Source organism: Ruminococcus sp. YE71, from assembly GCF_900119155.1.
In the GTDB taxonomy this organism is placed as follows: domain Bacteria; phylum Bacillota; class Clostridia; order Oscillospirales; family Ruminococcaceae; genus YE71.
In genome coordinates this window covers 57,672-110,897 of the sequence record NZ_FPIR01000011.1, presented here as the reverse complement: position 1 = coordinate 110,897, position 53,226 = coordinate 57,672, and the positions used below count along the sequence as shown (strand labels likewise).

Genomic DNA, 53,226 nt, shown 5'->3' with positions numbered 1-53,226 from the left:
GTGCCGCCGCCTGCTCCTCAGCCCGTGCCTGTGCCGCCGCCTGCTCCGCAGCCTGTGCCCGTGCCGCCGCCTGCTTCCGAACAGCCCGATTCGCTGTCTTCGCAGCTCGACAGGGTCAGCTTTACAGGCAACATGGAGGACGCACGCGGACGCTCGAAAGCGGCTGCGCCTGCCGATGACGGCGTGACGAGAGTCATCTTCGACGAGCTTGACGATGATTTCGTACTGGCGTGGCTGGTCGTGACCAACACTTCCAGCAAGGGCAAGGTGTTCACACTGACCGACGTGAAGATGACCGTCGGCAGATCGGACCACGAACGCCCCGTAGACATCGACCTCAGGAACGACAGGAGCGTTTCGAGAGGTGCGCAGGCAGTCGTCATCTACGACCCCCTGAACAAGAAATTCCTGCTGCAAAGCCTCGGCGGAAAGACCTTCGTCTATCTGAACCGTGAGCTTGTGCTTACATACTCGGAACTCAGACCCTACGACACCCTCAGACTCGGCGAGACCGAGATGGTGTTCGTTCCGTTCTGCACCGAAAAATTCTCGTGGTAACAACGTTGCCGCTCTATAGGAGACTGCTATGAATTATTGTCCGTACTGCATGAATGAGCTGAAAGGGAACGAGAGCGTCTGCGGCCGCTGCGGAAAAGAGCCTGCGTCCTACACCGCTCCCCCTCATATGCTCCCTCACGAAGCGCTTCTCAACAACAGATACCTCGTCGGAAGTGTCATCGGCGAGGGCGGCTTCGGCATCACTTATATCGGACTGGATTCGCTGCTCGACTACCGCGTTGCCATTAAGGAGTTTTACCCGAACGGCATGGTGAACCGAAACAACACCGTCTCCAACGACGTGCGGAGCATCAGCGCCGAGTCGGCGAAAGACCTTATCTCGAAGAGCCGCGAGCATTTTCTCGGCGAGGCGAGGATGCTGGCGAAGTTCAACAACGAAAAGGGCATCGTCGAGGTCAAGGACTTCTTTGAGGAGAACAACACCGTCTACATCGTGATGGAGTACCTCGACGGCATCACGCTGAAAAAGTACCTCGAAAGGGTCGGGACCATTTCGGCGTACAATACCGTATGCCTGCTGATGCCCGTGTTCAATTCGCTGAGGAAGGTACACCGCAAGAACCTCATCCACCGCGACATCAGCCCCGACAACATCATGCTGGTCGATGAGGAAGTGAAGCTGCTCGACTTCGGCGCGGCAAGGCAGTTTGCGGACGAGAAGAGCCTTTCGGTGATGCTCAAGCACGGCTACGCGCCCCTCGAACAGTACCGCAGACACGGTGCGCAGGGTTCGTGGACGGATGTTTACGCCATCTGCGCGACCATGTACAAGTGCATCACGGGGCAGATCCCCCCCGACGCGCCCGACCGCATCTACGAGGACGAGCTGAAAATGCCCTCCGAGCTCGGCATCGAAGTGCCGCCGAAGTTTGAGGAAGTGCTGAGACACGGTCTTGCGATAAAGGCGGACGACCGCATACAGGATATCGACGGACTTCTGGCGGAGCTTTCCGAAGTTCCCGGCTTTGAGATGCTCGGGGACGCGCCTGCTGCACCTTCTGGGACGGTCAGAAAGGTCAGCGCTTCGGCAGTGGCTTCGGACAGTGATTCGGGACGTACCATCGCACAGCCGCAGGATGAGGAGATGCGCTTCTCGCAGTACATCGCCGCTCCCCTGCCCGATGATGAGCCCGAACCCAGACCCGTGCCCGCTCCGCAGCCCTCCCCCGAACCTGCTCCCCTGCCGCAGAACACCGAAGAACCGCCGCAGGTCAGCACCGAACCGAGCGAGCCTGCCGCCGTCAGACGGGGCGGCAAGGGCGGAATGATAACGGCGATAGCTGCCGCAGCCGTGCTGCTGGTGGGTGTCGGTGTATTTCTGTCGGTCAGGGCAGGAAAAGACAGCATCAGGGCGGACAGCACGGCAGACACGGAAAAAGCGTCGTCCTCGCCGCAGATAAAGGTCATGGACTCGGAAGCAGAGAGCAGTGAGAACGAGACCGTAACCACCACGTCGGCTGCCCCGACTGAGTCGGACACCTCCGAGGTCAGTCAGCCCGATGAAAGCTCGGACTCGGGAAATGAGATCGTTTACGACGCGGACAGCTTCTTCTTCGTCACCGACAACTTCTTCACGATTGACTATACCCTGCTGGACAGCAAGCGCGAGGACATCGAGAAAAAGTTCGGCATCGACCCCGAGACCGTCGATTACAACTGCTCCTACTGGATAGAGGGCGAGGCTGTGATGACCCTTTCCATCCCCGTCACGCGGGTCGGAGAGGACGGCAGCGAAACGACCGACTTCGAGCCCGTAAAGCTGTTTTTCAAGAACGGTCTGCTTGCCATCGCCATGTACGAGATAGACGGCGGCTTCAACGATTCGGTGGTCGGCTACGCTACCGCGACCTACGGCGAGGCTACAACCATAAACGGCGCGGAGATGGAATGGCTGCTCAGCGACAAGGAGTGTATGTATCAGGCGTATGTACACAACTTCAACGAAGAGCAGGAAGAGAGATTCGCACAGATGTATATTTCCCATTCTTACCTGAAAGAACAGGACATCCTTGAATGATCGGGTGGTGAACTTTGGCATGAAATTTTGTATGAGATGTATGACCCAGTACGACGACAGCTACACCATCTGTCCCGACTGCGGTTTTGAAGAGGGAACGCTGCCCGACGATTCGCGGTGCATCGAACCGGGGTATATCCTCGGTGACAGATACATCGTGGGAATGCCGCTCTCGGTGGACGGCTGGATGATAAAATACATCGGCTTCGATTTTCTCACCGAGCGGAGGGTCACCATTTACGAGTACTTCCCTACCCGCTACTGCACGCGCCCCATCGGCGACGTTAAGATAAACGTGGTCAAGCAGCGTGCCTACGAAAGATACCTGGGGATACTCAACGAGAGGGCGCGTCTGCTGTCCGAGCTGCATCTGCCCGACAACATCAGCGCGGTCTGTGAGACCTTCGAGCGGAACAACACCGCCTACGTCATCACCGAGTACCACGAGGGCACACCGCTCAGCGAATACATCCGCGACAAGTCGCCGATAAGTCCGCAGACAGCCGAAAGACTGTTCCTGCCGATACTTCGCTCACTGGACGGACTGCACGACAGCGGCTGCGTCATCGGCGGTTTCTCGCCCGAGAATTTCATGGTGGTGCAGAACAAGCTGATACTTACGGGGATACTCGACGGGCTGTTCTTCAACATCACCGACGACGCGAACGACGTGAAGCACAGCGAGTGTGAGAACTGGTATCCCTACGAGCGGCTGAAAGAGTATGACTCCCCCGACATCATCCCCGCGAACGATGTCTACTCGGCGGCGATGGTGATGTACAGCATACTCGGCATCACCCTCCCCGACGCCTCCGAAAGGGCGGCGTTCTATCGGAAAAAGCACAAGGATCTGCTGAAAAAGCCTTCGGCTTACGGCATCAAGATAGACAAGAACAAGGAAAACGCACTGCAAAACGCGGCATTCATCGACCTTGAGGACAGAACGCCCGACATCGAAACGCTCATCAAGGAGCTGACCTCCGAGAAAGAGGTCACCCTCAGGACAAAGCGGAACAAGGGCTTCCCGCTCTGGGCGAAGATCGCGATACCTGTGGTGTCGGTGGCAGCCTGCGCGGGCATCGTGTTCGGCGTAAAGATGCTGAACAGACCCAAGACCACGGACACGCTGCTGACGGGTCAGACGGTGGTTCCCGAAGTGGTGAACTTCACGCTGACCGATGCCACGGAGACCCTGAAAAACTCGAACCTGCTGATGGAGATAGAAGGCAGGGAGATCGACGACAGCAAGGAAGCCGAGATAATCACGGCGCAGAGCGTCGGGAAAGGCTCGGTGGTGTACGAGAATACCGTCATCGGAGTGACCGTGAACGCTCACAGCAGCATGGTCACGATGCCGAATTTCCTCGGGATAAACATCGACGACTGCACCGACGCGCTGGAGAACATCGGCATGAACTACACCGTTCACGAGGACTACAGCAGCACCGTCGCGGTCAACTGCGTGATGCGGCAGAGCATCTCGCCTTACGAGGAAGTCTCGGCAGGCGAGAGGGTGGAGCTCACCGTTTCGCTGGGGCGCGACCCGAATGCGATCATCGCCGACGAGCAGATGCTCACGGGCGACCATGTGGGTCAGACCTACGAGGAATATCTCGACGAAGCGGACGAGACCGACACACCCGTCGAGGTGGTCGGCAGGGTCTGCGACAGCAGTGTGCCCGAAGGCACCATCGTCGAGCAGTACCCGTCGGGCGACACGGTGCAGGACAGCTCCGAGCCTGTGCAGGTGGTGGTCACCACGGCGGCGACGGACATAATCGTGCCCGATGTCACGTTCCTGACGCAGGAGCGCATCGAGGGTATGCTGGCGCTGTACGGACTTGCCGCAGAGTTCAGTTCCGAACCGAACGATAGGGTCGCCGAAGGGCTTGCGGTCTCGCAGCAGCCTGCCGCAGGCGAGAAAGCCGAAGCAGGTTCAACGGTCAGCGTGAAACTCAGCGAGGGCAAGGGACTTGTCGAGATGCCCGACACGGTCGGGATGACCCGCGACGAAGCCGCCGAAAGACTGCGTTCGCTGGGGCTGTCGGCTAAATACACTCACGAATCCGTCCCCGACAAGCCGAAAGATCAGATTGTCAGACAGAGCATCGCGGCAGGAGACAGGATAAAGGTCGGTTCGACCGTTCTGCTGACCGTCAACACGAAGAAACAGACGGCGGAGATACCCGACATCGTGGGTCTCGACGTCAAGGAAGCAGAGACGAAACTGCGTGAAGCAGGGCTGAAACTGCGCATCTACACCGACACCGACAATCCTCTGACGAGCGGCGCGGTATTCGCACAGTCCCCCGAACCGGGACTTCGTGAAGTCAGCGGCGCGGTGGTGACGGTCATCCTGCGTGACCCATCTGAGGTCGTGCGTGAGGAAGTCACCGAGTTCACCATCTCGCCCGAGAAGAAGATGCTGGTGCCCGGACAGGAGTTCGTGCTGAGCATCGACGCCAGCAACATCACCGATATGTACGCGCTCGAATACGACATCTCGAACGAGGATGTGCTCGAAGTCACCTACATAAACAAGCAGACGCTCGATATGACGTTCCGCGCGAAGAAAAACGGCAGAGCTGTCATAAAGATAAGCTGCGGCGGCTTTGAAAAGACCTGCACCGTCACCGTTTCGGGTGCGATCAAAACGCCGGGCAAAAACTGAAAAAACACCGAACGCACAGTCTGCGGAAGGCTGTGCGTTCTTTTTTTGCGCGTCGGAACAACTGTACAAAAAATATCCCTTGCGAGACATTCTCTCACAAGGGATATGAAGTGATATCAGATCAATTACTGAATGTCGTTCTCATCGAAGGGGTCGCCGCACTGAGGGCAGAACTTCGGAGGATTCTTCGGGTCGTCGGGCTGCCAGCCGCACTTGTCGCACTTGTAGAGAGGTGCGTCCGCAGGCTTCTTAGCGCCACAGTTCATGCAGAACTTGCCCTGGTTTACGGTGCCGCAGGAGCAGGTCCAGCCGTCAGCGGAAGCTGCGGGAGCGGGTGCAGGCTGAGGCTTGCCGCAGTTCATGCAGAACTTGCCTGAGTTGGTGGTTCCGCACTCACAGGTCCAGCCGTCTGCTGCGGGAGCCTGCTGCTGGGGCTGCTGCTGTGCAGGCTGCTGATACTGCTGCTGCATAGCCTGCTGCTGATACTGCTGCTGCATCTGCATATTGTACATGGAAGGATCCATAGCGCCGCCGCCCATCATGCCGCCGCCGACCATACCCATGCCCATGAAGCCTGTCATAGCGCCTGCGGTGTTGCCTGCTGCGGTCTCACGCGCTCTGTTGATGGACATTCTGTCCATAGCATAGAGAGCGCCGGGATCCTGAGCTGCTACCTTTGCAACGTTGATGTCTGCATACTGCTCCTGATACTTAGCGATACGCTCCTTGGACTCATCGTCAACGTTCAGCTCGATAGCAAGGTCGTTGATCTTGATACCCTTTGCAGCCCATCTGTCAGCCAGCAGCTTGTTCATGGTCTCAGCGAGATCCATCGAGTAAGCGATCATCTGATCGTAGGGGATCTTCTTTGCGCTGATCTCGGAGATAGCGATACCGAACTTCGGCTTCATATCAGCCTTGAGCTGATTGATAAGTCTCTGACCGTCGCCCTCGGTAGTGGTGAAGGGCTTGGAGATATCGTTGACATTGGTCTCATAGAAAGCAGCGGGATCGAAGATCTCGATCTCAGCCTTGCCGTGACCCTGAGCGTTGAGGGAGAGGTTCATCTCGCCGTCTCTGAAGGGCACCTTGCCGAAACCTACGGGGATGTCGGTAAGAGGTCTGAGGTTGATGTAGATGATCCTCATGGTATGCTTAGCCATACCGCCTGCGGTAAAGCGAGCGCCTATCTCCTTGATGGAGGGCAGAAGATCCTTGAAACCGCTTCCGAGGATGGAAGGTGCGGTGGAAGAATCATACTTATACTGACCGCAGGTATCGTTATCCTTAGCGATGACCATATCCCATACCTTGCCGTCCTCAACGAGCAGGGCTGCCTGGTTCATCTGAACATCGAATACCGAACCGCTTGCGAAGTAATCCTTAGTACCCTTGTTGGGGTCTACCTTACCTCTTACGACTCTTGTTGCAGGTACGCACATAGTATCTGCGGTCATGCCGTCGCAGCGGAAGTATTCTACGACCTGATCCGAAAATGTAGAGCTTACAGCTCCTGTGAACATCTTAATCAATCCCATAATTGACCGTTCCTTTCTTGTTTGGAATATATACTAACGGCTTTCGAGCCGTTTCTGTATCATCATCTCAGCTTGGCGACCTTATTGACCTTCCAGGCTCTTTCAGCGGCAACGTTTCGTATGCTTATCTCGCCGCCGCAGTATTTGCAGACCTTATGCGAGCCCACAACGTCTATCGGAGCGCCGCAGTACTCACAGACGAGCGTTTCCGCCCCGCCCGCGTTATCCTCCGAGAGGTAATACACGAGCTTTGACTGATACACGTACTGCATGGTACCCTTGCCCCTGCGGTTATAGCCGACCGCGCTCTGGTAGGTAACGACCGCTTCGTCGTTGAGCTTGCGGTAATCGGATATAACAGTCTTATGCAGGGTAACGTTCTCGTATACGATATCCTCGGTCTCGGTAAGAGCCAGCACCTCATTCATGAAGGAAGGAGTGCTGATCTTTTTCAGCTTGTCGATACCCTCGGCACCGTTGGTGTTCAGCACCGAGAAGAAGCTCGTCACGGCGCTGTCTATCATTTCCCTGCACACGTTGAAGTTGAAGTCGGGGAAATCCTTGAGTATCCTGCTTCTCATAAGGTCCTCAACACCCGAGAGTGTCCTCGGTGTGTTGGCAGTCTCATCGGTGACTTTTTTTATCTCACCGACAAATTTTTTTGCGTCGCGGTACACGCCTCTCACCGAAAGATAAATCTTTCTCAGCACGAGAACTGCGATTATCACGATAATGAGGACGATCGCCGCGTAGATTATCTCTTTAGTTCCCATCATTCGGTCATCAGTTCATGAAGGTCGCAATGATAGAGCCGAGTATCGAACCGCCGATACCGCCGATGAGCGAGTAGAGTATCAGCTTCGGCTTGCTTATCGGAAGGTTTCCGATAAACTTGCCCGTCTGACCGTTCATCGCGAAGAAGAACTTCTCGTCATTATAAGTGGTATACAGCAGCCATGTGGGGAACATGGCGTACTCGGTCTTTTCGATGGTAGTCTGTTTCTGATAGTTCTTGACATCGACGGTGTCGTACTTCGCCGAATCCTCAAGTTCCTGTCTGGTGGTATTCTCGATACGCTCCTGCGCACGGGGGAAGCACTTGTCGGCGTCCTCATCGAATCTCTCGGCAAGGAAGCCCGAGAGGTAAGCGGGGGTGAAAGCGACCATATCCTTGAAGTCGAAGGGCTCGATGGAATCCATCGCGGCGTCCTCGGTCTTGGAAGAGCCGTCCACGGGCACTTTCTCGAAGTTAACGGTACCGTCGCGCATGATGTCGTAGTACTTCTTCTCGGTGTATCTGTAGTTGCCCGAAGTCCAGGTCTTTTCGTTGATGCCCTCGCCCTCAATGCGTCCGTCGCACTTGCCCGAGTAGAGCCAGAACGGTATGTAAACGCCCTGCATCTTATCGACTACCTTTTCGCAGTCGAAGTCCTTCGGGGTAAGGGGCTTCTTGCTGAACTCCTTGAAGGAGGACATTACCTTGTTCTTCTGCACCTTGAAGGGGATGACGTAATCGGGAGCGAAGTCCGCGATTATCTGTTCGCTCATGATGACGGCGTTTCCGCAGTAAACGCAGATAGTCGCCGCAGTCGAGCGGTCGGTGATTATCTCTGCGCCGCAGTGGGAGCAGGTATACTTTACGAAGTCGTTGCTGACTGTGCCGTCGGTAGTCTGGGTGTATTCGCCTTCAACTATCTCCTCAGCGTGCTCGACCTTAGTTTCGTCGATAGGCTGATCCACAACAGCGCCTGCCGCCTTCAGATCCTCAAGAGAGAACGTATCGCCGCAGTATATGCAGTCGAAGCATCCCTTTTCGGCAGACCAGAAAAGCTCTGCACCGCAGGTGGGGCATTTATATGAAATATTAGAAACTGCCATAGGTGTAACTCCTGTCAATCCTTGATCTTGGTCTTGCTCGTAGACGTTCTGAGGTAATTATCTCTCGAGTCGTGAAGATCGAGCTTACCTTTTACATAGTGATCTGCCTTGGTAGCCTTATGCTTTGTTCTGCTCATCGACACGAGAACGCTTCCCGTGATGAAGGCACCGAGCGGGAAACCTACGACCGCGCCCACGGTAGAATCGCCGTCAGCCGACGCTATAAGAGGCGTAAAAACGACCGCATTCGAGATAAGCATCAGCCCTGCGGTCCGTAACAAACTGCGAAACATATCGTTCACCTCATCCTTTCATATCTATACAAAAATTGTATATGTTAATAATTCACACAAATCCACATGATTCGCCATAAATTATTATACCATTTTTCCAATCTGATGTCAAGTGAAAATCTGAAGTTATTTTAAATCTTTTATCCAATATATCTAATTTACAGAAAAACCGCGGAATAACATGGTTTTCCATTATTAATAGGTTAAATTAGTTATAAAGTGGAAATTAATTCCGTTGACTTTTTTTGTGCAGTGTGCTATAATTATGAAAATAATCCAATAAATTTTTAGGAGGAATAGATCATGAAAGCTATAAGCAAACGAATCGGAACTTTTGCTTCCGCACTGTCGCTGGCTCTGTCATGGGCAAGCGTACTGCCTGTCTCGGCTGCTGAGATGCCTGCCGACGCAGCTCCGTCCCAAACTTCTCCCATTATTATAAATGAGGTATGCACAGGCAACAACGGCGAAAACGGCAACATCACCACCGCCGTCGATAAGAAGGGCGAGTACTGCGACTGGGTAGAGCTGTACAACAGCACGGGCTCCGCCATCGACCTGAAAGGCTACACCCTCGTCAAGGACGACAGCGATGTCTACACCTTCGACAGCGTGTCTGTACCCGGGTACGGGCATCTGCTGGTCTTCTGCTGCAAGACCTACAAGGGCGATGAAAGCATCCCCCACGCGGCTTTCAACCTCCCGAGCGGCAGCGTGAAGCTCTCGCTCACCAACGGTGATACGGTCATGAACAGCGTCAGCGTTCCCGCCCTCGACAAGGACATCACATGGGGACGCAAGCCCGACGGCACCGACGCGCTGATGCAGCTGGCTCCGACCCCCGGCACAAGCAACAATGAGGCTCAGGCTTACGTGCCCTGCAACGCGCCGATATTCAGCGCGGACAGCGGGATGTATTCCAAGAACTTCGACCTTGCCATCTCCACCGACTCGGGCAACACCGTCTACTACACCACCGACGGCACCGACCCAACCACCAGCTCAACACGCATCAAGGTAACTCAGCCGATAAACATCTACAACAGGAGCGGCGACAAATCCACCGTCGCAAGGGCTGTGCCCGTTTCAAAGCTGACACCCTGGAGCAACGGCGCTTCCCTGCCGAAGGAGAGTGCGGTGGACAAGGGCACCGTCATCCGTGCGGTCACCTACAGCAAGGCGGGCGAGTACAGTGAGGTCGTCACAAAGACCTACTTCGTCGGGGTGAATAATGCGAGCCACAACGGTCTGCCGATACTTTCGGTCACCACCGACCCCGAAAACCTGTTCAACTACGACTACGGCATTTTCGTCAAGGGCAGGGTCTACGACCAGAACGTGAACCCGTTCGACGACAATCCGCCCGCGAACTACAATCAGCGCGGCAAAGAGTGGGAGCGTGCGGCACACATCGACTTCTTCGAGTCGGATGGCAGTCTCGTGCTTTCGCAGGACTGCGGCATCAGGACTCAGGGTGCATATTCCCGCGCCGACTATCAGAAGTCGCTGAGATTCTATGCGCGCGCCGAGTACGGCCCGAAGAACTTCAAGGCGGCGCTCATCCCGAACGCTTACTCCGAGTCTGACGGCACCACACAGATAACGAAGTACAAGAAATTCGTTATGCGCGGCGGCGGAAACGACAACTTCTACACGAAATTCAAGGATCAGTACACTCAGCGCCTTGTGAACGACAGAAGCATCGACACTCAGGAAGGACGTCCCTGCGTTATGTTCATCGACGGCGAGTACTGGGGTCTCTACACCTTGCAGGAGGACTTCGACGACCACTACTACGAGGAGAACTACGGCGTGAACGCCGACGACGTGGTGGTCTACAAGAAGGGCGAGATAGACGAGGGCGTTGAAGAGGATATCGAACTGTTCAACAGCCTGCGCAGATACTGCGAGAAGAACGACCTCTCGAATGCGGATAATTACCGTGCGGTCTGTGATATGCTGGATGTGAAGAGCTTTGCAGACTACATGGCTGCCGAGATATTCATCATCAACGAGGACTGGCCGGGCAACAACTACTCCATGTGGCGCACCCGCGTCGTTGACGAGAGCAATCCCTACGCCGACGGCAGATGGCGCATGAACCTCTACGACACCGAGATGGGCACGAACCACTACGGCAACAACGGCACCTTCTACAACAGCGACAACCTCAAAAAGATACTGTCGAACAAGAACGACGATATGCCCGTCATCTTCAACGCACTGATGAAGAACGACGAGTTCAGGGAACTGTTCGTGACCTGCTTCATGGATCAGGCGAATGTGAACTTCGCTCCCGACAGGTGCGCTTCCCTCGAAAAGTACTACATGGAGACCTACTATCCCGAGCTTGACAGGTTCTTCGCACGTTTCCCCACCTGGGCGAACCGAGGCAGCGCTACAGACCCCTGCCTCAAAAGGATGGAGAACTTCCTCAGAAAGCGTTCGGGCTATGTTCCGGGTATGCTGACAAGCGACCTTGGGCTCAAAAAGGCTGTCCCCGTTTCGGTCAGCACGATAAACCCCGAAGGCGGCAGCGTTTACATCAACACCTCGACCCTCGACATCTCTGAGGGCATGAGCGGATACTACCACCCCGATTACAACATCACCCTGACGGCTCAGCCCGAGGAAGGCTGGGTATTCGCAGGCTGGCAGGGAACGTTCAGCTCCACCGACAGCACCGTCACCCTCTCCCCTGCCGACGCGGCTACGATACAGGCCGTATTCGTGCCCGAGAACGGAACGAGCAACCTTCACACCGTTACTTTCAAGGGAGACGGAGTTGACCTCTCGCTCTATGTGGCGGACGGAAACAGCGTCACCATTCCCGACAGCGCACTGGCTCGCGAGGGCTACACCTACACCCTCGAAGGTCTGCCCGACAAGGTCACGAAGGATGTGACCGTCACCGTCAAGTACACGGGCATCAGCTACACCGTCAAGTTCATGGGCGGCGGCGCTCCGGGAACGAGCTACACGCAGAGCATGACCTACGGCAAGTCCGCCGCACTGCTGGCGAACAAGTACTCGCGCACGGGCTACGTTTTCAAGGGCTGGTCGAGAACGCTCGGTGCAGCTTCACCCGAATTCACCAACAAGCAGACGGTCAGCAATCTGACCACCGTAGCCGACAGCACTGTGAACCTCTACGCAGTATGGGGCAAGAACATCGCGAAATGCACCGTCACTCTTGCAAGCACGAGCTACCCCTTCTCGGGCAAGCAGATAAAACCGGGAATCACCGTCACGGACGGCAGCACCACACTTAAAAAGGATACCGACTACACGCTCTCATTCTCGAACAATGTGAACGTCGGCACGGGATACGTCACCGTAACGGGTATCGGAAAGTACGCGGGCTCTGTGAGAAAGAGCTTCAAGATCACCGAGAGCGACGTGAAGATAGGCATCGCTTCGGCGGAAGTCACCATTCCCACGCAGTACTACACGGGTTCTGCGGTGACCCCCGACCCGAAGGTGGTCGTCAGCGGCGCTGTGCTCAAAAACGGCACCGACTACACCGTCACCTACAAGAACAATATAGAGACAGGCAAGGCGGTCGCGGTCATCGTCGGCAAGGGTCAGTACAACGGCTCGCGCAGTGTGAGCTTCGTCATCGCGCCGAAGGTTCCCGAAGTCAGTGACCTGCGCTCCATCGCAAAGGGCAAGATCGTCCTCACATGGAAGAAGGACAAGCGCGCCGACGGATACCAGTTCATCATCGCCGAGGACGCCGAATTCAAGATGGGCGCACGCACGCACGTCATGCTCAAGAACGATTCGATCTCGCGTCAGTGCGTGAACCTCAAGTCGGGAAAGACCTACTACTTCAAGCTCCGCTCCTTCAAGACCATCGGCGGCAAACGCTACTACGGTCAGTACACCGAGGTCTTCACCTGCGACGCAAAATAAAAAACGTCATAAGCCTTTGTGCAAAATGACGAAAATAGAATATTGCTATTGACACCCGCCCGATTATGTGATATAATATCATAGTCGGGCGAGCGTTGTTAAACACGGTTCGGTCTTGATGGACAGGTGTCCGAGTGGTTTAAGGAGCCGGTCTTGAAAACCGGTGATACGGCAACGTACCGTGGGTTCGAATCCCACCCTGTCCGTTTTATATTCTATGCGGATTTACCCAAGTGGTGAAGGGGCTCCCCTGCTAAGGGAGTAGGTCGGGAAACCGGCGCGAGAGTTCAAATCTCTCAATCCGCGTCAAGCAGAAAAGCACGTATTTACGCAATTTAACGCAGATACGTGCTTTTTTATATGTTTAAAGATTTACAATACGTCAAGAGATATGAGCTATTCTACAGAAAAAATAGGCTATTTCAACCTATTTTTGTCATGAATTTTGTCATGAAAACCATTCATTAAAATCGCCCGATCCTGCATTTGCGGGGTCGGGCATTAGTGTTTTTGTCATATTTCAAAATATTACAACATTTAAGTCGAAAAATGGTTTAAAATGTAAATCAAAGTGTTCAGTGAAATTTTTTATTTGAGTATATCCGCAAGAAATAATTCGTCCCTGTTATGAGACTTGATCCTTTTGTATTCCCGTATCGCATCAGTTAGCCTATCTATGCTTTCACCAAAATAATCCCGATAGAACGCCGAACTGTTATCATATCTCTTTTTACCAAGATAAATATTCCTTTTTGCATATTCTTTCGGGGTGTACTGCTTTTGATGCTCAAAATCTGTCATCAAACCTTCTGCTATTATAAGCAGCATTTCAAGCTCGGGTTTGGTGCAATACTTTTCAATTCCTTGAATTTTATGCTGAATATCCTTCGGCAGCTTCAGTTTATCGGTCTGAGTATCTCCAATACGCATTATCAGAACATCATTACCCGGATAGATTCCAAGTTCTGTATAGACCTGAGTTCCTGATTTGATCTGTCTTGCGTGAAACGGTGTCAAACCGAGCAGATCGTCTTCTGTAAAGATCAAAACATCATTTTCAAGCAATATCCTTATTATTTCTAACTCGTTAGAGCCTTCACACATTATCAAACGCTTCATTTTTTCAGCACCTTCTTTAACATCATAAGTGCCTCGTAATTTACCGCTGTTTGGAAGGCGTTATTGTAGTATTGCTTGCTCTTTAACAGCTCACTTCGTATATCATATTTCAGATACATATTCTCCAAAGTGACCTTATCATCAGCCTTGCATATCCAGATATTGTCCTGCCTGCCCATCTGATCGAGCACTTCACAGTAGTGAGTAGAGAATATAAGTGACGCACCATGCTTATTGACGGTCTTATCCTTGTACAGCACAAGAAGATTATCGACAAGGGTTTTATGGAAATTATTCTCTATCTCGTCTATTATAAGGTCAAATCCTTCTTTGAGAGAAGCCGCAGCAAGAATATAAAGAAGCAAGCCTCGTGTAGTTCCGCTTGAAAGAATATATACAAGCTGTGTATCCGAGAGCGTTTTTTCCTCATTCTTGAGCTTTAACAGATAATTATGATCGTCAAGCCTTTTCAGAGCCAAAATGTTTTCATCAAAGATCCTGAAAATATCCTCAAGAATCTCGCTGCCTATCTTGTAATTCTTCATTGCTTTAAAAGCAAGATCATAGCTGCTCTCTTTTGAGATATATCCGTCAAAATACAGCGCATAGGTCTTTTTTGATTTTAAAACAAAGAAAATGTTTGAAGTGTCCTCCGGAAGCTCTCCTATCTCGGTAAGTTCCTCATATGCATTCGTATCGAGAACATTTTTTGCATTTGATTTGAAATACGGCTGCACATAAATATGCTCATTCTTAAACGCTGCTTTATTTCCAAGATTCTTGTCATTTTCAAGCTCGGTTATATAACGGTACAAAGCCCCTTCATGATAAAAGATCATTTCAAGAGATATTCCGTCATAGGAATAATGCTTTCCTTCAATCCTGAATTCGCCTAAAATAGAGTAGCAGCAATCAAGCAGCTCCAGAGCGCTTGTTTTACCCGATGCATTCTTTCCCACAAAAGCCATAGAATTGTAGGCATAAAGTCCCGGTGCCACCTCTTGCAGCTCATACTCTTTATCCTCAGATGTTTTTTTCGACTTTGGTACAAGGTCGATCGTATAATCCTCGCAGCAATTCTTAAAGCCGCAGGCTTTTACATACAGAAGTTTCAATCAAATCGCCTCCTCTGTATAATAGTATAGCACAATAACACGTTTTGAACAATATTTCTGTTTGAATTTAATTGTAAAATTTGTATGAATATCAAATTGCGATTTTTGGGTATAGAAATAAAAGCGGAAGAATTATCCTCCGCTTTATGTTATTATGCTGGTGTTAAAAGCTACCGTCATCAGAAAGGATTTTGCTTATCATTTCTTTTATACAATCATCATCATCAAGACAATAAATATTATTTGATTGGACAGCTTCAGCTCTTCAAGGTGCTGATTGGAAAGCCCTTCATTCGGGGTAAGAAGCGAAACGCTTCGACGCGCTGGCGCAGAAAGCCATTATGTTCTTCAACCGCCTCGACAGGATCATCGAATCCCTGCCGCCCTACTCCGCGAAGGGCATAAAGCACAACCGCCTGTTCGAGCTTCTCAACGAGGGCTTCTTCGACAACGAGCCAAATATCGTTGACGACGGCTGCTATCACCGCCCCGATCACAACGACCATTTCCACACCGACCTGACCTTCTCAGATCTGGACTCCGATCTCGGCGAAGCGGCGGTGGAGTTCAACCGGCGGATGAAAGCTATGATCGCGGAGTACCGCGTGTTCATCGAGGACTGCATCCGTGTGAGGGAGGTCTATGCCGACTTTCTCGAAAATATCCACGCGGGCAGGGAGTACCTCAACGCCAGGGAGACCGCCGACATCTATCGCTATTTCCTCTCGAAGCAGGACGGCAGGATCAACACCTACGCAAGGCTGGAGCCCTCGGGTACCATGTCCGAGACCTTTGTGCCGCTTAACCTCGACGGCGATCTCGTCATGTACGAGAAGTACAGGTTCAGCACGGTCGGCGGGTTTCTCTACATCGACCTGTTCAAGGGTCTGCAAAATCACTACCTGCCCCGAAAGTGCGGACTCTGCGGCCTCTACTACCTGCTGGAAGCGACCGCCTATTCGCCCTTCTGCACCCGCCCCGTCAAGGGCAGGCGGGGAAAAACCTGCCGAGATCTCGGACACCGCAAGACCTACACCGACAAGGTCAACAGCGATCCGATCCTGCTGACCTACACCAAGGCGTACAAACAGCACTACGCACGCTACCTCAAAAAGAAGATGACGCAGGCGGAGTTCCGCGAGTGGGCGGACTTTGCACTTGAACTGCGGCAGAGGGCGTATGATAAGGAGCTGTCCTTCGAGGAGTACGAAACAGAGATCAGAAAATGACCGCATTTATGCCGAGAATCAAAAAAGGCTGCCGACGTTCAAAGTCAGCAGCCTTGCTTTTTGTTATTTCAGCTTAGCTTAGGTGGTCGGGAGATCAGTCGTCTTGATCTTCCCTACGACGACCATCTCGATCGCCAGCGCGTCGGCTTCGGTGATGCCCTTGCCGCTGTCCGCACAGTCGGCATTTGCCTTGCCTGCTTCGGTCAGCGCGTGCTTCTTCGGGTCAGCGAGATACTGACGGATGAGCACAGCGTCCGCGATATCGACCTTGCCGTCGCAGTTCGCGTCACCGTAATCGGCAGTCACCGTTATGGGCTCAACTTCGTGGGAGCCCGAATAGTAGTCGCTCAGAGAAATGCCGTTGCCTGCCTTTCCGAGCTTCACCTTGTGGTCGAGGCTGATGAACTTGCCGTTCTCGTCCTGCCACAGCGAGGGCTTCACGAACTCGTACTTCTCGTCGTCCCACTTCTGGAAGTTGTCGTACATAAGTCCGCCCGTGTCGGAGGAATTCTCGTTGAAGCACCAGAAGGTGTGGTGGATGCGCTTTTCCTTCATGTAGTCGCGCAGGAGGGTGAGCCACTGGGTGTTCGCGCCCGAGGGGTCGTTCACCTCGTCAACGAAGCCGCCCCACTCGCCCATCAGCAGCGGATAGCGGTGCTCCTCAACGAGATACGCCCAAGCATCGTACCAGTACTCGTCAAGCAGCGACTGGGTGTCGAACTTGTAGCTCGTGTAGTTCGGCTTCTTGCCCTCGAGGTGGAACCAGCTCTGCTCGTAGACCAGCGGGCCGTAATCGTGGGGCGAGTAGACGATCTGCGAGTTGTACTTGCCGATGTCCACGGGGTTGTCCTTGACGCCGCGGAGATTTCCGCCCCACCATGCGCCGAACACCTTGCTGGGCTCGCCGTAGTGAGCGTAGTCAACGGCAGGAGTCGTCCAGTCCGCGCCTCTCGCAAAGTCGGGGTAGCACTCGATGCCCTCGATCATGATGAGCAGGTTCGGGTTCTGCTCAAGGCACGCCATAGCACCGCGCTCGGCAGCGTACTTCCAGTTGTTGAGGTCGGTGGAGTCGTCCCACTTTGCGAACTTGCCCTCTTCGGGCTTGCCGTGAGGCTCGTTCTTGAGGTCGATGGCGATGACCGTGTCGTCGTCCTTATACTGCTCGCAGAACCAGGACAGCGCTTCCAGCCAGTCGTCAGTGGAGTAGTTGTCATCGTACCACAGCGGATAGTTGTGACCTGCGGCGTTGGTGGTGGCGCAGTGAATGTCCATCATGATCTTCACGCCGTTCTCGCGGCACCACTCGACAGCCTTGTTCCAGATATCGAAGCTGTACATATACTCGATGGGCGTGCCGTTCTCGTCGAAGGTCTTGACAAGCTCGGGGTTTTCGTAAGGGTTGACTTTAAGGATCGGGTCGGGCTCGTGATTCTTCCACTGGAGGATTATCTCGGTGGACATGGGCACGCGGAGCAGGTTGAAGCCGTGATCGGCGATGATGTCGAGACAGTTGTGCATATTCGCAGACCACACGCCGTCGAACACCTGACTTCCCACGTTGTAGCCGAACCAGTTGACGCCTGTCATCCAGACGGGGTTGCCGTACATATCCACGACTTCGGCGTTTTCATTGACGTGCAGCCAGTCGTCGTGGTAAGAGTCGGGGGCATCAGCGGCAGCAGGCACAGACTTCACAACGTCCGAGCCGGGCATGAGCACCATCGAGCAGGCGCAGGCAGCAGCCGTCACGCCCGAGAGCAGTTTTTTTAGCATGGTTATCTTCCTTTCTGTTGCTTTATTTGAGCGCATCTATCTTTGACTTCGCAGTCGGGAGATCCGTCTGCGCGAGCGCATTTGTAACGATCAGCTGTACTGCCTTCGCGTCGGAAGCGTTCACGCCGTCCGAATCAACGCAGTCGGCATTTTTCAGACCTTCCGCCGAGATGGGGTACTTCTTCGGGTCGGCGAGATACTGCCTGATAAGCACAGCGTCCGCAATATCGACCTTGCCGTCAGTGTTGGCATCGCCGTAAAGCGGCTTCGGAGCAGTGACCTCGCTCTCGGTTATCGGGTATGTCTTCAGGTCGGGGAGCTCGTCGAGGGTGATGCAGTAATCGCTGTTGTAAACGTCGATGAGGTTGTCCACAGGGTTGTTCTGCTCGCTGGTGAGGTAATTCATGTACCAGGGGCAGAAGTAGAGCCAGCGTGCCCTCTCGTTTTCGAGGTTCTCGATGGACGGGATAGAGTCGTTCTCGGACATCGTCACCATCTTCTGACCGTCGGTGCTCTGCACGAGGCTGTAGAAGGTCGAGGAGATAGCGCTCAGGTTCGGCAGACCGTCCTTCGCGTTGTACTTGTCGTAGCCCACGATGTCAACAACGTCGTCGCCCGGATACCAGTTGGCGGAAGTCGGGAAGGTGTAGCCCGTCCACACCCAGATGAGGTTGTCGAGACCGTATTCGTTGGTCAGCTTGTCGTAGAGCAGGCGGTAGAGCTGCTTGCAGGGCTCGGCGCCCTCAGCACCCCACCAGAACCAGCCGCCCTCAGCCTCGTGGAGAGGTCTCCAGAGGACAGGAACATCAGCGTCTTTGAGCTTTTTCAGCTCGCCAGCGATAAGCTCGATGTCCGCCATGAGGACTTCGTTCTCCCAAGTACCCTCCTCCAGCGCGTTGGAGATGCTGAACGTGGTGTACTTGTCGCTTGCGGACTTAACGTAGAACGCCGTCTCGGAGCTGCCCTTTTCTGTAGGCACGTTCCAGTGCCAGGTCAGCGTTGCGATGCCGTGATACTTGTTCGTCCACTCGATAGCGCGTTCGGGCGCGTCGTCACGCCATGTCGAAGAGGAGCTGTAAGCCAGCAGGTCGATGCCGCGGATAGCGGGCTGCTTGCCTGTCTTTTCCTGAATGTACTGGAACTCAGCCTCGTTGTCCTTGATGAAAACGTCGGGGCTGTTCCATGAGTTGTAGTTGTGGGAGCCGCAGTACTCCTGCTGACCCGCGATTATGTGCTTGCCGTACTGGTCGCGGAGATAGCTGTAAAGGCGCTTCGTCGATTCGGAGGCGTTCGGGTTGGACAGCTCTGTCGTGGGCGAGAGGTTCGAGATATGCTCGGGCGCGGGCGATACCTTCAGGTAGTCGAAGTAGGTGTAGCCCCAGTAGCCCTCCAGCTCGATGGTGTTCTTGCCCTTGTTCAGCAGAACGATTCCGCCCGAAGCCTCAGCAAACGACTCGTTGTAGGGGAAGCTGACCTCGCCCTGATTTGCGCCGTTGACATTGAGGTACTGGACTTTCTTGTTGCGGTCGCTGGGCTGGCAGTAGCAGAACGCCAGCTGATACAGCCCCGTCTCGGGAACGCTGACCTCGACGCTGACAGTAGTGCCCTTCTGGTCGAGATAGGAAAAGCCCTTGCCGGAGAAGTTGGAGAGGTCGGTGTCATCGCTCCAGTCTCCGCCGGGTTTGAGACCTTCGGTGCCGTTGGAGAAGATCTTTCCGCCGGAAGTGCTGCCGTTTTCAAACTCGTAGATCTGAACGCTGTCGTCCGCCAGTACCTCTGAGAATGAGACCACAGGCGAGACCGTCGATGAGCAGGCCATTACCGCCGCGACAGCCGCGGACAATGCGCTGATAATACGTTTTTTCATTTGGTTCCGTCCTTTCGGGATAATATTGAGCAATAAAATTAATACATAAGAATAATATATCACGTTTTGCCGAAGTTCGCAATAGTTTACACAGAAAATTAAATAAAATATATTGCTAATTTTAAAAAATATAATAGAAATGCTACAAGGCACACGGCTAAAGCTAATTATCCGATCCCGGTTGACGGTTAAAGCGGGGTGTGGTATAATTAAAACATACACTACAAAAGGAGCACTCACATGACCGAAAAAGAGAAAATGCTTTCGGGTCAGCATTACGACCCGACCGACAAGGAGCTCACCGAGCTTCGCGTCAGGGCGCACAGGCTCTCGATGGAGTACAATGCCATCCCCGAGACCGACGAGGAAAAGCGAAAGGCGATACTCGACCAGCTTCTCCCGAACAGAGGAGAAGGGACTTTCCTGCAAGGCCCCGTGCAGTTTGACTACGGAGTGTTCACACGAGTCGGCGAGAATTTCTACGCGAATTTCAACTTCACCGTCCTCGACACCTGTCCCGTGACCATCGGTGACAACGTGTTCTTCGGACCCAACTGCACCATCGCCGCAGCCCTCCACGACCTCGACCCCGTCGGGCGCAGAATGAGAAAGCGCCCCGACGGCACGCTCTACGACCTCGAATACGGCAAGCCAATAACCATCGGCAACGACTGCTGGATCGCGAGCAACGTCGTGATCTGCGCGGGCGTGACCATCGGGAACAATGTCGTGGTGGGGGCAGGCTCTGTCGTCACGCGGGACATTCCCGACAACTGCGTCGTGGGCGGCTCGCCTGCGCGGAAGATAAAGGATATTGTGATTGGAAAGGAGTAACCCATGATAAAAATCTACTGCTACAGCAAATGCACCACCTGCAAGAAAGCGCTGAAATGGCTGGACGACAACGGCATCGCTTATGAGCTTACCGACATCAAGACCGACCACCCCGACGAGGCCGCGCTCCGCGGTTACTATGCAGCGAGCGGGCTTCCGCTGAAACGCTTCTTCAACACCAGCGGCATCCAGTACCGCGAGATGGGGCTGTCTCAAAAGCTGAAAGACATGAGCGAGGACGAACAGCTCGCACTCCTCGCCACCGACGGTATGCTGGTGAAGCGTCCGCTTGTGGTTGGAGACGGATTCGTGCTGGTCGGATTCAGGGAAGCTGAGTGGGCGGAGAGGCTGAAATAGCGCGGATGCGGTCAGATGATTGACTATACCGACGTTTTGTGATACAATAAAAAAGAATTTTAAAAGGTGGTGACGGCTTGAATAACAAATTGCAGATAAGAAACAGCACGGTCGATTTCCTTGTGTTCACTCGTGATGCAGCTGATGACGGAATTGAAGTTCGGGTGCAGGATAACGACGTGTGGCTCACTCAGAAGGCTCTCGGCGAGCTGTTCGGCGTTGACAGAACGGTTGTCACAAAGCATCTGAAGAACATCTTCGATGAGGGCGAGCTCGATGAGAATTCAGTTTGTGCAAAATTTGCACAAACTGCCGATGACGGAAAAAACTATCAGTATAAGTTCTATAACCTGTCGGCTATAATGGCGGTGGGCTACAGGGTGAACAGCGAGAAGGCTGCCGCTTTCAGACAGTGGGCGACAAGAGTTCTCGACACCTTTGCAAAGCGGGGCTATGTGCTTGATAAAAACAGACTTGAGAACGGTCAGATATTCGGCGAGGACTATTTCGAGCACCTGCTTGCAGAGATACAGGAGATCAGAGCAAGCGAGCGGCGGTTCTATCAGAAGATAACGGACATATACTCAACTGCGGTGGACTACGACAAGAACAGCAGGATCACTCAGGACTTTTTTGCGATGGTGCAGAACAAGATGCATTACGCCGTTCACGGAAAGACCGCTGCGGAGATGATAGTTGACCGAGCCGACCACACTAAGGAACACATGGGTCTGACCAACTGGAAAAATGCTCCCGACGGCAAGATAGTTAAGACCGACGTTTCAGTCGCCAAGAACTATCTCAACAAAGAAGAGATGACCGAGCTCAATGAGATCGTAACGATGTATCTCGATTATGCCGCAAGACAGGCTCGCCGTCATATTCCCATGACAATGGCGGACTGGGCAGAAAAGCTCGACGCCTTCCTGCAATTCAACGATGCCGAGATACTTCATGACAAGGGCAAGGTGACTGCTGCTATTGCAAAAGCATTTGCCGAAAGTGAATTTGAACAGTACCGTGTGATCCAGGACAAACTCTATCAGAGTGATTTTGATAAGATGATAGAAGCACTTGAACTGTCAGACGATAACGTAAACCACTGACCGGGGAGATCGCCAATGAACATCACCGACCGAGATATCACACCCGCCGAGCTCGAGCGCATCTACGACGACTTCCGTCAGATCGAGATGGCGGACGGCGTGCCTCAGCGAAAGACCGAGCGGTTTCAGTTTGTCCTCGAGGACAGCGGTGCGGTCATCGGGTACGTTTCGGGCATCACCGAGCACAAGTGGTTTTATCTCACCGACCTCTGGATCGCAGAACCCCACCGCCGTCACGGGCTCGGCACAAAGCTGCTGACGATGTTGGAGCAGAAAGCTGCCGACATCGGCATGGAGCATATTTACCTCTGGACAGCGGGCTTCACCAATCCGCTGTTCTACGAGAAGAACGGCTACACGAGATTCGCCCTGCTGGAGAACAAGTGCGAAGTCGAGGGCTACCACCAGATCGGCTACCGAAAAGATTTGACGTGAAAAAGCGGCACTCGCAGGAGTGCCGCCTGTTTTATCTGTCGGAAGGATCAGTGGTCTGCTCCGTCAGGTCGCTGTACGCCCACGCCTTTCGGTAAGCATCTCCCATGACCTCGTGCGCACGGTACTCTCGAAGAATATCGAGGTCGATCTCAGCGGTGAAAATATTCTCCGAGCCGTCCGCCTCGAGTATGCACATATCGCGCACGCCCGGCTCGTCGCGCAGCCACGCTACCCCGTCGAACACCGTCGAGTGACCGTTGCAGTCGGGGACGCTGTCGGGATAATTGCAGGTCGCGACGGCGAGCATATTTTCGTAAGCCCTCGTCCTCAGCGCGGCGAGACGGTTGATCTCCATCGGGCAGGCATTGGGCGCGAGGACTACCTCCGCGCCTTTCAACATCAGCACCCTCGCGCTCTCAGGGAATTCGCGGTCGAAGCAGATCATCGCACCCACCCTCGCCGAGCCGACCGCAGTGTCGAGGTCGCAGACATGAAAACCGTCCCCCGGGTCGAGCGCAGCTTCCGCACTGAAATCGCAGGTGTGAACTTTGGAGTACTTCAGCGCCCGCCTGCCTAACCTGTCGAACAGCACCAAAGTGTTCAGCGGCTTCGGCTCATGCTTTTCAAGAAAGGTCACCCCGACCGCCATCTCAAGCTCAGCCGCTAACCGCCCGAAGGTCAAAACGAACTCATCATCGGCAGAGATAGCTTCCGCTGTCCAGACCTCCGCAGACCGCTCGTAAATATCGTACCCGATGCTGAACATCTCCGGAAACAGCGCAACGTCCGCGCCAAGCGTTTTAGCTTTCCTGCAAGCAGCAACGCCCTTCGCGAGATTCCCCGCGAGCGTGCCGGTGGGATTAATCTGTAATAGTGCGACTTTCAGTTTACTCATGTCGGTGCTCCTTTGCGGTGTTGATGATTTTATTATATCACATGGATGGTTGAAAATCAAGGCGGGTGGTTGCGGCTGATGATTTTTCATTTGGCGTGCGGTAATCAATCTTCAACAGGGCAGGTATAGTTGTTTCCAGCATATGATATACAGAAGAGCCGTGTTGTCAGTCAGCACGGCTCTTTTTGGTGGGAATAATTTTTTTTGGGGGATTGGTTGGCGGTTACGATTGGTTGGCGGTTACGCCTAATCAGACTTGTGTGGAACGGAAAACGGGTGCGCCAATAGGCTATGGTGCTATGGCTAATAATAATTCATTTAGCAGTTCAGCTGTTTCAAAATACGTCTTCACAAGAATTAATAACTTGGGTGTATATAGCTTTCATATTCATAAACCTTTTTATCAATAAGTTCGCATATGTCATCGGTGTACTGACTCCGACATACACTTACTAATTTTGGTGAATTTCCTAAAGAGCCATTATAATAAATTATCTTTATTGATTGCATTGATATTTCGTCATCTTTAATATGTACTACATAGTAACAAGATTCAGGATATGCAATTTCGCTTTCTCCAACATGAGATACAGTTCGACAATTATTTGGATTGATTATCTTTATTTTTTCAATCATGTCATTACTAATTTTATCGCTTTTAAATTGAATCTTGCATTTACTATTCCACTCAGCTAGTTTACTATAATTAAGAGGAAATTCTGAAATGTTTTTCTTAATGTTTCCATCTTCATCAATAATGTAATATGTTTTATCTTTTGCACCTAAATCAGCTTGATAGTAACATAGAACAAAATCACTATCACCAGAAGGTAATGTGTAATTATGAAATTGTTCAAGCGGATCAAAAAAATAAAAAAGGACAAAAATACCGATAAAAATTAAAAGTAAAATTAGAATGATATATTTCTTAACCTTTTTCATGATAAGTACTCCATATTAATACAGTTAAGATATTTCATTTATTGCGTTCGGGAAATCAAGAGGTTTAGAAGATTTTTTATTGATGGAGAAGAACGCATATAATGCCAAGAGAAGCCAGGAATGCAAAGGTCAGTGAGTGTTTGCACTATTCACCATTGCACTCTTGAAATAATAATTACACTGCTTATCTCTGATTTCGTGATTCATTTATAAGCTTAGTAAGACGTTTCAGCTCATCAGGATTTTCTTCCAGCCAATCAAGCAAAGCATCGAGATCTTTCAGTGGATCAATTGGTTCATCATCACTTGGCAGGGTTCTCTCTGCTGTGTCTGTATTGAATGTAAATGACAGATCCATATACAATGGCTTATTCGGATCACGTTCATCAGATACGTCGATCACGTCCCCGCCAATTCTTAAACACTGAATTATGCCATACCAAGCATCGCTGATCGGTGATTCATTAGGTTTTGAGCCCATATAGCTTGTTAGCACCTTGTCGTCAGTCAATGTGATCTTAAACAGTCCCATCTTCCTTCTCTCTTTCACTATTATACTTGCAAAATGTTTCTTGATTTATTCCTTGTTATAATATGCCCCACAATAACCTCATTAATAACTACACTGAAAAATCGTAATTGGTTTATTTTTGGTGTATGGTTGATGTAGAACATTCATTACTGCCCGATCAGTTTGGGACTGTAATCAACTATGTAAAATGCACAAGTGCAAAGCACATACAGTCTTTCTTCTTCCGAGAGCATTTGGGTCTGCTTTCTCAGCACTTCTATCAGATCTGAATAAAGTGTATCATCCGCTGTTTAAGCTATCATTTCAGCTTTTTCAATATTCTGCTTGATAACTGTACTGCATTCCGATCTGTCAACCGCAAACTTCTGGTAATTATGATTGCGGTTTTCACGGTTGACTCTTTCCTTGTATGAGCGTGCAGTCAGTTCCTGCATAGTCACGGTGTAGCTGCAATAGTCGGGATCGGGTATCGACTTCATGTGGTAGAATGCTTCGACCATCGGATAGTTGATGTAGAGCTTGCTCATGTCCGATGATTCTACAAAGTATTCTGCCATTTTGATTATCTTCTCAGCAGAATACAGTCCGTCTTGTGGGTCAAGATCGAAGATAAGAAGGATGTCGGAATAGCTCTCATCAAAAATAGGCTTTAAAGAAACATCAGTCTCATGAGCTTTAAGCACTTGAAGCAGATCCTTGCTGTCTGGATCACCGTCAGCAAACATCTCGTTGTACAGCGTATAAATGTTCGTGTTGTAAGAAACGATCGTGTGATTATTGTCGATGCCATAGACCTCAAGCAGATGCGTCATCAGTTTGACATCAGTCTTTGCACCCTCGACAAGCATCAGTATTTTTGCCTTTTCCTTAGCCATCGAACTCACCGCTCTTGTACAGCTTTTCGAGGTTGTGACCCTCACGAAGCTCTCTGTCGGTCGCATTTGCAAACGAGGTCAGCTTGTTGTCCGAGAGAATGAAATAGCAGTCGGGACGCATTATTCTGTTAGTCAGCAGATTGGTATTATGCGAAGTGAGAATGACCTGCGTATGCGGCATTTTCTCCAACAGTCTGACGATGCTTTCAGCAAGTTCATAGTGGTAAAAAGCATCGAATTCGTCGATGAAGATAAGAGAAACATCTTTAGCGGTCTTGTACCAGTAAAAGAAAGTGTAAAGTGCCTTAGTGCCGCTTGATGCGACCTTGAAAAACGGCATGGGTGTGGCTGTGTCGAAGTACAGAGCCATTGTTCCATCGGGTTCTTTTTTTATGTCGAGGTTTTCTTTTACGCCTGCATTGTAGAGGAATTGCTGAAATTCGTTCCTGAGTGTATCATCTTTAAGGAAACTATAATAGTCTGTCCTCTTGAATTTATATCCTATATATTCATCATCGTCAGGACATTTGAACCAGAGCATTGAATTAACAAAGGAGATCATCTGAGACAAAGGGTGATTTTCTTCGAGGGAAACATTATTGACAAAATAGCTGAGTGCGGATTCAACGTTCAGGTTTTTAAAACGTAACGAGCCTGCAATTGCCCGAAATGTCTCGCCGTAAGCTACTTCGCCGTTTCTGAAATCATATCTGAAAAACAGATCATTGTCGATAGCTATTTCTTCAAACAATAACTCCTGTTGAGCGTTTTTCTTATAGCGATACCAAACATCAGCATTATTGAATCGGAATAAATATTTAAATTCAGCATAATCCTGCTGACTCTCCGAGTTCAGATAATAGACATAGAGATCTTCATTGACCTTTTTGGAGAAAAGATGCGTTACTATATCAAAAACCGCCAGCCCAAGATTTGACTTGCCGACAGAATTTTTGCCGTAAACTATCATTTTGCTGATAGTATCATCGGTAATACATTCGGTGTTGAACTTATAGTCCCTGACATCTGTAAAATCAATTGTCAGCGTATCCTTGAAATTCTTAAAGCCTGTTACTTCAAATCTTTTGAGCATTTTTATCACCGCCTGATTATATTATAGACTATTTTCTATGAAAAGTCAACACTCTCCGTAAAAAAATTACGGAGAGTGTATAGTGCTGTAGATCTATTTTATCAATTTTGAGTTGAGTGGGATTGGTGGTAAGTTATCTAGCGGTTACTCATTACCTTGTCATATGAATTCATTTTTACTTGCAAAAAGTATGTCTAATTAACGCTTTTCGCAAAATATTCTCATTGGAGAAATGTTATTTGAGAATGCAGCTAATCGTTGATTGGATGAATATAATAAAACTCCCCAAAGCGTCCTTCTGATATGAAATCATATTCCGAATCAGAGTCTTCGATAATATCATTTAATGTTGATTCAAGGTCGTATCCGTGACCATCAGTACAATATTTATCTACCATGATATAAATAACACATGAACCATTTTTAAGAACATCGTCTGTTTTTATAAAGTCATTATTTAATCCATCCTTTGATGACATATAAACTTTGTCAAACAATTCAAATGCTTTAAGGTTTCCAGTCACTACATCTGCTGCATCTCTTTCAGCTATTACTAAGATTGGCAATTCACTGTATGTGCCTATTCTACACCGTCGAGGGCGTTCGCTGCTGGGAAGCTGAGGCGGAGACTGATCTTCGGGCGGTGCTTGACGGGTTTGTTTCGGTGGGCAAGGCTCGCAATATAAGATAATAAAACGGATAGCCGGTTCAATGCCAGCTATCCGTTTCTGTATTTTTTCAGTAGTATCTCACATCAAAGTCTGCTCGTTGATTATCAGATGAAATTCAAGACCGAGAAATCCCGCGGCTTTGCGGCAGAGCAGCATTCGCTCCATGAAGATCTCGAAGTATTCGCCGATCTCGCCGTATCTTGTGTCGATCTCGAGCTTCAGCTTGATCGCCGTATGATCCTGATTGATCTTCAGCACCGACGACTTGACGGAATAGTTCACCCTGTCGTGGATATCGAAATTCGTTTTGTCTTTGTCCTGAACGCGGCTTCTTCTGACGTCGGATTTGTCGGCAATGATAAGTGCCGCCGCGATCTTGCTCACAGGCAGACCGCAGCCTTCGTCGTGGTTGCCGATGGCCTTGATTATCGGTGCGATATCCTCAGCGGGGATGCCCATTTTGTCCAGCAGATAGAAGGTCATCATCGCGCCCGACTGGCTGTGATCTTCGCGGTTTATGACGTTCCCGAGATCGTGCATCCATGCTGCCGTCAGGGCGAGGTCTATCGTGTGGTCGTCCAGACCCAGTGTCTCCAGAATGTACCCTACGCGGTCGGCAACGACGCCGATGTGAGCAAAGCTGTGTTCGGTATACCCCATCGCCTGCATCGACTCGTTCTGCGCCTTTATGTACACGCTGATATCGTGATCCTGTCTGATCCTGTTGTACAGCGGAAATCTCTCCGCGTTTTCATGAAAGCTGTTCATAGTGGTTCATCTCCCTTGAGTGTTTATTTTGTCAGGCGGCTGTCGATGTGGTCTTTCAGCAGCATCAGCTCTTCCATCACGATACAGTGCTTGAAGCTGTTCTCGCGGACGCGTCTGACGCACTCGTCAAAGTCCATCCAGAGGACACTGTCCACCTCTTCTTCTTGCAGGTCGAACCCGCTTTCGTCGGTGTCGTTCCAGAGGGCGTAGACCTTCGACACCTGCCTGTCGTGAAACTCCTTGCCGAAGAATTCATCGTCGTATCGGATACGCCTGATACCGCAGTAATGCAGGTCTTCCGCGACGGCCGTTACTCCGAGTTCCTCTTTGAGCTCTCTGAGTGCCGAGGAGATATTATCCACGCCCGCAGGGATATGCCCCGCGCTGGAGATATCGTAACAGCCGGGGAATGCCGACTTGTGATCGGCACGCTTCTGGAGAAGCACCTGCACCCTGCCGTTCTTAACCCTCAGAAGCCATACGTGGGAGGTGCGGTGCGGTATGCCTTTGAGATGCGCGGTCTCGCGGTCAACGGTCTGTCCCGTGGGAACTCCGTTTTCGTCTACAATGTCAAGTATTTCTGCCATGGTTTCTCCTTTTACATCAGAACGAACTGATATACTATTATAAAGGTCTATGTCAATTATACCATACCGAGCCGCAATAGTCAATCGGATATCTTTCAAAAGTCTCATGCTTGATTATTGGTCGGAACTATGGTATAATTGTATTTGCAAATAAGAAGATCCCCCGCAGTTCATCACTGCGAAGGATCTTTGGAATGCTTACTGCTTTTCAAACTTCCACCACTGGCAGGTGCTTCCTGTGGGGACCCACTGCTGAACGTTCGCGCCTGCGCCTGTCTCGGCGTTGATGATCTCCACACACTTGCTCTCCCTTGAGCACTTGGTCATTATCATCACCGAACCGCCGGGGTTGGCTTTCAGTTTGAACTTCTGGGAATCATCTCCGCGGAAGCTGGAGATCTCCACATTTGCGCCGTTAGTATTTGCGCCGTCTGCTACCGTCATGTAGCAGTTTTCGCCTGTGGAAAGCTCAGATACTATATAATAGTAGCCGTTGCCTGCGGGCTTGATCTTCCATGTGTTGTTCGCCTTGCCGGGAACTGTGCCGTACTGCTGGACGTTCGTGCCGTCTGCGCGGCCGGATTTCGATACGTCCATGCATCTGCCGCTGTTGACGTTGCGGATGGCGTAGACCGCGTTCTCGTCAAGTGCGACTTCGCCGATGTAGCGAACATCGGGCTGTCCGGGATCGTCCATGCCATCACCGAGATAGTAGCTGAGCATATTCGACTGCACATATCCCTTGCTCGTCATATCGTTTCTGTAGGCAGGATCCTGTGAGAGGGTGTTCAGACGGTAGTCGGTCGGCATCGTCGTGGAGATGATGACAAGGCTTGCATAGTCCGAACCGGTGCAGATGATCTCCTCGCGCCAGTCGCCCAGAATATCGCCGTAGAACATCGGCGCACCTCTGTCGCTTGACGAACAGCCTGTGATCTTCCATGTCGTTGCCAGACGCTCGACAGACTTTGTATCATAATGCCACTTCTCGATCTTGCTGTCATTATAGGATTCCGAGAGCAGGTCGCCGTCCCAGTAGAGCTTCAACGACGGGTATGCATTGGTGTCGGAGATCTTGTTGCCGTTCATGTCGTACATACCCTGGAACGACCAGACCTCCATGCCCTCGTGGGTCGGGTCAACGTCACCGATGTCACCGCGTCCGATATCGACTGTGCCGTCACCGCCGTAATTCGTCCAGATGAGCTTGCCTGTGCTGGCGTTGTAGATGTATTCGAGGAGCGTGTTGGGGTTTCTCTGCTGAACGCCGTAGCCCCACATTTCCTTGCCGTTCTGCGCATTTGAAAACGCGGTAACGTGCCAGCGGTCGCCGTGAACAACGTCCTTGACCTGATAGCGGAGCGTGCCGTCACCGTTGAGCGCGTAGCCCATGTGCAGAACCTCGTCCTTGCCGTCGTAGTTGACATCCTCCACACGGAACTGGTGCGCTTCCGCACCGCCCATCGATTTAGCGTCATACTTCCAGAGCTGTTTGAACTCTGTTCCGCCAGCATAGCCGTATGCTACCATCAGGCTGTTGAAGCTCTTGTCGGAGTTGCGGTTTTTCAGCCAGCACACGAGTGCAGGGTTCACGCCGTCAAGATATCCGACCTCCATCATACACGCCATCGGACCGACGCTCATGTAGTCCTGAGGGAGGTTGACGGAGGCTTCGAGCTTGCCTGTCATGCCGTCGAGGACTGCTATCGCCTGACCGTTGCCGCCTGAATTGTTCGAGAATGTCTTGCCGTCACCGAAGGTCACGCCGTCCGCGATTCGGACAAGTATCTCCGCAGAGCCGTCCAGATCGAGGTCGTAGACCGTAGCGCCGTCCCACATACCAACGTCGAGGGTGGACGCACCTGGGGTTATGTTATTCTTGTTCTCGCTGTTCACGCCGAGATCGAGAGTCCACAGGTACGTGCCGTCGTTCAGATATGCCTCGAGCTTCTGGTGATCGTCGGTGCAGCGGTCTACGAGGTAATCGTATGCGCCGTCACCGTTGAAGTCGCCGACCCAGACGAAATGTATCGTGCCGCCCTCCTTGATCGGAATGATCTGTGCCGCACCGTTATTGCCCTTAGTCCAGACGGACGAGCCTGCTTTCAGCGTGAAATCGCCGTCGGTCGGGGTCTCCACACCGTTATATACTGTCGTGACATAATAGGTATTATCCTGCGTAAGATCTGCTGTTTTGTCGGTGAAATTTGTTCCGCCTGTTATCGGCGAGGAGTTCAGCTTCACCGTCGTGCCGTTGGTTCTGCGGTAGAGGTTGAAGCCGATGTCCTGCTCGTCCTGCGCGAGGAGCCGCCAGCTCACGAAGACGGAGCCGCCTGCGTTCACAGCATAGGTTCCTCTGTCGAGCTTCTCGACCCAGCGTCCGCTTGTGAGCGTTTTCTGCCCGTTATAAGGGTCGGGCGTTTTGAAGGTTTTGGAATAGATCTGCCCCGACGGGAATTCGGCAATGCGGTTCACCAGATACTCCTGAAGCACAGTGATGTCATCGGCGTCGAATGTGCCGTCCGCATTGAGGTCGCAGATCGCTTTCTGGACGGCTGTCAGGCTGTCCGGATTTTGATAACCGCGTTTCATGCACACCAGATCGAGCACATCTATGGCACCATCGTAGTTGAGATCGGCATAGCGGTAGGTCTCGGTTATTTCTTCGGCAGAGATGGGGGCTGCGGGCATGGCTGTCATCCCGACCGACATCGCCATCATAGCAGCCGCGCTTTTCTTCATGAATCCTTTTTTCATAATATAGATACTCCTCGCTTTCGTGAAGTGGACGTGTAGCATATCTCTATTATAGCATTTAACCAATATATGCACAATTGCAAAAAGGGTGCAATTTGTTGCAAAATCGCTTATTTTGCGCCTGCGTGACATAAATTTTTGTAACATTCCGCCAATAATTGAAATAAAACTCTGCTGCAATAGCACTACAAACGCCGTCTGAACAAAAGAAAACTCCGCCCAAGAAAAGCACAGCGCGTGGAGTCCCGTCAAAAAAGCGACTGTGAAGTGACCGATTGAACAGACAAAAAAAGCTATCCCGATTTTTTTCGGGATAGCTTGCTTTTTATTTGCGCTGTCTTTTTCTTTGCAGCTTGTAGCGGTACATATTTTCGTCGGCTTCGGACAGCAGCTCCTCGATATCCAGCTTGTCGCTGCTGCTTTCCGCAAAGCCGATACTGGCGGTCACGGGGAAAGGCTTTTCGTCGGAGGAGGTCAGCTCTTTCAGCTTGTCGCAGAACCGAGCCGTAAGTTCTTCGCTGTCAAAGCTGTCTCTCACGCCCACGATATAGAACTCGTCACCGCCCGCTCTCGCGCAGATGTCGGAGGGCTCGGTGATGGCAAGTGCTGCCTCGCCGACCCGCTTGATGCCGTAGTCGCCCTCGGCGTGTCCGAAGGTGTCGTTTATGTATTTCAGACCGTCCATGTCAATGACGCAGGCGAAGCAGCGCTTGCCGGCAGGCATTCTGTCTTTCAGTTTTTCCAGCTGTTCGTACATTCCGCGCCTGTTCAGCAGACCTGTCATCTTGTCGTACACGGAAAGCACCACGAAACGGTTTTTAGTCCTCACCATCTCAAGAGCGGTATTCACAAACCGCAGCCAGTTGCGGTAGACCAGATTGAATTTGCTGTGATCGCAGAGCTTTCTCTGCAGGACGGCGTAGCCAAGGGTCTTGACAGAAAAATGGACTGCCGAGAAATAATAAACGTAAGGCTCGTCGTGGTCTTCGTACATCTGAGGGAGCATCAGCGAGGTATCAAAGGAATAGCCCTCACCCTCGCCGCAGAAGTCCTCCTCGCCGACATTGGAGCGTATCAGCATAAGCTTCATTCTGTCGGGATAGCCCTTTGTCATTTCGTTGTCCGACTCCAGCCAGTCCTCTCTGAGGCAAAGATAGAAATTCACCAGCGGATCGATGATAAAGGTGAGGTCGTGGATATTTCTTATGCAGTCGGCAGGGCTTTGGGACGCGGACAGTCTTTCGGGGATATGGCTCTCCATCAGCAGACCTATATCCACATTATCCGCATAGGAGACCTGATCGTAGTTCCTTGCTATGTAATATATCTGATGATTTATTGACTCGATCGTCCTGTCAACATCAGGCGGACAGCCGCAGCTTCTTGAAAGATGGAGCATTTTTTTCAGATCGGACTCGTAGGGGATTATTTCCTTATCGGGCTCAATGTCCATCCTTATTCTATCTACCGCGTCCGCCGCGCATTTGGCAAAGTTTGATTCGATGGAAGTCAGCGAGATCCTGTTCAGAGCGGCTTCGGGGGTTCCCTCAAAGCCGATGACGCAGATATCCTTTGGGATCTCGCCGCCCAGTCGGGTGTACTCGTCGATGAAGCCCAGCGCCATGTGGTCGCTCGCGGCTATGACAGCGTCGGGCTTTGCGATCCTGCCTTCGATTATATCCTGAGCCAGCTGGATACCGCTCCCGTACCAGAAATCTCCGTATCTGATATGCTCGTCGGATACTTCAAGTCCGTGGAGCTTTACCTCGTCAAGCATAAGCTCCAGCCGCTGTTCGGCTTCGGGATTGCCCTTGAATCCTGTAAGTAAGCAGATATCCTTGCAGCCGTGTACCTCGATAACGTGGCGGCAGATCTCTCTTATCTGTTCGTCGTTGGCATTTTCGACCACCGCCAGATCTTTGTACGGCATACTGATGCAATAGGCGGGCAGTCCGGGCTGAGCTTTTATTCTCGGATACAGCATCTCCATATACTGTGATTCGTTGTTGGGCATAAGGCTTATGCTGTCGATAACGACTCCGTCAAACCTGCTGAAGTCGATAAGCTCAAAAATATTGATCTCGCCGATCATATGATCCTTGAAGCCTTCAAAATAATCAAGGTTTATCATTGAAGAAAACTGTGCTACGTTATAGCCGTATTTTTCGCACTGTGCAAAGACGCCCTGACTTATTCTCTGGGAATGGGAGGTATCGGGAGAAGCGGTCACAAGGCAAATGGTTTTTCTTCTGCTCATCGGGCTCACCTCACTGTCTGCAAGAACTGTATTCTCACACTTGAATTATACTACAATTATAACATATTATATGAATATAGTCAATCAAATGAAAGTTAGCCGAGTGTAAAAAAACGAGCGGGGAGGTTGTGCATTTATACAAAAAAATTTTAAATACTCGGGGAAAGGACTGACCATTACCGACAGCAAGTCCGTCTCGTTCATCATCAAGACCAAGTACTATGGAGCTTGGAGCGCTGTCAAGAGCGTTAAGTGCAAATAAGATTTAGTGACAGAGCCATCGGGAATATCCGGTGGCTCTGTTTTGGCAAATTGAGAAAAGTCCTGTTACGCCCGAACGAGCATAACAGGACTATATTATTATCCGAGCTTCTCCTCGCCGTGAGGCTTGAACCCTGTGAAAAGGCAGATGCCGAGGAATCCCGTGAATCCCGTCGCGGCGAACACGCTGAAACGCTCGACGATGCCGAAGTACTCTCTCGGGACGGCGTCCTTACCGATGGCTCCCACGAACATCATCGTCAGCGCAACAGTCGCGGCGATGGCGATGTAGCGGTACTTTCCCTTTGAGCGGTAGCCGCCCACCATCATGACGATGAGCGAGGCGATCGACAGCAGGACGACAAGGGCGGTGACGACATAGATGTGCATGAAGTCCTGAAAATTCCCGGCGTTGCCGCTGTCCGAGAGGGGGAACATGGTGTAGCCGATGCCCGACACCCAGCTCATGCCCGTGAACAGGTAGATGCCGACTCTCAGCGTTCTGGTCAGCTTGTCTTTGATGTAGATGCACACGCACATCAGGCAGACCAGCGTGCATTTGTTGCCGGGGGCGTCCAGCTGGTTCCAGAGCATTCTGGAGGGCGAGTTTTCCGCGCTGAGGTCGCTGACCGCCTGCGCCATCCAGTTGTAGCCGGGGTAGGCGAGGGGCGAAAATACCACCGCCGCGACATAGGACAGGAAGGACACCACGCCCAGCAGTCCGATGTAATTTATAAGCGTTTTCTTATCCATTGTTTCCTCCGATCTGCTCCGCGAACCATTTGATGTATGCGCCGAGCATATCCTTTTTCGGTTCCTTTCCGCTGTTCACGCAGTCGAGCTGATACTCCGTCATCGCGTGTATCGTCATCGCGAAGCTCTCTGCCGCTGTGTCAACGTCCTCCACCGTGATCTTGCCGTGAGCCTTCAATGCGTAGAATAGATTTTTGGTGGCAAGGAGCATCTTCTCGGTCTCCTCCGCCATTATCTGCGCAGCGATGGGGTCCAGCGACCTCTGCGAGTAGATGACTTTGTAGAAGCTCATCATCTCAGGTTGTTCGTTGAGCCTGTTGTAGTTGGCGACCGTGAAGCTCAGCACTTCCTCCGCCGACCTGTCCCTGACAAGCTCGCCGAGATCAACCGCGGCAGCCGAGACCTGCGACCTCGACCTCTCACGCAGGAAGTGGTACATCGCGCTGATGATCTCCTCCTTCGATTTGAAGTGGTTGTATAGCGAGGGCTTGCGGATGCCGAGCCTGTCGGCGATCTGCGACATCGACACGCCTCCGAGCCCGTTCTCTGCCGCGAGCTCCAGCGTCGCTAAGATTATCTGTTCGCGTTTATCATTTGACATATCAAGCACCTCCGAACCTCTTGTTAGTTATTATACTACCGTTCGTTAGTTTTGTCAAGGGCTTTTCGTAATTTCTTTCGGATTTTTTTATTTCTGACAGAAAAAACAGCGACCCACTACGCCCGACGACCGGGCATAATGGGTCATTATTTCAGCTGTTTTTAGTCGAAGATCGAGAGTTTATAACTGTGTAAAAATTTGGACAAATACTCCCTATTCCCCGAAAATTGCGTCACACGAAGGCCACATGACCTTCGCTAAGCCTTGTATTTACCGCGGGAATCGAGATTTGCACAAATCTTCAAATCTCTCTGCCATGAAAGAATATTCGCCGGATCGGAATGGTATCATTTTGTTATCGGATCGGAGTGAGAAGTGCAAAAAGTGCTGTAATTGCGTGTGGGTTGGGGTTGATTTATTATTCCCACTCCCCAGATTTCACTCGATACTAAACAAATTTGTTTAGGCGATTTGTGCTGTGGTATCTCAGTTATACATTTTGCTCTGTACTATACTGCCCACTGATGCCGAGTTATCATTTTTTTAGCGCCATGATAACCAAAACCAGCGACTTATAGGAGAATATGTGCCCGGTGGCTTGCTCCTTATTTGGTATTATAGCGCAGATTTGGGAGGTTGTCAAGAGGTTTTCGATGATTCATTTTCACCAAGCTTTTCTCCGAATGTTTCCTCATGAGCAGTAAAATATGCATCACGTACCACTTTGATCCATTCACTTAATAACTTACATCTTGCATCTGAATCAAGATGATGGAATAACGTAACAAACTCTCCGGTGATCCAGCATAAACATATTGCGGAGTGTTCTGCTGCGGTTGCAATACCATAATTTGAATGCCCGACAGTAATTAGGTTTTCTGTACTTCCATTCGCAAGCCTTCCAAAAGTCCCTTGGGATGATGCGTGTGTAATGAAGCAAGCCAATTTGTATTGTGACAACCAGCCAGAGTCAATGTTTACTATTTCTTGAATCTTTTTGAAGCTTCCAGCATCGAGTTTATTTCCTTTCTCATCAAGAGCGCCTTTTGCCCAACTATAATTTTGGTCATCGGTATTTGATTGTTCATAGTATTGTTTGGCAATCTTTTCCCCATGATGCCTTATAAAATCTGCGCAGCAGCATAGTTCATATAGTGTTCTCCACCGAGCATATGCACCATCTGCAAACCCAAGCCTCATTAAGTGGAATATTTCCAAGAAAATCTGGCAAGCTCTTCCGTGCATATGTTGCAACACCAAGAAAGAATACTGTTTATGCCTTCTTTCCTTTCGCTGTCCTCAGCAGAACCGCCGTAGCAAGTCCTTTCGAGGAAGTATTGTCTGTTCACTCTGCCTGAGATCGTGATATAACCCTTAGATTCAAGCTCCTTGTTGAGCTTCTGCACTATCTTATATGCATAGGACTTGGATACATCAAGCTCCCTGGCAACATCTTCTACTCTCATAAAATTTTTATCTGTCATTAAGAGTATCTCCTTTCTTCAACTTAACTCTAATTCGTTAAGTTTTGATTATATTATACTAAACATATGCCGTTATGTCAAGCGCAAAAACACTAAACATTTTTATTTCTACTATCTTGACAAGCACTAAGCATATATGTTATAATAGATTTGTGAAAAATGGCGGCGCAGATCGTCTGCCGATTGAAAATGGAGGGCAACAATATGGCAATAGGTGAGAGAATCCGGTTTCTCCGGAACCTCAGAGGTATGACACAGAAGTTTCTTGGCTTGCAGGTCGGCTTCTCGGAACGGACAGCCGATATTCGTATGGCACAATATGAATCAGGCTCACGCACACCCAAAGCTGACCTTGTAGAACAGCTTGCCGACGCACTTGACGTATCGACCGAGGCTCTGAACGTGCCAAACATAGACAGCTACACAGGGCTTATGCACACACTGTTTGCCTTAGAGGACTTGTACGGCTTCAAGATCGACCGTCTGGACGGGGAAATCTGTATCCGCATCAACAGACAAAACGGCTCAACATTTGCGAAGATGACAGGTCTGCTCGAACCGTGGGAGGAAATGGCTCAGAAATACCGCAACGGGGAGATCACCCGTGAGGAGTATGACCAGTGGAGATATAGGTATCCGAAGTCGGAAGCGGAGCGGAAAACAACAAATAAATAAAGGAGTGATAGTAGTGATACCTAAGTGGGGATTTGGTTCTGCACCATTAAAACCTGAAACACAAACAAAATACAGAAAATCGCTTAAAATAATACTTGCATACATAAACAATCCAATAGCAACTTATGAAATCAATATATTAGATGATATAAGCATGGTTAAGGGGTTGTTTAATCGAATTATTAAACAAGATCAATGGGATTGGTTTACTGTTTATATGTACTTTGATTATCCAAATTACTTTGAAAACAAAGAATTTGTTAGACTTTTAGCTGGTTTGCGAACTTGCATAAAAAACAATAATTTAGATGAAATCAAAAGGATAAAAAATAAGCTATTACAAACTAATATTTGTGTTTACATAAACAACTTTCTTAATTTTGATATTCATAATGAAGATAATGATGAATATATATATATCCTATCTCGCCGCGAAGATAAAGAACTACTAAAAATAGGAATGACTAAAAGGAATGTATTAAAAAGAGTTCAAGAAATAAACTCTGCAACGGGAGTTGTATATCCGATTTCACCAAGAGCTGTTTTTAGAGTAAAAGATTGTAAACTGGCTGAAAAGATGATTCACAAAGAATTATCTCAATATAGACTTAGAAGTGATAGAGAGTTTTTTCAAATTCCTTATAAAAATGCAACTGAAATTATAGAAAAATGTTTAAAAGATAATGATCTCCTATATTACAAATACTAACAAAAAGAGCTATCCGATTCAAATACGAATCAGATAGCTCTTATCTTTTCAGACAATTATTTTTATACTGTTGCCGATGATAGAAAAATGTTGCCAAATCGGTGCCATTCAGCTTAACTATACCACGAAAAGCACGGTATTACGCTGTTTCAGCAAGTATTTGCATTATTCCCACTCAATAGTAGCAGGCGGCTTAGTAGTAACATCATACACAACGCGGTTGATGTGTCCCACCTCGTTAACGATACGCGATGAGCAGACCTCGAGCACCTCGTAGGGGATGCGTGCGAAATCGGCAGTCATGAAATCGGTGGTAGTAACGGCTCTGAGCGCAAGCGTGTAGTCGTAGGTGCGGAAATCGCCCATAACGCCGACCGAACGGTTGTTGGTCAGCACTGCGAAATACTGTCCGATGCTGCGGTCAAGACCCGCCTTCGCGATCTCCTCACGGAAGATCCAGTCAGCGTCCTGGAGGATGGTCAGCTTTTCATCGGTGATCTCGCCCATGATGCGTATCGCAAGTCCGGGACCCGGGAACGGCTGTCTCCACACCAGCGTCTCAGAGAGACCCAGCTCCTGACCGAGCTTTCTGGTCTCGTCCTTGAACAGCATCCTCAGCGGCTCGATGATGTCCTTGAAGTCAACATAATCAGGCAGACCGCCGACGTTGTGGTGGCTCTTGATGACTGCCGCGTCGCCGCTTCCCGACTCGATAACGTCGGGATAAATGGTGCCCTGCGCAAGGAAATCAACAGCGCCGATCTTCTTTGCCTCAGCCTCGAACACGCGGATGAACTCCTCGCCGATGGTCTTGCGCTTGGTCTCGGGGTCGCTCACGCCGTTGAGTCTCGCCATAAACCTGTCCTTCGCATTGACGCGGACGAAATTGATGTCCCAGTCAGCGAACGCCGCCTCGACCTCGTCGCCCTCGTTCTTGCGCATGAAACCGTGATCGACGAATATCGCGGTCAGCTGATTGCCGATAGCCTTCGAGAGCAGAGCCGCCAGAACAGAGCTGTCAACACCGCCCGACAGAGCCAGCAGCACCTTGCCGTCGCCGACCTTCTCGCGGATGTCACGGATAGCGGTCTCGGCGTAGCTTTCCATCGTCCAGTCGCCCTTGCAGCCGCAGACTTTCTTGAGGAATGCGTCGAGCATCGAAAGACCGTTCTCGGTGTGGTTAACTTCGGGGTGGAACTGCACTGCGTACAGACGCTTCTCCTCATTCGCCATAGCCGCAACGGGACAGTTGTCGGTGTGAGCGGTGATGGTGAAGCCGTCGGGTATCTCGGCGATATAATCGGTGTGGCTCATCCACGAAACAGCCTTGCTGCCCGTCTTTCCGAAAAGCAGACAGTCGGGATCGTAGTAAGTCTCGGTCTTGCCGTACTCAGAGGTAGTGCAGGTCTGCACCTTGCCGCCGAGCACATGAGCCATCAGCTGCGAACCGTAGCAGATGCCCAGCACGGGAACGCCCAGCTCGAACACTTCCCTGTCGATCGAGGGTGCGCCCTCGCCGTAAACGCTCTGCGGACCGCCCGTGAAGATGATGCCCTCGGGAGCAAGAGCCTTTATCTCATCAATAGTGATGCTCTTGTAGCTCTTGACCTCGCAGTAAACATTACATTCTCTGACCCTTCTCGCGATAAGCTGATTGTACTGACCGCCGAAGTCGATAATAAGCACATACTCATGTCCGTTCTGACGCATTTGCATTACCTCCGAATAAAAATATAAAGTAATTATAACATATCCCTGCCGTTTTTGCAACCAAAAAAACAAAAATAAATCAAAATAATCTGTTAAGTCCCGTTTATGCTCAACAGGAAAAGAGTGCGTATCTAACTTGGGGAAGACCCTCCGCCTCAGCTTCGCACGGCTATAAAAAAAGGTTCTCACCCAGCCCCCTTTCCTAAAACTTTTAATACTTTTAGCAAAGGGTGTTTTGCTATTATAAATAGTATTGGTCGGAATGTTTGTAGTTCTCTTGTAAAATAGTGAACCCCCTGCCAAAAAGACGTTCATGAGTGCAAAAAACTTCAAGGTTCAGGCACAGGGAGCGGCGACAGCAATTCCCTGCCCTGCCAAAAGCGGCGAGAGCCTGTCTTCCCGACCACATCTATCCGCAAACATATTAAAAGTCTTTGGAAGGGGGTCTGGGGGAGAACCTTTCTTCAGAAAGGTTTCCCCCGGTTAATACCCGCACTCACTAACAAATAAAGAGAGACCGCGGGAGTCTCTCTTTTGGAAGTCATATCAGGTCGAGGTCGGATGCGTTGAATTCGAGCCAGTTGGCAGAATTGCCCTCAAGGATCACGGAGCCGAAGCCCTCGGTGAACTCGCCGAGTCGTATCGAGGAAGTGAGCGCGTCGGGTCTGCCGACCTTTGCGGTGCGCTTGTCCAGATAGCAGAGCGCGGATGTGCGTGCATCGTCGCCTATCCACTCGAACTTCTCAACGTCGATATCGGGAGTAAGTCTGCGGGTACCGTTTGCGTCGAGGCGCGGAAGGGTACCTACAACATACACGAACTTTTTCTTCAGCTTCTCGTACACCTGAAGGGTCGTCATCTCGCCCACAGCGCGGCGGTAGAGGGTATTGTAATCCTCAAGCAGCTCCTTTATACATTCAAGGTCGCGCTTTGCGATGACCTCGCGCAGGTCGGACAGACCGTACAGAAAAACTGCGCGGCATTCCTGTCTGTCAAAAGCAGTCAGAAGGACATTACCCAGCCTCATCATCTTTGCAGAGATGGTATCACCCTTTTTTGCGCGGAGATTCTTCATAGTCTCGGCGCAGGCTTTGCCCGTCAGGCATATGTATATACTGTAATCGATGTGATGGTCAAGAGCGGTCTCATTCTTGATGATGACCGAAACGTTCTTGTCGAGCATACCGATGATGCGGGGGTCGTCGCCCTTTATAGTCGAACGGTACTCCGAATCATCCAGCTTTCTGTCATGGATACTGACTCTTTCGCCCTTTGCTCCAAATAAACCCATTCATCTCACCTCTTCGCGGAAAAAGTATTTTATTATCTTATTATAACCTATTATTCTCAAATTGTCAACGATTTCTGCACAAATATAAAAAAAATCCCGCATCATCTCCCTTATCGAAAAAAATTTGCATTCCCTATTGAAATGTCGGGAATAATGTGTTATAATAATATGAGTAATGCCGTGAGGTGAGTTTTTTTGATGCAGCATATTCCCACGATAATCGACACGCACGGCAGCGCCGAGATACCCGACGAGCTGCAAAAGCTCGGCAGGCACAGGATATGCTGCTTTACGGGTCACAGACTCAAAGACCTTCCCGACGGCGGCAGCGAGGACAGCGAGGGCATGAGGGCTCTGCGCGAACGGCTCGAACTGCTCATCAGAGTACAGCTCCTTTCGGGGTACGACGTGTTCATCACGGGTATGTCCAGCGGATTTGACATCCTTGCGGCGGACATCCTGCTCAACATCCCCGACATCGCGCCCGAAGTCAGGCTCGTGTGCGCAGTCCCCTACACGGGACAGATACGCGAGATGAAGACGCCCCGCGAACGCAGCATCTACAAGCAGGCGCTCGACTCCGCCTTCTGCACGTTCGTGTTCTTCGGAAAGTATACCGACGGATGCTACAAGGTGCGGAACCAATTCATGGTGAACTGCTCCTCGGCACTGATAGGCTATCTCAAGAGCCGCGAAAAGCTGCACTCGGGTACCGCTCAGACGGTGCGAATGGCTCAGAAGGCTCACCTTGCGACGGTAATGATATATAAGGATCAGATAGATGAAGATCTGAAAGGATAAGGATAGGGAAAATGGCAAAGACAGCAAAGACCGGAACAAAAAAACGCAGGAGACGTTCGCAGGCTCCCGTAGCACTGATATACTTCACTACTCTGCTGATATTTCTCGGAGTGTTCGGACTTTTCGCGAAGATGATAGTAAACAAGCTCTCCACCAAACACGGCGCGGACGCTAATATCTCAGACACCTACATCGATTCCTACAACACCCTCTACGCAAGAGTCAACGCAAAGGACGCCCTCGCCGACCTGTTCGTGCTGAGGATCTGCCCCGAACAGGCGAGAGTCATCGTGGTGCCCATCTCATCCTATACCGTCAGCACGGTGGACGAAGGCAAGAATTTCCGCGAGGTATACGCTGAGGGCGGCATCAGACAGCTCCAGACCGCTGTTGACAACACCTTCGGCATCAGCACAAATTACTACGCGACTGTGACCAACAGCTCCTTTGAGGACATCTGTGACATAGTCGGCGGCATCACCTACGCCCCCGAGGAAGAACTCTACTACCTCGACAAGAACGGCGACAACGACATCTCGCTCCGCCCGAACAAGGCTGTGGCACTCTCGGGCAAACAGATAAGGCTGATACTCCAGTCGCCCGTGTTCTCATCGGGCAAACAGGGCAATATGGAATTCCTCGGAGTCGCCCTGACAGAGCTTATCAACAACGCTTTCGATCAGGTGGAGATGACCTCCGCGAGCCTTGATAACATCTACAGCAAGATCGGCTCGAACAGCGCTACCAACCTCTCGGAAAACGAGTACAAGGAACACAGGGCCTACATCAAGGCTATGCTCGAAAAACAGATCAGACCTGCGGAGACACTGACCCCGTCGGGAACCTGGAGCGATGAAAAACACTTTACCCCCTCCAACGAATTCAAGCAGCAGCTTTATGACGTTATGGAGGCTACAAAATCACAGGCAAAAAGCGGTGCAAAGACGGAAGATCAATAAAATTTACTCAGAGTTAATTGATTATTCATCCTTGAAACGAAAAATTCCGCTCGGGTACTTGCATTTTACGTGATTTTGTGGTATAATAACTACAATATCTCAGAGAAAGGACCGATCGAAAGACCGGTCTTTTGATTTTATATCAGGAGGAGATCGAATGAATACAGTCGATAAAGCACGACAGCTCGCCGAGCCTATCTGCGAAAGACTGGGACTCTACCTTTGGGATGTGCGCTTTGAAAAAGAAGGAGCGCTATGGTATCTGAGGATATTCATCGACCGCGATGAGGGCATCGATATGAATATCTGCGAGGAATTCTCCCGCGCTTACAATGAAGTGCTCGACGCTGAGGACTTCATCACTCAGAACTACATCTTCGAGGCAGGAAGCCCCGGACTCGGCAGAAAGCTCACAAGGCGCGAACACTTCGAGGTCTGTACGGGCGACGAAGTGCGCGTAAAACTCTACAAGGCGAGGGACGGTCAGAAGGACTTCACGGGTCTGCTGGCAGACAGCACCGACGAGGGCTTCACTCTTGCGTTTGAAGTGGACGACGAGGGCAAGCCGACATCGACCGCGCAGTTCACTTACAAGGAATGCGCTTCGGTAAACTTAAACGACGATCAGGATCTCTTCTGATCGGATAAAAACAGCTAAAAAACCTACATTCAGAAAGGATCGGTTTAAAAAAATGAACAGAGATTTTTTTGCGGCACTTAGCGAGATGGGAGCCGACAACGGACTTTCGTCCGAACAGCTCGCCGAGATCATCAAGCAGGGCGTTGTAAAGGCTATCAAGAAAGAGAACCCCAACTGTGATAACATCAGATGTGAGATCAATGCCGAGACAGGCACTTTCGAGATGGGCATCCTCAAGCTCGTAGTTGACGACGAGCCCCTCGACGATTACAACGAGATCAACATCGAGGAAGCACGCACCATCGACCCCAACTGCCACGTAGGCGGTATGTGCCTCATCGCAGTTTCCCCCGCGACCTTCGGAAGAGTTGCGGTACAGAACGCAAAACAGCAGATCAAGCACGAACTCAAGAACCACGAGAGAGCACGCATCATCGAGCAGTTCAACGACAAGCTCTATGAGTGCGTGACCGCTAAGGTAGAACGCATAGAGGGCAAGACAGGCAACGCCGTGCTCAGCATGGACAAGAGCGAGGTTTACCTCGTCCACAAGGAGCAGATCCCCGGCGAAGTGCTCGTTCCGGGCGACCTTATAAAGGTATACGTGGTAGGCATCGCCAACCCCGAGAAGAAGCCCTCACTTAAAATATCGAGAACTCACAAGAACCTCGTCAAGAGACTCTTCGAGACCGAGGTGCCCGAGATACACGACGGCGTCGTTGAGGTAATGGGCATTTCGAGAGTCGCAGGTTCCCGCTCGAAGCTCGCAGTAAGGAGCAACGACCCCAACGTCGACGCTATAGGCGCCTGCATCGGCCCGAAGAAGTCGAGAATTTCCGCGGTAGTCGCAGAGCTCGGCGGCGAAAAGATCGACATCATCCCCTACAGCGAGGACGAAGAGGAATTCATCGCAAGAGCACTCGCTCCCGCACAGGTCATCAGCGTTACCGTCAACAAGGAAGCCGAGACACCCGAGTGCAAGGTAGTCGTTCCAGCAAACCAGCTCTCACTCGCTATCGGCAACAAGGGTCAGAACGCAAGACTCGCAGCAGGACTGACAGGCTTCAAGATCGACATCATGTCTGACGTTCAGGCTGCCGAGATGAAAAAGCAGGCTGAGGAACAGCCCGAGGCTGCACCCGAAGAAGCAGCTGAGACGGCTCCCGAAGCTGCCGCAGCAGATAGCGAGGAATAATGAAGCAGAAGAAGATACCTATGAGAATGTGCCTCGGCTGCAACGAGATGAAGCCGAAGCGTGAGCTTATAAGAGTAGTCAAGAACGCCGAGGGCGAGATATCGCTCGACCTGACCGGAAAGAAATCGGGCAGGGGCGCATATATATGCCGCAGTGCGGACTGCTTCCGCGCAGCAAGAAAGGCCAAGCGCTTTGAACGCGCTTTTTCCTGCGAGATAAGCGGCGATATCTATGACGGAATGGAGCGTGAGCTGGAAAATGACGAATGACAAGTCTGGGCTGCTCGGCATCTGCCGCAAGGCAGGCCGCATGAAGCTCGGAATGGATACCGCAAAGTCCGCCTGCGATCTGGGCGAGGCTAAGGCAGTGTTCACAGCAAGCGACCTTTCGGCAAGATCGCTCAAGGAAATGCGCTTCTGCGGTGCAAAAAACGGAGTGCCGGTATATAGGCTCGGCATGACGATGCAGCAGATCGGCAGCGCGGTCGGAAAGGTCACGGGGATAATCGCCGTTACCGATCCGGGTTTCGCCAAAAGCCTTGCAAAGGGCGCAGAGGATGTTTCTGCCGACATCAACGAGTTTTTCAATGATATTTAAGGAGGCTGCCTATGAAATCAAAGACAAACAAGATCAAGCTCTCGGAGCTTGCAAAGGACATAAATACAAATACCGCTAAGGTCATAGAGTGTCTTGCTGACCTCGGCGGCGAGCCCAAGAAGAGCGGCTCGATGCTCACTCCCGAGGAAGTGTGCTACGTAATGGAGTTCTTCACCCAGAACAATCAGGTGGACAGCTTTGACGCGTATTTCGCAAACAACGTAGCTCCCGAAAAGCCTGCCGAGGAGAAGAAGCCCGCAAAGGAGACCAAGAAGCCTGCCGCTAAGGCTGAGCCCGCTGAAGCTCCCAAGCCCGAAAAGAAGGCTGCTCCCGTCAAGGAAGAAAAGAAGCCCGAGCCTGTAAAGACCGAGGCTCCCAAGACCGAAGAGCCCAAGGCGGAAGAACCCAAGGCCGAGACAAAGCCTGCTGAGGTCAAGGAAGAAAAGAAACCCGAACCCGCTAAGCCCAAGAAGCCCGAAAAGCAGAAGGCTAAGAAGCAGGAGCACGGTGAGAAGAAGACCCTCATCGGCAAGAGCTCGGGCGACGACAAGGGCTACACTGTTTCCGAGGACGAGAAGAAGCAGACCAGCTACCACACCGTCGATACCCGCGGCAGCTACGTAGAGCTCGACAAGTACAACGAGAAGTACGACAATATGGCTGACGCTAAACAGGGCGGCGGCAAGAAGCGCGACAACGTGACCAAGAAGCAGAAGATCACCCAGAAGTCGCAGCAGCGCAAGAAGGACAGATTCTCTCACAACAAGGAGACCGAGCAGGAGAAGCTCCGCCGTCTCGAACTTGAGAGAGCAAGAAAGCAGCAGCTCAAGGTAATGATCCCCGACGAGATCGTTGTTTCCGAGCTGGCTACCAGACTGAAGGTCACCGCTTCCGAAGTAATCAAGAAGCTGATGATGCTCGGCGTTATGGCTTCCCTCAATGAGGTCATCGACTTCGATACCGCAGCACTCGTTGCAGAAGAACTCGGCGCAAAGGTAGAACACGAAGTTATCGTTACTATCGAGGAGAGACTTATTTCCGAGGAAGAGGACGCTCCCGAAAGCCTCAAGGAGCGCTGCCCTGTAGTAGTTGTTATGGGTCACGTCGATCACGGTAAGACCTCTATCCTCGACAGGATCAGAAACGCACATATCGCTGACGGCGAGGCAGGCGGTATCACCCAGCACATCGGTGCTTATCAGGTATACCACGACAACCGCAAGATCACCTTCCTCGATACTCCCGGACATGAGGCATTCACTTCCATGCGTGCAAGAGGTGCCGACATCACCGATATCGCGGTGCTCGTTGTAGCTGCCGACGACGGTATCATGCCCCAGACCATAGAGTCTATCAACCACGCAAAGGCTGCGGGCGTTCAGGTCATCGTCGCCATCAACAAGATGGATAAGGAGGGCGCTAACCCCGACCGCATCAAGCAGCAGCTCACCGAGCACGACCTCGTTGTCGAGGAGTGGGGCGGCGACGTTATCTGCGTGCCCGTTTCGGCCAAGACAGGCGAGGGCATCGAGGATCTGCTCGAAAGCATCCTCCTTGTGGCTGACGTTCAGGAGCTGAAGGCTAACCCCGACAAGCTGGCTAAGGGCGCAGTTATCGAAGCTCGTCTCGACAAGGGCAAGGGCCCTGTTGCTACCCTGCTCGTTCAGCAGGGCACACTGCACAAGGGCGATGTCATCATCGCAGGTATGTCTGTCGGCAGAGTCCGCACCATGACCAACGACAAGGGACGCTCCATCGACAAGGCAGGTCCGTCCACTCCTGTTGAGATCACGGGTCTCGCGGAAGTTCCGGGCGCAGGCGACCAGTTCAACGCCGTACAGGACGAAAAGCTCGCAAGAGAGCTCGTTGAACAGCGCAAGCAGCAGGCTAAGGAAGAGCAGTTCAGCAAGTTCACAAAGGTAACCCTCGACAACCTGTTCAGCCAGATCAGCGAGGGCGAGATGAAGGAACTGCCCATCATCGTAAAGGCAGACGTTCAGGGCTCCGTAGAGGCTGTACGCCAGTCGCTGGAGAAGCTCTCGAACGATGAGGTAAGAGTACGCGTTATCCACGGCGCCGTAGGTGCCGTAAGCGAGAGCGACGTTATGCTCGCAAACGCTTCCAACGCTATCATCGTAGGCTTCAACGTTCGTCCCGACCCCGTTGCCAAGGAGAGCGCGGAGCAGGCAGGCGTTGACATCCGCCTCTACCGCATAATCTACGACGCGATCGAGGAGATCGAGACCGCTATGAAGGGTATGCTCGCTCCCAAGTTCCGCGAGGTGGATACTGCCCGCGTCGAGGTTCGTCAGGTATACAAGATCACAGGCGTCGGCGCTGTTGCGGGCGCATACGTACAGAGCGGCAAGATCGGCAGGAACGATCTTATCCGCGTAGTCCGCGACGGTATCATCATCGCAGACGACAAGATGAGCTCCCTCAAGCGCTTCAAGGACGACGTCAAGGAAGTTGCGGAGAGCTTCGAGTGCGGCATCACCCTTGAGAAGTTCGCTGACTTCAAGGAAGGCGACATCTTCGAGGCTTACGTGATGGAAGAGTACCGCGACTAAAGTCACAGACGACAGATGAGAGATAAGAGAAACAGGATGACGCTTCATCCCTGCTCTTGTCTCTTTGATCTGTTTTATCAAGCTACAGAAATATACAGACCAAGGAGAACCAAATGCCAAGCTACAAAGCAGGAAGAATGGCGGAGGATATCCGCCGCATCGTATTCGCGAAGATGAGAGAGCTGAAAGACCCCCGTATCGGCGGAGGTGAACAGCTCACCGTTACACGCTGCGAAGTGTCCCACGACGGCAGCTACTGCAAGGTGTATATCTCGGGCTTCGGCGGCGAGAAACAGACCGCTGACGCTGTAAAGGGACTCACCTCGGCAACAGGCATCATCAAGCGCGAGATCTCGAACGTACTGGGGCTCCGCAAGTGCCCCGACCTGAAATTCATCGCCGACAACTCGGGCGAAAGCTCGCAGCGCATCTTCGATAAGCTCAAGGCGATATCAAAAGAGCTTGACGAACGAGAGGATGCAGGCGACACGGAAGAGGAGTAATTCGTGGAATTTGCAGAACTGAAAAAATACCTGGATGAACATGACAGGTATCTTATTCTCACACACAAAAGCCCCGACGGCGACACCGTGGGCTGCGGCTTCGGACTGTGCAGTATGCTCAGACGCATGGGCAAACAGGCAAACGTCACAAACAGTGAGCCGTTCCCCGACAGATACAGCTTTCTGTACGAGGGCTACTATACGCAGGACTTCGAGCCCCAAACGATAATCGCGGTGGACATCGCCGACGAACAGCTGCTGGGTTCGGGACTGTCGCAGTATGCAGGCAGGATAGACCTCTGCATCGACCACCACATCTCGAACAAGATGTTCGCAAAGGAAACGGTGCTCGATGCGTCTGCTGCGGCTGCCGCACAGATAATCTTCGCCTTCGCGGAGGATCAGGGGATAGAGCTGAACGATATCGAAGCTATGTGCCTTTACACGGGCATCGCTACCGACACGGGCTGCTTCAAATTCAGCAACACCACCCCCGACACACACATCGCCGCGGCTAAGCTCATGGGCTACGACTTCGACTTTGCGCTGATAAACCGCAAGATGTTCGACCTAAAGAGCCGCGCAAGGATGCACATCGAACAGATGATGACGAAGGATATGGAATTCTGGTTCGGCGGCAGATGCACCGTCATCACTCTCACCACCGAACTGATGGAAAAAAGCGGCGCAGACCCTGCCGAATTCGACGGACTTGCTCAGCTGCCCCTCTCTGTTGAGGGTGCGGTGATGGGCATCACGATAAAGCAGCGTCACGAGGATCGGTTCAAGCTCAGCGTGCGTACCACCGAGGAAGCGGACGCTTCGGCGTTCTGCAAGCGGTTCGGCGGCGGCGGTCACATCCGTGCCGCAGGCTGCGAGATCAAGGGTACTCTCGAAGAAGTGAAGGCTCAGGTCAAGGCGGCTGTCAAAGAGGTGCTGGATGGCTGACATAAAAAACGAACCGATCGGCATACTCGCGGTCAACAAGCCCGAAGGCTGGACGAGCTTTGACGTGGTGGGCAAGCTGCGCGGAGTGCTTCACATGAAGCGCCTCGGTCACGGCGGCACCCTCGACCCGATGGCGACGGGCGTACTGCCCGTACTCGTCGGAAAGGCGACAAAGTGCTTCGGGATAATGCCCGACAGCGGAAAAAGCTACATCGCGGGTTTCAGGCTCGGCATCACCACCGACACGCAGGACACTACGGGCGAAACGCTCGGCACCAGCGACATGGCTGTGACAAGAGCCGATATCGAAGCGCGGCTGCCGTCCCTCACGGGCGACATAATGCAGCTGCCGCCCATGTATTCGGCTGTCAAGGTGGGCGGAAAAAAACTCTACGAACTCGCCCGTGAAGGCAAGACCGTTGAGCGTCAGGCAAGACCCGTTCACATCGACAGGCTCACACTGACCGATTACGACGAGCAGACCCGTGAGGGCAGGCTCGAAATAGACTGCGGCAGCGGAACTTACGTTCGCACTGTGATAGACGACCTCGGACAGGCGCTGGGCTGCGGCGGAGCTATGACTTCGCTCGTTCGCACCCGCTCAAACGGGCTCACTCTCGAAAAATGCCGCACGATAGAGGAGATCGCGGAGCTGTGCGCGGAGGGCATCCCCGAGGGACTGCTCTGCCCCGTTGACAGCGTGTTCTCGCCCTACCCCGTGATACGGCTAGGCGAACGCGAAACGGCTCTGTACAAAAACGGCGTCAAGCTCGGCACACATCAGGTGCAGATGTCCGAAACTGCGGAGATCTACCGCATCTACGGCTTTGACGGGGTACTGCTCGGACTGGGCGGCTTCGTTGACGGCGGGCTAAGACGGAAAACTAACTTTTATTGAGAAAAACATGATAGTGATAGATCAGAACGAGCGTATCGGCGCGAATACCGTGGCGGCGCTCGGATTATTCGACGGAGTGCATCTCGGTCACAGGAGAGTGCTGGCGGCGGCGAAAAAACGCGCACGCGAGCTTCACGCTCTGCCTGCGGTATTCACCTTTGATACACTTTCCGTCACATCCAAGGGCAGGCTCGACGCTCTGCTCACAAATGACGACAAGATCGCAAGGTTTGAAGAACTCGGCATGGAATACGTCTGCGAAGCGGATTTCGGCGCACTGAAGGAACAGTCTCCCGAAGAATTCGTCGAGGATATCCTTATCGGACGGATGCACTGCGTCTGCGCAGTCTGCGGCTACGACTTCACCTTCGGGAAAGGCGGCTGCGCAAACGCCGCCGACCTGGAAAGGCTCTGCAAGGAGCGCGGTATCGAAGCGCTGACGGTCAGCCAGCTGTCTATCGGCGGCGAAGCTGTGTCCTCGACGCGCATCCGCGAGCTTATCCGAAACGGCGAGATCGCCCACGCGAACGCTCTGCTGGGTTCACGCTGGCAGATCACCGCTAAGGTGGAACACGGCGCCGAACTCGGACGGACGTGGAACTTTCCCACCATAAATCAGCCCATCCCCGATGGTCTTGCAGTCCCGCGTTTCGGCGTGTACTGCTCAAAGGTCTGCGTGGACGGCAAATGGCTGGCAGGTGTGACGAACATAGGCGTCAAACCCACCGTCGGAAGCAGGGAAAGACCTCTTGCCGAGACATTCATACTCGACTACGACGGCGACCTTTACGGCAGGGTGCTGACTACCGAGCTGTATGAATTCGTGCGGCCCGAACAGCGTTTTGCCAGCTTCTCCGACCTTCGCGAGGAGATCGGCAGAAATACGGATCATACAAAGAGATATTTTGAGACAGTAAAATGAGGAATAAAAATGGCAGATTTCAAAATGTTTTCGGATATCGCCAAAGAACAGAACGAAAACGTGAAGGAACAGCTTGAAAACTTAGGTCACGCTCTCGACGGCGAGGATATTAACGGCACGCAGTTCGAGGTCAGGGCTTCGGGCGAAACGAAGATAGGCGTATTGTCCATCTGCGTTTTTATGCTCGGCGCAACGATCAAGATAGGCGTTAAGGACTTTGTGCAGATGCTGATGCACAGGGAATACGACCGCGGATATATCATAGCGGGCGCAGTTATTCTGGCGGCAGCAATCGCTTTTCTGATATTTGGTCTGCTCCACTACTGCAAGAAAAGGATAGCAGTAAACGGCACTTCGATAACGATAAACGGCAGAGAATACCATTGTTCGGACATCACTTCCGCAAAACTCGGTGCTCTGAGTTCGCTGAAGCTGTATCACGGCGAGGAAAAGCTGGTGCAGGTCTCGCTTGCGGAATACGAAAACGCCGACAAGCTCGCATCATGGCTCGAAAAATGCAACATCAGCGTCGAGCGCGACATCGAAGCGAACGAAAAAGCCGAAACTGTCATAAAGATCGCGGCCATGATCGCCGCGGTCCTGCTCAGCGTCGGAATATTTCTGCTCATCAAGATGTTCTGAGCCGAACATCTTTCGTTATACTGTCATTTTTCTATCACAGCAGGGCTTTACAATAGTTACTGTTGTTTGATAATTCTATTTTGGGAAGTGATACACTTTGATAGAGGTACAGAATCTGTCCAAGCATTACGGTGACAAACACGCCGTTGACGGCATCTCGTTCACCGCAAATGACGGCGAGATACTGGGCTTTCTCGGACCGAACGGCGCGGGAAAGTCCACTACCATGAATATGCTCACGGGCTACATTTCCTCGACAGGCGGAAAGGCACTCATCGACGGAGTGGACATCCTTGAAAATCCGCTCAAGGCGAAGAAAAACATCGGCTACCTGCCAGAACTGCCGCCGCTTTACATGGACATGACGGTCAAGGAGTACTTAAACTTCATATACGACCTCAAGAAATGCAAGCTGCCGAGAGTCTCACACCTCAAGGACATCTGCAATCTTGTGAAGATAGACCACGTTTACGGACGCATCATCGGCAACCTGTCGAAGGGTTACAGACAGCGTGTCGGGCTTGCACAGGCGCTGGTGGGAAATCCCCCCGTGCTCATCCTCGACGAGCCTACCGTAGGTCTTGACCCCAAGCAGATAATCGAGATACGCACGCTGATAAAGCGCCTCGGCAAGAACCACACCGTCATCCTCTCCTCACATATCCTGAGCGAGGTGCAGGCGGTCTGCGACAAGATCATCGTTATCAACGAGGGAAAGATAGTCGCGGATGATACCGAGACCGCTCTTTCAGACAAGTTACAGGGTTCGCATATACTCACCGCGAAGATCGAGGGAGAGTATGAGAAGGTCGCAAAGGCTGTTCTGAATATCGAGGGCGTCGAGCTCTGCAAGCAGGTGAACGAACGCGAAGGCGTTATCGAATACCGCATCGAGAGCGAAGAGGGCGTTGACATCCGCCGCGAGCTTTTCAGGGAGATGTCCAAGCTGGACTGCCCGATACTC

Annotated in this window: 47 protein-coding genes, 2 tRNA genes and 1 pseudogene (1 of these 50 cut by a window edge); 26 read left to right on the top strand and 24 right to left on the bottom strand. The window is 51.6% G+C overall.

Annotated features, from left to right (window positions below; all coding sequences use genetic code 11):
- The 3 genes from BT142_RS11460 to BT142_RS11450 form a co-directional block, all read left to right on the top strand.
- A partial coding sequence (locus BT142_RS11460) for an FHA domain-containing protein (protein WP_175545495.1) occupies nt 1–558 on the top strand: 558 nt, incomplete at its 5' end.
- Nucleotides 559–586: 28 nt separating this feature from the next.
- Nucleotides 587–2,596 carry a serine/threonine protein kinase gene (locus tag BT142_RS11455; protein ID WP_072418330.1) on the top strand — a complete coding sequence of 670 codons (2,010 nt, stop codon included), beginning with the start codon at nt 587–589 and terminating at the stop codon, nt 2,594–2,596.
- A 31-nt stretch (nt 2,597–2,627) separates the two neighbouring features.
- The gene (locus BT142_RS11450; RefSeq protein WP_072418329.1) at nt 2,628–5,267 is read left to right on the top strand and encodes a PASTA domain-containing protein; all 2,640 of its coding nucleotides are present in this window, start codon (nt 2,628–2,630) and stop codon (nt 5,265–5,267) included.
- Between the two features lie 125 nt (nt 5,268–5,392).
- Here the strand turns inward: BT142_RS11450 and BT142_RS11445 are convergent, their stop codons facing one another.
- The 4 genes from BT142_RS11445 to BT142_RS11430 all read right to left on the bottom strand — a co-directional run bounded on the left by BT142_RS11445 (nt 5,393) and on the right by BT142_RS11430 (nt 8,964).
- Nucleotides 5,393–6,805 (bottom strand): SPFH domain-containing protein, encoded by a 1,413-nt coding sequence (locus BT142_RS11445; RefSeq protein ID WP_072418328.1) that lies wholly within the window; start codon nt 6,803–6,805, stop codon nt 5,393–5,395.
- Between the two features lie 62 nt (nt 6,806–6,867).
- Nucleotides 6,868–7,581: a hypothetical protein gene (locus tag BT142_RS11440; protein WP_072418327.1), complete on the bottom strand. Its 714-nt coding sequence runs from the start codon at nt 7,579–7,581 to the stop codon at nt 6,868–6,870.
- A 7-nt stretch (nt 7,582–7,588) separates the two neighbouring features.
- Nucleotides 7,589–8,683 (bottom strand): TFIIB-type zinc ribbon-containing protein, encoded by a 1,095-nt coding sequence (locus tag BT142_RS11435; protein WP_072418326.1) that lies wholly within the window; start codon nt 8,681–8,683, stop codon nt 7,589–7,591.
- Between the two features lie 14 nt (nt 8,684–8,697).
- A complete protein-coding gene (locus BT142_RS11430) occupies nt 8,698–8,964 on the bottom strand; it encodes a hypothetical protein (protein ID WP_139182222.1) in 267 nt (88 codons plus the stop codon).
- A 315-nt stretch (nt 8,965–9,279) separates the two neighbouring features.
- Between BT142_RS11430 and BT142_RS11425 the strand changes: the two genes are divergently transcribed.
- The 3 genes from BT142_RS11425 (at nt 9,280) to BT142_RS11415 (ending at nt 13,197) form a co-directional block, all read left to right on the top strand.
- Nucleotides 9,280–12,891, top strand: a complete 3,612-nt coding sequence (locus BT142_RS11425) for a CotH kinase family protein (protein WP_072418324.1) — start codon at nt 9,280–9,282, stop codon at nt 12,889–12,891.
- A 120-nt stretch (nt 12,892–13,011) separates the two neighbouring features.
- Nucleotides 13,012–13,097, top strand: a tRNA-Ser gene (locus BT142_RS11420).
- 13 nt (nt 13,098–13,110) lie between these two features.
- Nucleotides 13,111–13,197: transfer RNA gene (locus tag BT142_RS11415), tRNA-Ser, on the top strand.
- Between the two features lie 282 nt (nt 13,198–13,479).
- On the opposite strand, the gene BT142_RS11410 is transcribed toward BT142_RS11415, so the two are convergent.
- Nucleotides 13,480–14,010: a GNAT family acetyltransferase gene (locus tag BT142_RS11410; RefSeq protein WP_072418323.1), complete on the bottom strand. Its 531-nt coding sequence runs from the start codon at nt 14,008–14,010 to the stop codon at nt 13,480–13,482.
- Nucleotides 14,007–15,125 carry an AAA family ATPase gene (locus BT142_RS11405; RefSeq protein WP_072418322.1) on the bottom strand — a complete coding sequence of 373 codons (1,119 nt, stop codon included), beginning with the start codon at nt 15,123–15,125 and terminating at the stop codon, nt 14,007–14,009. Before BT142_RS11405 ends, BT142_RS11410 begins: the two co-directional genes overlap by 4 nt.
- Before the next feature lie 341 nt (nt 15,126–15,466).
- On the opposite strand from BT142_RS11405, the gene BT142_RS11400 reads away from it, so the two are divergent.
- On the top strand, nt 15,467–16,354 hold the full coding sequence (locus BT142_RS11400) for a DUF6076 domain-containing protein (RefSeq protein ID WP_072418321.1): 888 nt from the start codon (nt 15,467–15,469) through the stop codon (nt 16,352–16,354).
- 78 nt (nt 16,355–16,432) lie between these two features.
- On the opposite strand, the gene BT142_RS11395 is transcribed toward BT142_RS11400, so the two are convergent.
- Both BT142_RS11395 and BT142_RS11390 read right to left on the bottom strand, forming a co-directional pair.
- Nucleotides 16,433–18,127, bottom strand: a complete 1,695-nt coding sequence (locus BT142_RS11395; RefSeq protein WP_072418320.1) for a cellulase family glycosylhydrolase — start codon at nt 18,125–18,127, stop codon at nt 16,433–16,435.
- A gap of 22 nt (nt 18,128–18,149) precedes the next feature.
- Nucleotides 18,150–19,994, bottom strand: coding sequence for a glycosyl hydrolase (locus BT142_RS11390; protein ID WP_072418319.1), 1,845 nt, complete (start codon nt 19,992–19,994; stop codon nt 18,150–18,152).
- Between the two features lie 240 nt (nt 19,995–20,234).
- Between BT142_RS11390 and BT142_RS11385 the strand changes: the two genes are divergently transcribed.
- The 4 genes from BT142_RS11385 to BT142_RS11370 all read left to right on the top strand — a co-directional run bounded on the left by BT142_RS11385 (nt 20,235) and on the right by BT142_RS11370 (nt 22,726).
- A complete protein-coding gene (locus tag BT142_RS11385) occupies nt 20,235–20,828 on the top strand; it encodes a sugar O-acetyltransferase (RefSeq protein WP_072418318.1) in 594 nt (197 codons plus the stop codon).
- A 6-nt stretch (nt 20,829–20,834) separates the two neighbouring features.
- Nucleotides 20,835–21,185, top strand: coding sequence for an arsenate reductase family protein (locus BT142_RS11380; RefSeq protein ID WP_347497667.1), 351 nt, complete (start codon nt 20,835–20,837; stop codon nt 21,183–21,185).
- A gap of 95 nt (nt 21,186–21,280) precedes the next feature.
- On the top strand, nt 21,281–22,291 hold the full coding sequence (locus BT142_RS11375; RefSeq protein WP_347497666.1) for a virulence RhuM family protein: 1,011 nt from the start codon (nt 21,281–21,283) through the stop codon (nt 22,289–22,291).
- Between the two features lie 15 nt (nt 22,292–22,306).
- The gene (locus tag BT142_RS11370) at nt 22,307–22,726 is read left to right on the top strand and encodes a GNAT family N-acetyltransferase (RefSeq protein WP_072418315.1); all 420 of its coding nucleotides are present in this window, start codon (nt 22,307–22,309) and stop codon (nt 22,724–22,726) included.
- Between the two features lie 31 nt (nt 22,727–22,757).
- On the opposite strand, the gene BT142_RS11365 is transcribed toward BT142_RS11370, so the two are convergent.
- The 14 genes and pseudogenes from BT142_RS11365 to BT142_RS11300 all read right to left on the bottom strand — a co-directional run.
- Nucleotides 22,758–23,621 (bottom strand): carbon-nitrogen hydrolase family protein, encoded by an 864-nt coding sequence (locus BT142_RS11365; RefSeq protein ID WP_072418314.1) that lies wholly within the window; start codon nt 23,619–23,621, stop codon nt 22,758–22,760.
- Nucleotides 23,622–23,978: 357 nt separating this feature from the next.
- The gene (locus BT142_RS11360; RefSeq protein ID WP_072418313.1) at nt 23,979–24,563 is read right to left on the bottom strand and encodes a hypothetical protein; all 585 of its coding nucleotides are present in this window, start codon (nt 24,561–24,563) and stop codon (nt 23,979–23,981) included.
- 184 nt (nt 24,564–24,747) lie between these two features.
- Nucleotides 24,748–25,095 carry a hypothetical protein gene (locus BT142_RS11355; RefSeq protein ID WP_072418312.1) on the bottom strand — a complete coding sequence of 116 codons (348 nt, stop codon included), beginning with the start codon at nt 25,093–25,095 and terminating at the stop codon, nt 24,748–24,750.
- Nucleotides 25,096–25,385: 290 nt separating this feature from the next.
- Nucleotides 25,386–25,970, bottom strand: a complete 585-nt coding sequence (locus tag BT142_RS11350; RefSeq protein WP_242871968.1) for a hypothetical protein — start codon at nt 25,968–25,970, stop codon at nt 25,386–25,388.
- Complete coding sequence (locus BT142_RS11345; protein WP_072418311.1) at nt 25,963–27,063, bottom strand: AAA family ATPase; 1,101 nt, start codon at nt 27,061–27,063, stop codon at nt 25,963–25,965. The genes BT142_RS11350 and BT142_RS11345 overlap by 8 nt, the downstream gene beginning before the upstream one ends.
- Before the next feature lie 251 nt (nt 27,064–27,314).
- Nucleotides 27,315–27,629, bottom strand: coding sequence for a hypothetical protein (locus tag BT142_RS11340; protein ID WP_072418310.1), 315 nt, complete (start codon nt 27,627–27,629; stop codon nt 27,315–27,317).
- 183 nt (nt 27,630–27,812) lie between these two features.
- Nucleotides 27,813–28,502 carry an HD domain-containing protein gene (locus BT142_RS11335; protein ID WP_072418309.1) on the bottom strand — a complete coding sequence of 230 codons (690 nt, stop codon included), beginning with the start codon at nt 28,500–28,502 and terminating at the stop codon, nt 27,813–27,815.
- A gap of 23 nt (nt 28,503–28,525) precedes the next feature.
- On the bottom strand, nt 28,526–29,089 hold the full coding sequence (locus BT142_RS11330) for an NUDIX hydrolase (RefSeq protein ID WP_072418308.1): 564 nt from the start codon (nt 29,087–29,089) through the stop codon (nt 28,526–28,528).
- A 198-nt stretch (nt 29,090–29,287) separates the two neighbouring features.
- Nucleotides 29,288–31,846, bottom strand: a complete 2,559-nt coding sequence (locus BT142_RS11325; RefSeq protein WP_072418307.1) for a rhamnogalacturonan lyase family protein — start codon at nt 31,844–31,846, stop codon at nt 29,288–29,290.
- A 325-nt stretch (nt 31,847–32,171) separates the two neighbouring features.
- Nucleotides 32,172–34,103, bottom strand: coding sequence for a GGDEF domain-containing protein (locus BT142_RS11320; protein WP_072418306.1), 1,932 nt, complete (start codon nt 34,101–34,103; stop codon nt 32,172–32,174).
- A 360-nt stretch (nt 34,104–34,463) separates the two neighbouring features.
- Nucleotides 34,464–35,117 carry a DUF998 domain-containing protein gene (locus tag BT142_RS11315; protein ID WP_072418305.1) on the bottom strand — a complete coding sequence of 218 codons (654 nt, stop codon included), beginning with the start codon at nt 35,115–35,117 and terminating at the stop codon, nt 34,464–34,466.
- Nucleotides 35,110–35,718, bottom strand: coding sequence for a TetR/AcrR family transcriptional regulator (locus BT142_RS11310; protein ID WP_072418304.1), 609 nt, complete (start codon nt 35,716–35,718; stop codon nt 35,110–35,112). Before BT142_RS11310 ends, BT142_RS11315 begins: the two co-directional genes overlap by 8 nt.
- Before the next feature lie 639 nt (nt 35,719–36,357).
- Nucleotides 36,358–36,936 carry a DUF5677 domain-containing protein gene (locus tag BT142_RS11305; protein WP_139182221.1) on the bottom strand — a complete coding sequence of 193 codons (579 nt, stop codon included), beginning with the start codon at nt 36,934–36,936 and terminating at the stop codon, nt 36,358–36,360.
- Between the two features lie 65 nt (nt 36,937–37,001).
- Nucleotides 37,002–37,202, bottom strand: a pseudogene (locus BT142_RS11300) (hypothetical protein); the annotation flags it as partial.
- Nucleotides 37,203–37,406: 204 nt separating this feature from the next.
- On the opposite strand from BT142_RS11300, the gene BT142_RS11295 reads away from it, so the two are divergent.
- Nucleotides 37,407–37,877 carry a helix-turn-helix domain-containing protein gene (locus tag BT142_RS11295; RefSeq protein ID WP_072418302.1) on the top strand — a complete coding sequence of 157 codons (471 nt, stop codon included), beginning with the start codon at nt 37,407–37,409 and terminating at the stop codon, nt 37,875–37,877.
- A 13-nt stretch (nt 37,878–37,890) separates the two neighbouring features.
- On the top strand, nt 37,891–38,586 hold the full coding sequence (locus tag BT142_RS11290) for a GIY-YIG nuclease family protein (RefSeq protein ID WP_175444933.1): 696 nt from the start codon (nt 37,891–37,893) through the stop codon (nt 38,584–38,586).
- Nucleotides 38,587–38,751: 165 nt separating this feature from the next.
- Here BT142_RS11290 and guaA read toward each other — a convergent pair whose 3' ends face one another.
- Complete coding sequence (gene guaA / locus BT142_RS11285) at nt 38,752–40,296, bottom strand: glutamine-hydrolyzing GMP synthase (protein WP_072418301.1); 1,545 nt, start codon at nt 40,294–40,296, stop codon at nt 38,752–38,754.
- A 541-nt stretch (nt 40,297–40,837) separates the two neighbouring features.
- Entirely contained in the window at nt 40,838–41,587 is a 750-nt protein-coding gene (locus BT142_RS11280; protein WP_072418300.1) for a hypothetical protein, read from the bottom strand.
- A gap of 198 nt (nt 41,588–41,785) precedes the next feature.
- Here BT142_RS11280 and BT142_RS11275 point away from each other — a divergent pair, with 198 nt between their 5' ends.
- The 13 genes from BT142_RS11275 to BT142_RS11215 all read left to right on the top strand — a co-directional run.
- Complete coding sequence (locus tag BT142_RS11275) at nt 41,786–42,388, top strand: SLOG family protein (protein WP_084659443.1); 603 nt, start codon at nt 41,786–41,788, stop codon at nt 42,386–42,388.
- An 11-nt stretch (nt 42,389–42,399) separates the two neighbouring features.
- Nucleotides 42,400–43,347 (top strand): LCP family glycopolymer transferase, encoded by a 948-nt coding sequence (locus tag BT142_RS11270; RefSeq protein ID WP_072418299.1) that lies wholly within the window; start codon nt 42,400–42,402, stop codon nt 43,345–43,347.
- A gap of 157 nt (nt 43,348–43,504) precedes the next feature.
- On the top strand, nt 43,505–43,987 hold the full coding sequence (gene rimP / locus BT142_RS11265) for a ribosome maturation factor RimP (RefSeq protein WP_072418298.1): 483 nt from the start codon (nt 43,505–43,507) through the stop codon (nt 43,985–43,987).
- Between the two features lie 52 nt (nt 43,988–44,039).
- Complete coding sequence (nusA, locus tag BT142_RS11260; protein WP_072418297.1) at nt 44,040–45,182, top strand: transcription termination factor NusA; 1,143 nt, start codon at nt 44,040–44,042, stop codon at nt 45,180–45,182.
- Nucleotides 45,182–45,451, top strand: a complete 270-nt coding sequence (locus BT142_RS11255; RefSeq protein ID WP_072418296.1) for an RNase P modulator RnpM — start codon at nt 45,182–45,184, stop codon at nt 45,449–45,451. The genes nusA and BT142_RS11255 overlap by 1 nt, the downstream gene beginning before the upstream one ends.
- Nucleotides 45,414–45,779 (top strand): L7Ae/L30e/S12e/Gadd45 family ribosomal protein, encoded by a 366-nt coding sequence (locus BT142_RS11250; RefSeq protein WP_242871967.1) that lies wholly within the window; start codon nt 45,414–45,416, stop codon nt 45,777–45,779. Before BT142_RS11255 ends, BT142_RS11250 begins: the two co-directional genes overlap by 38 nt.
- Nucleotides 45,780–45,790: 11 nt before the next feature.
- Nucleotides 45,791–48,349 carry a translation initiation factor IF-2 gene (gene infB / locus BT142_RS11245; RefSeq protein ID WP_072418294.1) on the top strand — a complete coding sequence of 853 codons (2,559 nt, stop codon included), beginning with the start codon at nt 45,791–45,793 and terminating at the stop codon, nt 48,347–48,349.
- Nucleotides 48,350–48,462: 113 nt separating this feature from the next.
- Nucleotides 48,463–48,852 (top strand): 30S ribosome-binding factor RbfA, encoded by a 390-nt coding sequence (gene rbfA, locus BT142_RS11240; protein WP_072418293.1) that lies wholly within the window; start codon nt 48,463–48,465, stop codon nt 48,850–48,852.
- 3 nt (nt 48,853–48,855) lie between these two features.
- Complete coding sequence (locus BT142_RS11235; RefSeq protein WP_072418292.1) at nt 48,856–49,800, top strand: DHH family phosphoesterase; 945 nt, start codon at nt 48,856–48,858, stop codon at nt 49,798–49,800.
- Nucleotides 49,793–50,698, top strand: a complete 906-nt coding sequence (truB, locus tag BT142_RS11230; protein WP_072418291.1) for a tRNA pseudouridine(55) synthase TruB — start codon at nt 49,793–49,795, stop codon at nt 50,696–50,698. Before BT142_RS11235 ends, truB begins: the two co-directional genes overlap by 8 nt.
- A 7-nt stretch (nt 50,699–50,705) precedes the next feature.
- Nucleotides 50,706–51,620, top strand: coding sequence for a riboflavin biosynthesis protein RibF (gene ribF, locus BT142_RS11225; protein ID WP_072418290.1), 915 nt, complete (start codon nt 50,706–50,708; stop codon nt 51,618–51,620).
- 9 nt (nt 51,621–51,629) lie between these two features.
- Nucleotides 51,630–52,262 carry a hypothetical protein gene (locus BT142_RS11220; RefSeq protein WP_072418289.1) on the top strand — a complete coding sequence of 211 codons (633 nt, stop codon included), beginning with the start codon at nt 51,630–51,632 and terminating at the stop codon, nt 52,260–52,262.
- 97 nt (nt 52,263–52,359) lie between these two features.
- Nucleotides 52,360–53,226 carry the 5' portion of an ABC transporter ATP-binding protein gene (locus BT142_RS11215; protein WP_072418288.1) on the top strand. 84 nt of this gene lie beyond the right edge of the window, so only the first 867 of its 951 coding nucleotides appear in the window; its start codon is at nt 52,360–52,362; the stop codon falls past the right edge of the window.

What these genes read in the sequence shown, in the direction of transcription:
- BT142_RS11350 (WP_242871968.1), bottom strand. Translation starts at nt 25,970, where the DNA reads ATGGCTAAGGAAAAGGCAAAAATACTGATGCTTGTCGAGGGTGCAAAG.
- BT142_RS11410 (WP_072418323.1), bottom strand. Translation starts at nt 14,010, where the DNA reads ATGAAGCGTTTGATAATGTGTGAAGGCTCTAACGAGTTAGAAATAATA.
- BT142_RS11280 (WP_072418300.1), bottom strand. Translation starts at nt 41,587, where the DNA reads ATGGGTTTATTTGGAGCAAAGGGCGAAAGAGTCAGTATCCATGACAGA.
- BT142_RS11315 (WP_072418305.1), bottom strand. Translation starts at nt 35,117, where the DNA reads ATGGATAAGAAAACGCTTATAAATTACATCGGACTGCTGGGCGTGGTG.
- BT142_RS11435 (WP_072418326.1), bottom strand. Translation starts at nt 8,683, where the DNA reads ATGGCAGTTTCTAATATTTCATATAAATGCCCCACCTGCGGTGCAGAG.
- infB (WP_072418294.1), top strand. Translation starts at nt 45,791, where the DNA reads ATGAAATCAAAGACAAACAAGATCAAGCTCTCGGAGCTTGCAAAGGAC.
- BT142_RS11440 (WP_072418327.1), bottom strand. Translation starts at nt 7,581, where the DNA reads ATGATGGGAACTAAAGAGATAATCTACGCGGCGATCGTCCTCATTATC.
- BT142_RS11395 (WP_072418320.1), bottom strand. Translation starts at nt 18,127, where the DNA reads ATGCTAAAAAAACTGCTCTCGGGCGTGACGGCTGCTGCCTGCGCCTGC.
- BT142_RS11330 (WP_072418308.1), bottom strand. Translation starts at nt 29,089, where the DNA reads ATGGCAGAAATACTTGACATTGTAGACGAAAACGGAGTTCCCACGGGA.
- BT142_RS11275 (WP_084659443.1), top strand. Translation starts at nt 41,786, where the DNA reads ATGCAGCATATTCCCACGATAATCGACACGCACGGCAGCGCCGAGATA.
- rbfA (WP_072418293.1), top strand. Translation starts at nt 48,463, where the DNA reads ATGCCAAGCTACAAAGCAGGAAGAATGGCGGAGGATATCCGCCGCATC.
- BT142_RS11385 (WP_072418318.1), top strand. Translation starts at nt 20,235, where the DNA reads ATGACCGAAAAAGAGAAAATGCTTTCGGGTCAGCATTACGACCCGACC.
- ribF (WP_072418290.1), top strand. Translation starts at nt 50,706, where the DNA reads ATGATAGTGATAGATCAGAACGAGCGTATCGGCGCGAATACCGTGGCG.
- BT142_RS11270 (WP_072418299.1), top strand. Translation starts at nt 42,400, where the DNA reads ATGGCAAAGACAGCAAAGACCGGAACAAAAAAACGCAGGAGACGTTCG.
- nusA (WP_072418297.1), top strand. Translation starts at nt 44,040, where the DNA reads ATGAACAGAGATTTTTTTGCGGCACTTAGCGAGATGGGAGCCGACAAC.
- BT142_RS11220 (WP_072418289.1), top strand. Translation starts at nt 51,630, where the DNA reads ATGGCAGATTTCAAAATGTTTTCGGATATCGCCAAAGAACAGAACGAA.
- BT142_RS11255 (WP_072418296.1), top strand. Translation starts at nt 45,182, where the DNA reads ATGAAGCAGAAGAAGATACCTATGAGAATGTGCCTCGGCTGCAACGAG.
- BT142_RS11370 (WP_072418315.1), top strand. Translation starts at nt 22,307, where the DNA reads ATGAACATCACCGACCGAGATATCACACCCGCCGAGCTCGAGCGCATC.
- BT142_RS11295 (WP_072418302.1), top strand. Translation starts at nt 37,407, where the DNA reads ATGGCAATAGGTGAGAGAATCCGGTTTCTCCGGAACCTCAGAGGTATG.
- BT142_RS11360 (WP_072418313.1), bottom strand. Translation starts at nt 24,563, where the DNA reads ATGAAAAAGGTTAAGAAATATATCATTCTAATTTTACTTTTAATTTTT.
- truB (WP_072418291.1), top strand. Translation starts at nt 49,793, where the DNA reads ATGGCTGACATAAAAAACGAACCGATCGGCATACTCGCGGTCAACAAG.
- BT142_RS11310 (WP_072418304.1), bottom strand. Translation starts at nt 35,718, where the DNA reads ATGTCAAATGATAAACGCGAACAGATAATCTTAGCGACGCTGGAGCTC.
- BT142_RS11455 (WP_072418330.1), top strand. Translation starts at nt 587, where the DNA reads ATGAATTATTGTCCGTACTGCATGAATGAGCTGAAAGGGAACGAGAGC.
- BT142_RS11320 (WP_072418306.1), bottom strand. Translation starts at nt 34,103, where the DNA reads ATGAGCAGAAGAAAAACCATTTGCCTTGTGACCGCTTCTCCCGATACC.
- BT142_RS11250 (WP_242871967.1), top strand. Translation starts at nt 45,414, where the DNA reads ATGACGGAATGGAGCGTGAGCTGGAAAATGACGAATGACAAGTCTGGG.
- BT142_RS11400 (WP_072418321.1), top strand. Translation starts at nt 15,467, where the DNA reads ATGTTCTTCAACCGCCTCGACAGGATCATCGAATCCCTGCCGCCCTAC.
- BT142_RS11390 (WP_072418319.1), bottom strand. Translation starts at nt 19,994, where the DNA reads ATGAAAAAACGTATTATCAGCGCATTGTCCGCGGCTGTCGCGGCGGTA.
- rimP (WP_072418298.1), top strand. Translation starts at nt 43,505, where the DNA reads ATGAATACAGTCGATAAAGCACGACAGCTCGCCGAGCCTATCTGCGAA.
- BT142_RS11325 (WP_072418307.1), bottom strand. Translation starts at nt 31,846, where the DNA reads ATGAAAAAAGGATTCATGAAGAAAAGCGCGGCTGCTATGATGGCGATG.
- BT142_RS11355 (WP_072418312.1), bottom strand. Translation starts at nt 25,095, where the DNA reads ATGGGACTGTTTAAGATCACATTGACTGACGACAAGGTGCTAACAAGC.
- BT142_RS11365 (WP_072418314.1), bottom strand. Translation starts at nt 23,621, where the DNA reads ATGAGTAAACTGAAAGTCGCACTATTACAGATTAATCCCACCGGCACG.
- BT142_RS11425 (WP_072418324.1), top strand. Translation starts at nt 9,280, where the DNA reads ATGAAAGCTATAAGCAAACGAATCGGAACTTTTGCTTCCGCACTGTCG.
- BT142_RS11345 (WP_072418311.1), bottom strand. Translation starts at nt 27,063, where the DNA reads ATGCTCAAAAGATTTGAAGTAACAGGCTTTAAGAATTTCAAGGATACG.
- BT142_RS11450 (WP_072418329.1), top strand. Translation starts at nt 2,628, where the DNA reads ATGAGATGTATGACCCAGTACGACGACAGCTACACCATCTGTCCCGAC.
- BT142_RS11335 (WP_072418309.1), bottom strand. Translation starts at nt 28,502, where the DNA reads ATGAACAGCTTTCATGAAAACGCGGAGAGATTTCCGCTGTACAACAGG.
- BT142_RS11445 (WP_072418328.1), bottom strand. Translation starts at nt 6,805, where the DNA reads ATGGGATTGATTAAGATGTTCACAGGAGCTGTAAGCTCTACATTTTCG.
- guaA (WP_072418301.1), bottom strand. Translation starts at nt 40,296, where the DNA reads ATGCGTCAGAACGGACATGAGTATGTGCTTATTATCGACTTCGGCGGT.